Origin of the sequence: Streptomyces sp. NPDC046881 (assembly GCF_040645015.1) — a bacterium.
Lineage (GTDB): Bacteria > Actinomycetota > Actinomycetes > Streptomycetales > Streptomycetaceae > Streptomyces.
In genome coordinates, this window is sequence record NZ_JBEYXJ010000074.1 from 1 (window position 1) to 44,440 (window position 44,440).

Annotated in this window: 30 protein-coding genes and 12 pseudogenes; 16 read left to right on the top strand and 26 right to left on the bottom strand. The window is 69.0% G+C overall.

The features are described 5' to 3' along the window. Positions 1–240: 240 nt before the first annotated feature. Complete coding sequence (locus ABZ923_RS28390; protein ID WP_361476840.1) at positions 241–1,470, top strand: IS701 family transposase; 1,230 nt, start codon at positions 241–243, stop codon at positions 1,468–1,470. A gap of 114 nt (positions 1,471–1,584) precedes the next feature. Here ABZ923_RS28390 and ABZ923_RS28395 read toward each other — a convergent pair whose 3' ends face one another. Then, the gene (locus tag ABZ923_RS28395; protein ID WP_361476842.1) at positions 1,585–3,021 is read right to left on the bottom strand and encodes a hypothetical protein; all 1,437 of its coding nucleotides are present in this window, start codon (positions 3,019–3,021) and stop codon (positions 1,585–1,587) included. Positions 3,022–3,187: 166 nt separating this feature from the next. Between ABZ923_RS28395 and ABZ923_RS28400 the strand changes: the two are divergent. Beyond that, a pseudogene (locus ABZ923_RS28400) lies at positions 3,188–3,346 on the top strand (IS110 family transposase); the annotation flags it as partial. A gap of 713 nt (positions 3,347–4,059) precedes the next feature. Here ABZ923_RS28400 and ABZ923_RS28405 read toward each other — a convergent pair. Next, positions 4,060–4,429 (bottom strand): annotated as a pseudogene (locus ABZ923_RS28405) (WhiB family transcriptional regulator). 460 nt (positions 4,430–4,889) lie between these two features. Then, positions 4,890–5,255 carry a gas vesicle structural protein GvpA gene (locus ABZ923_RS28410; RefSeq protein WP_361476844.1) on the bottom strand — a complete coding sequence of 122 codons (366 nt, stop codon included), beginning with the start codon at positions 5,253–5,255 and terminating at the stop codon, positions 4,890–4,892. Between the two features lie 1,799 nt (positions 5,256–7,054). On the opposite strand from ABZ923_RS28410, the pseudogene ABZ923_RS28415 reads away from it, so the two are divergent. Further along, positions 7,055–7,282 (top strand): annotated as a pseudogene (locus ABZ923_RS28415) (hypothetical protein); the annotation flags it as partial. 231 nt (positions 7,283–7,513) lie between these two features. Here ABZ923_RS28415 and ABZ923_RS28420 read toward each other — a convergent pair. Both ABZ923_RS28420 and ABZ923_RS28425 read right to left on the bottom strand, forming a co-directional pair. After that, positions 7,514–7,891: a hypothetical protein gene (locus ABZ923_RS28420; protein WP_361476846.1), complete on the bottom strand. Its 378-nt coding sequence runs from the start codon at positions 7,889–7,891 to the stop codon at positions 7,514–7,516. Then, positions 7,888–8,496 carry a MarR family transcriptional regulator gene (locus ABZ923_RS28425; protein WP_361476848.1) on the bottom strand — a complete coding sequence of 203 codons (609 nt, stop codon included), beginning with the start codon at positions 8,494–8,496 and terminating at the stop codon, positions 7,888–7,890. The genes ABZ923_RS28420 and ABZ923_RS28425 overlap by 4 nt, the downstream gene beginning before the upstream one ends. 612 nt (positions 8,497–9,108) lie before the next feature. On the opposite strand from ABZ923_RS28425, the gene ABZ923_RS28430 reads away from it, so the two are divergent. Then, positions 9,109–9,936: a class I SAM-dependent methyltransferase gene (locus ABZ923_RS28430; RefSeq protein WP_361476850.1), complete on the top strand. Its 828-nt coding sequence runs from the start codon at positions 9,109–9,111 to the stop codon at positions 9,934–9,936. A 760-nt stretch (positions 9,937–10,696) separates the two neighbouring features. Here ABZ923_RS28430 and ABZ923_RS28435 read toward each other — a convergent pair. Then, positions 10,697–11,070: pseudogene (locus ABZ923_RS28435) on the bottom strand (transposase family protein); the annotation flags it as partial. A gap of 88 nt (positions 11,071–11,158) precedes the next feature. On the opposite strand from ABZ923_RS28435, the gene ABZ923_RS28440 reads away from it, so the two are divergent. Beyond that, positions 11,159–11,455 (top strand): hypothetical protein, encoded by a 297-nt coding sequence (locus ABZ923_RS28440; protein WP_361476852.1) that lies wholly within the window; start codon positions 11,159–11,161, stop codon positions 11,453–11,455. Between the two features lie 798 nt (positions 11,456–12,253). On the opposite strand, the gene ABZ923_RS28445 is transcribed toward ABZ923_RS28440, so the two are convergent. After that, positions 12,254–16,723, bottom strand: coding sequence for a tetratricopeptide repeat protein (locus ABZ923_RS28445; protein ID WP_361476854.1), 4,470 nt, complete (start codon positions 16,721–16,723; stop codon positions 12,254–12,256). Positions 16,724–16,750: 27 nt separating this feature from the next. Then, complete coding sequence (locus ABZ923_RS28450; RefSeq protein WP_361476856.1) at positions 16,751–17,113, bottom strand: hypothetical protein; 363 nt, start codon at positions 17,111–17,113, stop codon at positions 16,751–16,753. A 670-nt stretch (positions 17,114–17,783) separates the two neighbouring features. Here ABZ923_RS28450 and ABZ923_RS28455 point away from each other — a divergent pair. Further along, entirely contained in the window at positions 17,784–18,539 is a 756-nt protein-coding gene (locus ABZ923_RS28455) for a hypothetical protein (RefSeq protein ID WP_361476858.1), read from the top strand. Positions 18,540–18,733: 194 nt separating this feature from the next. Then, a complete protein-coding gene (locus tag ABZ923_RS28460; RefSeq protein ID WP_361476860.1) occupies positions 18,734–19,315 on the top strand; it encodes a GH25 family lysozyme in 582 nt (193 codons plus the stop codon). A gap of 302 nt (positions 19,316–19,617) precedes the next feature. Here the strand turns inward: ABZ923_RS28460 and ABZ923_RS28465 are convergent, their stop codons facing one another. The 4 genes and pseudogenes from ABZ923_RS28465 to ABZ923_RS28480 form a co-directional block, all read right to left on the bottom strand. Next, on the bottom strand, positions 19,618–20,694 hold the full coding sequence (locus ABZ923_RS28465; protein ID WP_361476862.1) for a ferritin-like protein: 1,077 nt from the start codon (positions 20,692–20,694) through the stop codon (positions 19,618–19,620). Between the two features lie 45 nt (positions 20,695–20,739). Further along, positions 20,740–21,249: a hypothetical protein gene (locus ABZ923_RS28470; RefSeq protein ID WP_361476895.1), complete on the bottom strand. Its 510-nt coding sequence runs from the start codon at positions 21,247–21,249 to the stop codon at positions 20,740–20,742. Between the two features lie 119 nt (positions 21,250–21,368). After that, positions 21,369–21,614, bottom strand: a pseudogene (locus tag ABZ923_RS28475) (IS630 family transposase); the annotation flags it as partial. Further along, positions 21,611–21,760 (bottom strand): annotated as a pseudogene (locus ABZ923_RS28480) (transposase); the annotation flags it as partial. The pseudogenes ABZ923_RS28480 and ABZ923_RS28475, both read right to left, overlap by 4 nt. Positions 21,761–21,772: 12 nt before the next feature. On the opposite strand from ABZ923_RS28480, the gene ABZ923_RS28485 reads away from it, so the two are divergent. Then, entirely contained in the window at positions 21,773–22,327 is a 555-nt protein-coding gene (locus ABZ923_RS28485) for a DUF4158 domain-containing protein (protein WP_361476893.1), read from the top strand. Between the two features lie 1,155 nt (positions 22,328–23,482). On the opposite strand, the pseudogene ABZ923_RS28490 reads toward ABZ923_RS28485, so the two are convergent. Further along, positions 23,483–23,698 (bottom strand): annotated as a pseudogene (locus tag ABZ923_RS28490) (hypothetical protein); the annotation flags it as partial. Between the two features lie 264 nt (positions 23,699–23,962). Continuing rightward, entirely contained in the window at positions 23,963–24,412 is a 450-nt protein-coding gene (locus tag ABZ923_RS28495) for an Lrp/AsnC family transcriptional regulator (RefSeq protein ID WP_361476864.1), read from the bottom strand. 93 nt (positions 24,413–24,505) lie between these two features. Here ABZ923_RS28495 and ABZ923_RS28500 point away from each other — a divergent pair, with 93 nt between their 5' ends. After that, complete coding sequence (locus tag ABZ923_RS28500) at positions 24,506–25,318, top strand: LLM class flavin-dependent oxidoreductase (protein WP_361476866.1); 813 nt, start codon at positions 24,506–24,508, stop codon at positions 25,316–25,318. Next, on the top strand, positions 25,315–25,755 hold the full coding sequence (locus ABZ923_RS28505) for a nucleoside deaminase (RefSeq protein ID WP_361476868.1): 441 nt from the start codon (positions 25,315–25,317) through the stop codon (positions 25,753–25,755). Before ABZ923_RS28500 ends, ABZ923_RS28505 begins: the two co-directional genes overlap by 4 nt. Positions 25,756–26,387: 632 nt before the next feature. Here ABZ923_RS28505 and ABZ923_RS28510 read toward each other — a convergent pair. Further along, on the bottom strand, positions 26,388–27,473 hold the full coding sequence (locus ABZ923_RS28510; RefSeq protein ID WP_361476870.1) for a helix-turn-helix domain-containing protein: 1,086 nt from the start codon (positions 27,471–27,473) through the stop codon (positions 26,388–26,390). A gap of 101 nt (positions 27,474–27,574) precedes the next feature. Here ABZ923_RS28510 and ABZ923_RS28515 point away from each other — a divergent pair, with 101 nt between their 5' ends. Together ABZ923_RS28515 and ABZ923_RS28520 are read left to right on the top strand one after the other, a co-directional pair. Next, complete coding sequence (locus ABZ923_RS28515; protein WP_361476872.1) at positions 27,575–28,810, top strand: MFS transporter; 1,236 nt, start codon at positions 27,575–27,577, stop codon at positions 28,808–28,810. Between the two features lie 184 nt (positions 28,811–28,994). Continuing rightward, complete coding sequence (locus ABZ923_RS28520) at positions 28,995–29,936, top strand: hypothetical protein (RefSeq protein WP_361476874.1); 942 nt, start codon at positions 28,995–28,997, stop codon at positions 29,934–29,936. Between the two features lie 40 nt (positions 29,937–29,976). Here ABZ923_RS28520 and ABZ923_RS28525 read toward each other — a convergent pair whose 3' ends face one another. The 7 genes and pseudogenes from ABZ923_RS28525 to ABZ923_RS28555 all read right to left on the bottom strand — a co-directional run. Beyond that, on the bottom strand, positions 29,977–30,618 hold the full coding sequence (locus ABZ923_RS28525) for a hypothetical protein (protein ID WP_361476876.1): 642 nt from the start codon (positions 30,616–30,618) through the stop codon (positions 29,977–29,979). A gap of 1,108 nt (positions 30,619–31,726) precedes the next feature. Further along, positions 31,727–32,341 (bottom strand): GAF domain-containing protein, encoded by a 615-nt coding sequence (locus tag ABZ923_RS28530; protein WP_361476878.1) that lies wholly within the window; start codon positions 32,339–32,341, stop codon positions 31,727–31,729. Beyond that, positions 32,304–32,927, bottom strand: coding sequence for an ATP/GTP-binding protein (locus tag ABZ923_RS28535; RefSeq protein ID WP_361476880.1), 624 nt, complete (start codon positions 32,925–32,927; stop codon positions 32,304–32,306). Before ABZ923_RS28535 ends, ABZ923_RS28530 begins: the two co-directional genes overlap by 38 nt. Further along, the gene (locus ABZ923_RS28540) at positions 32,905–33,291 is read right to left on the bottom strand and encodes a DUF742 domain-containing protein (protein ID WP_361476882.1); all 387 of its coding nucleotides are present in this window, start codon (positions 33,289–33,291) and stop codon (positions 32,905–32,907) included. Before ABZ923_RS28540 ends, ABZ923_RS28535 begins: the two co-directional genes overlap by 23 nt. Before the next feature lie 3 nt (positions 33,292–33,294). Beyond that, positions 33,295–33,687 (bottom strand): roadblock/LC7 domain-containing protein, encoded by a 393-nt coding sequence (locus ABZ923_RS28545; protein ID WP_361476884.1) that lies wholly within the window; start codon positions 33,685–33,687, stop codon positions 33,295–33,297. 75 nt (positions 33,688–33,762) lie between these two features. After that, the gene (locus tag ABZ923_RS28550; RefSeq protein WP_361476886.1) at positions 33,763–35,286 is read right to left on the bottom strand and encodes an ATP-binding protein; all 1,524 of its coding nucleotides are present in this window, start codon (positions 35,284–35,286) and stop codon (positions 33,763–33,765) included. Positions 35,287–35,602: 316 nt separating this feature from the next. Continuing rightward, positions 35,603–35,845, bottom strand: a pseudogene (locus ABZ923_RS28555) (DUF504 domain-containing protein); the annotation flags it as partial. A gap of 859 nt (positions 35,846–36,704) precedes the next feature. On the opposite strand from ABZ923_RS28555, the gene ABZ923_RS28560 reads away from it, so the two are divergent. From ABZ923_RS28560 to ABZ923_RS28570, 3 genes and pseudogenes are all read left to right on the top strand, one after another. Beyond that, positions 36,705–37,757 (top strand): alcohol dehydrogenase catalytic domain-containing protein, encoded by a 1,053-nt coding sequence (locus tag ABZ923_RS28560; RefSeq protein ID WP_361476888.1) that lies wholly within the window; start codon positions 36,705–36,707, stop codon positions 37,755–37,757. A 488-nt stretch (positions 37,758–38,245) separates the two neighbouring features. Then, positions 38,246–39,367 carry an NAD(P)/FAD-dependent oxidoreductase gene (locus tag ABZ923_RS28565; RefSeq protein ID WP_361476890.1) on the top strand — a complete coding sequence of 374 codons (1,122 nt, stop codon included), beginning with the start codon at positions 38,246–38,248 and terminating at the stop codon, positions 39,365–39,367. A 143-nt stretch (positions 39,368–39,510) separates the two neighbouring features. Further along, positions 39,511–40,107: pseudogene (locus tag ABZ923_RS28570) on the top strand (transposase); the annotation flags it as partial. Positions 40,108–40,138: 31 nt separating this feature from the next. Here ABZ923_RS28570 and ABZ923_RS28575 read toward each other — a convergent pair. From ABZ923_RS28575 to ABZ923_RS28585, 3 genes and pseudogenes are all read right to left on the bottom strand, one after another. Further along, a pseudogene (locus ABZ923_RS28575) lies at positions 40,139–40,225 on the bottom strand (thioesterase); the annotation flags it as partial. Between the two features lie 116 nt (positions 40,226–40,341). Continuing rightward, positions 40,342–41,943, bottom strand: coding sequence for a GMC oxidoreductase (locus tag ABZ923_RS28580; RefSeq protein ID WP_361476894.1), 1,602 nt, complete (start codon positions 41,941–41,943; stop codon positions 40,342–40,344). 248 nt (positions 41,944–42,191) lie between these two features. Then, complete coding sequence (locus tag ABZ923_RS28585) at positions 42,192–42,770, bottom strand: LuxR C-terminal-related transcriptional regulator (RefSeq protein ID WP_361476892.1); 579 nt, start codon at positions 42,768–42,770, stop codon at positions 42,192–42,194. Positions 42,771–43,254: 484 nt separating this feature from the next. Between ABZ923_RS28585 and ABZ923_RS28590 the strand changes: the two are divergent. Then, positions 43,255–43,908: pseudogene (locus tag ABZ923_RS28590) on the top strand (AfsR/SARP family transcriptional regulator); the annotation flags it as partial. A gap of 438 nt (positions 43,909–44,346) precedes the next feature. On the opposite strand, the pseudogene ABZ923_RS28595 reads toward ABZ923_RS28590, so the two are convergent. Continuing rightward, a pseudogene (locus ABZ923_RS28595) lies at positions 44,347–44,440 on the bottom strand (PH domain-containing protein); the annotation flags it as partial.

The following is a 44,440-nucleotide window of genomic DNA, read 5'->3' on the forward strand; positions in this document are numbered from 1 at the left end:
TGCGCCGTCGACATCGACTGCGGCTGTCCCAGGGAAGGCAGCCGCAGACGAAGAACCGCGAGGACCCCCTCCCATGTGCCGTCTACGGCCCAACTGACCAGGCGCTTGTGCCCGATCTGATACGCGCCCACTGGGCATCGGTCAACGACACACCAGATCAACGATCCGATGATCCGAAAGAAACGGCCTAGTGCTTCGTTACGTTGGGTGATCTTGCCTGGTGGTGGGCAGCTTGATGGTATGAGGCTGGGGGAGGTGGAACGGCTCCGGGGTGAGTTATCGGAGTTCGTTGCCGATGTGTTCGCTTCGGTGCCGCGGCGGGATCAGCGGCGGTGGGGCGAGTGTTATCTGCGGGGTCTGATGCTGGATGGCCGGCGCAAGTCGATCCAGCCGATGGCCGAGCGGCTGCCGGATGGGAACATGCAGGCCCTGCAGCAGTTCGTGAATCAGTCGCCGTGGGATCCACTGCCGGTCAGGCGGCGGATCGCCGAGCGGTTGTGCGAAGCGATCAGCCCGCAGGTGTGGGTCGTCGACGATGTGTCGTTCCCCAAGTGCGGCACCGCCTCGGCAGGGGTGGCCCGCCAGTACTGCGGAGCGTTGGGCAAGCGGGCGAACTGCCAGGTCGCGGTCAGCGTGCACGCCGCCACCGACGCGGCATCATGCCCACTGGAGTGGGAGCTGTTCCTGCCGGAGGAATGGGTGCACGACGACCGGCGGCGGCAGCGGGCCGGAATACCCGACGAGGTCGGGCATGCGCCCAAGACGCGCCTGGCTCTGGGGCTGCTGGACCGGCTGGCCGGGCAGGGCCTGAAGGTGCCCTTGATCGTGGCCGATGCCGGCTATGGCCGCAGCGTCTCTTTCCGGCTCGCGCTGGAAGAGCACGGCTGGTCATATGTCGTGGCCGTCGATCCCAAAGAGATCGCGCGGCCCGCTGACGCCGAGCCGTATCAGCCGGCCTATGGCGGGCTGGGGCCACCGACCCTGCCCCGCTACCGCCAGGCGCCCCGCCCGCTGCCCGGCCTCATCGACGATGCCACCGTCTTTCAGCAGGTCACCTGGCGGCAGGGCAGCAAAGGCACGATGACCTCCCACTTCGCCGTGCTCCAAGTGCGGCCCTCGAGCAAGGAAGCCTCCCGCACCGCCCAGGAACAAGCCGGAGGACGCAGCCAGTGGGACGGTGTGCTGCCCTTGCGGACCCTGCTGGTCGAACAGCCAGCAGAAGCCGACGAGCCGACCGGCTACTGGATGACCAACCTGCCAGCCGCCACCCCGGTCGCCGACCTGGTGCGGTGGGCGAAGATGCGCTGGCGGATCGAGCACGACTACCGCGAGCTCAAGCACGGCCTGGGCCTGGACCACTTCGAAGGCCGCACCTGGCGCGGCTGGCACCACCACGTCACCCTCGTCACCGCCGCCCAGGCCTTCCTCACCCTCCGGCGCCTCGACCCAAAAGCCCAGATGCCGGCCTGACCCTCTACCAGGTCCTCGACGTCCTTCAGGACCTGCTGAGGTGCTGGACCGGCACCTGCACCACCTGCGGCCGACCCCTGCCGACCAGCAGACGAAGAACCTAACGAAGCACTACTAGCCCTGGGCCGGGAAGACGAAGAAGCCCTTCTCCGTGCTGATGTAGCCGTATCCCGACGGCTGCGAGAAGAGCGGGATGTTCTCCTCCGGCAAGCTCTTGGCGAGGACCTTCTTGGTACGGCCGTCGACTGCGAGGAACACGCTCGGGCTGAAGCCGTCCTCCTTCGTGGAGCCGTAGAGGATGCCGTTCGGGGAGAAGCGCAGCGGGTTCATCGCCTTCTCGCCGTCCTTCTGCGTCCAGACCTCCTTGCCGTCGGCGGGCCGCCAGACGGCGGTGCCCTGTTCCGTGTGCGCGGCGGCCAGGGTGTGGTCGGGTGTGAAAACGGAGGAGCCCTCGGTGTTGACGGTGTCGGTGGGGTTGTCCTCGTACGAGTACTTCGAGGAGCCGCCGACCTGTTTGCCGCTCGTGATGTCGTACGTCGCCGTCACCCAGGTGTCGGGAGAGAACGCGCCCGCGCCCCAGGCGGTGAGGACACGGCCGTCGCGCACGTCGAGGACCCGGAGGGCACCGCTGGTGCGCTTCCCGTCCTCGTCCAGCTCCACGCCCGCCGGCGGGGTGACGTCTGCGGTGCTCCAAGCCTTCTTGCCGGTGGCGAGGTCCGTCATGACGAGTTGTTCGGGCTCGTCCTCGTAGGTGGATGCGTTCTCCACGTGGAAGGCGTACTTGCCGGTGATCAAGGGGGCGTGGGCCTGGCCACCGTCGATCTCGTTGTTGCGCGGGTCGAAGGTGCACCTCGCCAGCTGTCCGGTGCAGGTGACCTTGCGGGCGGCGCCGCCGTCAACGGGCGTGAGCTCCAGGCTCTCGTCACCCTCCTGCTCGATGATGTACCCCTCGTGGAGGTCGAACTCGTCGCCCTCGATCGTGGCCTTCCCCAGTTGGGTGCCGTCACCGCCGTAGACGGTGACCTCGGTGGTGGTCTTCTCCTCGCTCAGACCGTCCGACTCCGTCGTGGCACCGGCGAACACTGCGACCGCCGGGACGCCGTCGTGCCAGGTCGTGGCGGCCACGCGATCGGTCTTCACCTTCAGGGTCTTGCGCACCTGTCCGGTCTTCACATCCCGGAACTCCAGGGTGGCCGGTTCCGGGTCGTCGGTGAAGTGGAGGGTTCCGACCGAGCCGTCGACCGGCTCCCACGTGTACCCGTGACCGCTGGCGTACGTGCCCTGGGCATCCTTGACGAACAGAAGGGTGCCACCGAGGTCGATGGCGTCAGCGGGCGGCAGACTCCACGCGGGGCGGGCGGCAAGTCCGGGTATCGCGGGTCCGCTGTAGGCGGGTCCCTCTGCCGTCGCACCGCCCTGGCCGGCCGAGCTGCCGCCCTTCCGACCGGAGGCGGAGCCGCTACCGTCACCGTCGCTGTCGGAGGAACCGCAGCCCGTGGCCAGCCCGAGGGTAAGGACGAGGCCGACGGCCGTCACTGTGTACTTGTTCATGTCCCCTTGAGTTTCGTGCAGATGATCTTGAGATGCTCGGTGCAGCATAGGCGCCCGATGGCTCGTCTGCCGCAGTGACGTCGTCCCGCACCCACAGAACACGGACCGGGTGACGGTACCGGCCGCGTCCACGACCGTGTCCCCGCTGAACTCCGTGACAGCTCGCAGCCTGCCCGACACGGGGCCGCAGCTCGGTGCTGAGCTCATCGCTGCCACCGGCGGTGACCTGACGCCTTTCGGTACCGCCGACCGGACACCCGCTCCACGCGACTCCGGCCGTGTCAGCGGCAACATGTGCCGCCCCAACCGCTTCCGCCGCAGGCTTCTACCGACACGGGCCGCAGTACGGCGAGAACGGTCATCGTGCTGTCCAACAGCCAGGTCCTTCCGGCGCGGTCGATCGCAAAGTTCGTAGCCGGAGACCGTGGGGCCGACGGGTTCGAGCGGCGCATCGTGGCACTGGGCGCATCACACCGGCCTGCGGCTGCCGACCGGCGTGCCTGGCTGAACTCCGCGCTGGAGCAGATCGGGGCCCGGCGCCAGCGGCACCGGCCGCTGGCCCCGCCTGAACACCGCGACAGCGCCGGGATTGCCTCCGTCGTACTTGCTGTTGCGGCTCTTCTCGCGACTGCGGTCCCCGCCCGGCCGGCGACTCCCTCACAAACCGCACGGCCACCGGCACCGCGGAGCCGGAAGACCAGAAGGCTGCCATCACCCGCCTCGGCGACGAACTGCGTGCCTTGGTGGACGCCACCGTCCGCACCGCCGCCTCCCCCACGGCCCTCCACCGAATGGCGGACGGCCTCCACACCCGCACCGGACAGCTCGCGGGGCGCCGACGCGCGAGGGGCAAGATCCCCCGAAGTCGACGAATCCCCCAGCGGCACGCGGATTTACAGCCCCCTCACCGGAGCCGGCAACCCGCTCGCCCCACCGATGCGGGTCGCGCCCGCCGACGGCGGCCTGATCGGCGAGTGCACCCTCGGCATTGCTCACGAAGGACGGCCCGGCTACGGCCACGGCGGCATGAGCGCGAGGTCATCCGGTGTCCCAGGCCCGTGCTTCATCGGGGCGGCCGAGGCGGTCGTATTCCGATCCGGCGGCCTCGAGCAGCCGGCGCCAGGAAGTGGACCAGAGGACACCGTCGCAGCAGGGCCCGCCGTTCGCGCTCAGTCATGCCGCCCCAGATCTCATGCTCGATCCGGTGATCGAGGGCGTGGGCCAGGCACTCCGTGCACACGGGGCAGCCGGTACAGATGGCCTTGGCGTTGTTCTGGGCCGCACCCTCGACGAACAGCTCATGCGGATCCCTGGTCCGGCAGGCCGCTCCAGGTATCCGGTTCGTCCCCGACCCCACCGATGCCGTCCCCTCCCCGGTCCGGTCCGCCCCTCCCCCGGGCAGACTCAGTGCGAGAACCGATCAGGACCGCGAGCAGAACGGCGCCGACGGCCTGCAGGTCGACCCGTCTTTTCGCTGTCACACAGTGCGGCGTGCCGACATGCCCGTGCCTCGCCGCTACTTGGCGCTACCGGATGACCACTGCGTGCTCCGAAGCCGTCGAACGGCCTGCCGTCGGCATCGCCGCCCAGGCTGGAGGAATCCGAGGCGGCGGCGGAGTCTGCTGGGGCACTCGCGGTGCCCGCGGCGGCCACCTTTCAGCATGTGGGACCAGTCGGCAAGCGCCCGCGACTTCTGGCGACGGCGCCGAGAGCGCTGACGGTGAAGGAAGTCGGTGGCGCGGACAGCGGAGGAGGCACACGGAAGCGTCCGGGGCAACCCCGCCGGGCTGGCCGACCTGCCCGCAGGGCCACCGCCGACCCCGCTGCGGCCACGCCCGGCCGGCCGGACCGGCTCGCCGGTGACGTCACTACCGTCGCTGTGCCTGGCCCTCTTCCCGCGCCTGCTGGAATGCCTCCGACATCGCCTCCGCGGCTCCGGAGAGGACACCCTTGGCCGCACCACGGGAGCTGGCCCCCTTCATCTTCTCCGGGAGCTCGGTGAGCCCGGCGGGCTTCCGGGGGCCCGATTCCAGGTCCAGACGGTTGCACGCCTCGGCGAACCGCAGGTACGTGTCGACGCTGGCGACCACGATACGAATGTCGATCTTGAGTATTTCGATGCCCACGAGGGACACCCGGATGAAGGCGTCGATCACCAGCCCCCGGTCGAGGATGAGTTCCAGGACGTCGTAGAGGCCACTGGAACCGCCACCGCCCTGCCGCGCCACGGTCATCACGACCACCCCTTGTCATCGATCGCGCACGATCCCGTCGACGTCGCACCGGCCGCGACGACGGCTGCCAGGTACGTCTGACCCCCTGCAGTGAGGCCAAACACTTGTGCGGTCGGCGCGTCGCCGAGGCGCCGGGGGAGTGAAATGCTCACCCGCAAGGCAATGCCGTTACGGGGCATCGCGTCACGAACCCACCGGTACACCCGGGCGTTCCCCGATCTCGATGACCGTGAGCGCCGTGAACTGCGGATGACTGCGCTACACGTCTGATTTCGCATCCGCTGCCCCGTGAGCCTGTACTCCTCACCAACTACCTGGCCACGGTGATCACGGCAGTCGCGATGGCAGCGGTCTCGGTCGCCGCCGGGACCGTGGCCGCGCTGTTTTCGACGCCCCCCGGGGGCCCGCCGGCGCTCCCTGGTAGCTCTTTCCCGCAGCGACCTGGGCCGCTGTCTGCCTCAGCACCCTCGGCATCACCCGGAACACCTTGCGCGCGGTCATCTCGCTCTTCCGCCGCCTCGGCCTCCGAGGCGTGCTGTGACGGGTCGGCGCATCCACAAGTCGCATGCTGGTTCGTACCGGGCATGGTGCTCGCCACCGTCACGGCCGGCGAGGCGGCTTCCTGGTCGGTGATCGCCGCCGTGCTGTCGCGTCCAGGAACCAGCGCGTGATCATCGCCGCGTCAGTGATTACCGGCGCGGTCCTGGGACTGCAGTCGGGCCGCTGGATCAACGCCTGACAGAGGTTCCTGCGCCGCTTGTTCCGGCAGCCCCGTCACCCCCCGGCCCCTTGACGCCGCGCTGGTCGAACTCATGGCGGCCACCTCGGCGTGCTTCGAGGGAAGGTCCCGGTGGTGGGAGCCGCGCAACCTCAAGAGGATCAGGGCTCGACTCGCCCGGGCGATGGAGGCCGCCGGCGACCAGGCGATCGTTCGGCACAGGACCGGCGTCACGGAGGCCGCGGTGAGACGTCAGGCGAGACAGCCCACGCACGGCTGGCAGAACTGATCCGACGCCACGACCGCGTGATCACCGGAAAGCGCGCCTACCCCAACGCCACCGGCGACGGATGCTGCACCAGCCAGGCCACCGAGGAGACCCCGGCAGCGGCCGGATGCGCCTGCGGCTAGGAATCCGAATGGCCTGGTCAGCCCGCGGTCGTCCGTCTCAGTTTCCGTCTCATTCAGCGACGGTCACCACCGTCCAGACGAGTCCTGCCGTTGACTTCCGCTGAACAGGCGGACGGGTATGAACCCAGGTGAACGTGCCGGGATGCCGGCTGCTGGACCACCAACAGACTTGGAAAGCTGCCGCGGCAGATGTAAGGCGGTCGGAGATCATCCCGACCACCAAGAGAACCCCTCTGATATCAGCTGCTGTCGTGGCACTCGTTTTCGGTGGGGGACTGGCAGGCCCGGCACAGTTCGTGCCGCCCATGGGAAGTGATCACGCTTCCCCAGCCGTTGCACACCTCACAGCCTGCAGCCAAAGCGGCGTTGGCGCGTGGGTTGGGTTCGGGGGCGGTCATCGTTCCGTAGGTCATTGATTCTCCTGACGCCGGGGTGATGCCCACTTTATTGCGCTTTATGTCTGATTGCGCCCGTTCATGCATATTTTGTGACTGCTTTACTGTTGCGGGCGGTAGCCGGACTCGCTTGTGACCGAGGAATCGGCCCCTGAAGGGGCGCCGTGGCGATGGGCCTTTCCTGGGCGTCCGACGCCGCTCAGCAGCGACCGATGACGCGTACTACTGACGTTGTTGCCGTGACGTCGTCACAGTGAGTCCGGTTTCGGCGAGGCATCCTCACCGCGATGACCGGTTATGACCGTGCCGCCGGCGACGCCGCCCGCCGCGCCCTGGCCGACGGCGACCGGCTGCCCAAGGTCGAGGCCTGGTTCCGTCGCACGGCCGGCGAGCGCGGCTACACCAAGGGCGTGATCGACGAGGTGCGGGAGACCGTCTCCTCCTTCGGCGCGTACGGCTTCTGCTGCGCCCACGCGGTGGCCTTCACCGTCCCCGCCCTGCAGTGTGGCCAGGGCTGTGCAGGGATCCGGTTCAGTCGGGCGATCCGTGGCAGCAGACAAGAGCGGCTCCGAGCGCGGAAAAGGCCAGGAAGTGGTCGGGCTTGCGCTCGTAGCGACGGCGCAGGCGCCGGCACCCGGTGAGCCAGACGAGGGCGCGTACCACGATCGACCGGTGCTCGGCCCAGGTGTGTGAAGTGGCGGCGGTGTCGGAGCACGGACTTGTCGACCGTGATATCAGGACAGGTCGGCGGCCTGCATGACCGCATGCCAGGGGGTGGCGTCGAAGATCAGCCGGATGGTGTCGATCCGGCCGTCGGTGAGGTGGAAGTGCTCGGCTGTGCGTTGAGTGCCGATGGCCGGGACCGAGGTGTGGACGTCGTAGATCAAGGTCGCTTCGCTCTCGCTGTACAGTTCGCTGACCAGATCGACGCCGGTCACGATTCCCAGGAACGCCTCCAGGCCCCCCAGGTGCTGGTGCGTGCTGTCTGAGGTCACCAGGGGGCTCTGGAAGTGGAAGGATTCGCCGAGGGTTCGGGCGGCGGCAGGGATGTCGCCCTGGAACCGGGCCCGGTGGTAGGCGCGGACGGTGGTGCGTGTCGTGGCCGTCGTCATGAGGGGTCGTACCCTTCGGTGGCAGCGAGGTGGGCGGCGATGCGCTGCTGGTTGTGAACAAGCCGTAGGCACAGGTGGCGGAGCTGGTGCAGTTCCGTGTCGGTGAATCCGTGGAACAATGCCGCCATCGCCCGCTGTGTCGGTGTCCGGAACTCCTCCAGCCATGCCAGGCCGGCCGGGGTGATCCGCACGAGGACGGACCGCCGATCACCGGGGTCGGGATCGCGCCGGACCAGCCCTTCGCGTTCGAGTGTGTCGACCAGACCGGTGGCATTGCGGGCAGTCATACCCGCGGAACGGGCGAGGTCGCCGAGATTCGCACCGGCTTCACCGAGTGTGCGCAGCCGGATCAGGGCATCGCTGGCTCCTGCGCTGAGACCACGGCCTTCCGATCCACGGGTGCGAAGCCGCTCGACGGACCTGTGCGCGGCGCGCGCCGCGGCTGCCGCCTCCAGACGCAGACTGTCGCCCCCGGCTGCGAACTCCACCATGGCGTTGCGTACTTGAGGGTCATAGAGCAACCCGCCCGGGTCATGGGCCAGCGATCCGGAATTACTTACGTCCTTCATAATGAAGTAGTACACGACTTGATCGAGCGCGGTCAAGGCACCCCAGGGACGCGCCCCCGCCGCGGCCCTTCGCAGGCAACAGCTGCACAGGGCGACACCGGGGCAAGGACCTGCGAAACGCGGAGGTCGAAGCCGGGCATGCGCTGGAGATCGTTGTGCTGTCCCCGCGTACCGGGCCCCGGGCCCACCGACAACATGGGAGCCGATGCACTGCAGGGCGGCCCCGCAGTGGAGGCCCGTTCGAAACCGCTCCCGCCGAATGCCGGCTGCCCGGCGGGTCCCTCAGCGAAGAGGCCGCGCGGCCGCAATGCGCCCCCGAGCGGCACACGCTCACCGAGCCGGAGCAGCCCAAGGCCCAGGAGCCAACCGCCCTGCGCTTCGGACCGGTGTCGCGCACCACGCATGCGCCTGGCCTACCGCAAACAGGGCCTGTGGGGTTACTCGACCACCGCACCATTCGTGCCCCCAGCCCTATCGGGCGGGCCGACGAGCGGGGCGTCACCTCCGTCCGCGAGGCGCTGCGCCGCCGCCACGGCCGCTCCCGCCTACACCTCATTGACGAACGGGAACCGGCCGCATCGACACCCGGCACGGCACTTTTCCGGTTTTCCTCCCCAGCGCGCGGCCGGGGCGCGGTTGGATGTCCTCATGACCTTCGCCGAGCACGCCCGGCTGATGCGCGCCAACCAGGCGAACTGGGACGCCCGCACTCCGGTCCACGTCACCAGCCGGTTCTACGGCCTGGACGAGGACCTGCATCCGGAGCGCTGGTTCGCCGCGTTCGAGTGGGAGGACCTCGGCGAGTTGTCCGGCCGGGATGTGCTGCACCTCCAGTGCCACCTCGGCACGGAGACACTCGCCCTCGCCCGGCGTGGAGCCCGGGCGGTCGGCCTGGACTTCTCGGCGGCGTCCGTGACAGCCGCGCGCGACCTCGCTGCGAAGTCGGGCCTCGACGTCACCTACGTCCAGGCCAACGTGTACGACGCCGTGGCGGCGCTCGAGGGCCGGCGGTTCGACGTCGTCTACACCGGCAAGGGCGCCCTGTGCTATCTGCCAGACCTCGATCGGTGGGCGGATGTCGTGGCCAGGCTTCTGCGACCGGGCGGGCGGTTGTACGTCGTGGAGTTCCACCCGCTGCTCAACGCGCTCGGCCCGAAACCCGGCCCGGGTGAGGGACCGGAGCTGCTGCTGCGCCACGACTACCTGGGGGGCTCCGGTCCGGTGCACCGGGATGCCACCTACACCTACACCGACGGCCCGGCCGTCGAGGGCGCCACGGACAGTTACGAGTGGATGCACGGAATAGGAGAGGTCGTGAACGCGTTGACGGATGCGGGAATGAGCATCCGGCGACTGCGGGAGAGCGACGAGCTTCCTTGGCCGCGCTGGCCGCGAATGGTCCGTACGGACTCTGGCTGGTGGCGGCTGCCCGAGCCGCGGATCCCCCTGTTGTACGGCCTGCTGGCCGTTCGTTGAGCCTCCTTCCGCCGGCAGCTATACAGTGCGAGCAGCACGCGTGCTTGCCCCCGTTCGGGGCGCCGGTGCCGGTTCCTTCTCCGTCGGCTGAACGGCCCGTCACTTTCCGACCCGCGCGTCAGCTCCCCCACACCACCTCGTGAGCAACGTTGCACCTGCTGTACCCGAGGTGCTGTTCCCGCCGCCCGGAGGCGCGCCCCAGCCCTTTCCGTGCGGCTTCTCTCTCGCTTCCCACCGCTTGTCTTCTCGCTGTCGTCCACGAAAGGGCAGTCCACCTGCACCCGCCTTCGAGACATGAGCTTCTTCGAGCCGGGCCCCGATCAGGTGACATCCGACAAGCGCAACGAGCGAGACCCCCGGACTCACTCAGCCAGCCGTCCAGTTCGCAGGACACGGCCGTGTTGAAACAGCCGTAGGGGAACGCGCTGCGGGCGAGCTAGCCGCACCAGGCGGCGATCACTTGCGCAAGCGCGGCAGGGGCTGGGCTCAGCAGCCGTGAGACGCGGCGTCACGCCGGCGTGGAAACGTCCGGGGCAGGAACTGGGCACGCAGGGCACGGCTCTTCTCGACACAGTAACCAGGGCGCCGCGTGTCGGATCGGCAGGACCGCGTACTCACTCAGCTCGCTCCAGGGCGCGCGGCCCCGGCCCTCCCAGTCCAAAAGCCGCAGGGGCGACGCGTTGAGGTTCGCCCAGTGCACGTCGGAGTGGGCGGTGTCCCTGCAGGGTGCCGGGATGCGCGACGCCGTTAGTGAGGTCTTTCAACGTTGCCGCTCCGGGGTGAGGACCGCTGCGGCGATTGACGTCATTCGATTCGGGCTGCACCGCGCTCTGCGGACAATGCGCCAGGACTTCAGGCGGGCGATTCCACCCTCGACCGGAGCCCGCGCCCTCGACAGGGCCAGGTTGATGGTCTGTTGAGTGAGTGACAGTTCGCCCCCGCGGACCGTCTGGCCGGTGTGGTCACCCATGCGCCGGCACGGATGTAAGCGCGGTCGGCCAGGATCGGCACCCCTTGGCGCTCGCAGACCCTGATGATCCGGTGGGCACGGACCGCGGTGAGGTCGTGGCAACGCCCCGGCAGGGCCGGGGTCAGCCATAGCACCTCGCCATGGGGATCGGTGACCACCGGGAGTTCTCGCTGCAGGGTGGAGTGGACCGGACGAGTACGAGCCTGTGGCCGATGTCGGTCGGAAGTCTCTTTCTGCTGGGGGCTGTAGGACTTGGCCAACGCGGGCCGGGAGAACATCCGGGAGACGTACGAGTCCCGCTTCAAGGCGTTCGCCAACTGGTGCGCGGCCCGAGGGCGCCGGCCGGGCCCGCGCACCACCGAGGTCGACCTCGTCCCCTATGTCTCCCGCCTTCGCCGCGAGGGTATCGGGCACGACACGATCCGGTTGTCGATCGCGACGATCGTCGACATGAACACCCGCCTGGTTTCCGCCACCCCGGAGCGCCTGTCGTTGCAGATCATGGCCGCGTTCTGCGACATCCTGTCCTGCACCCCCCGGCCGACGTGACCACCACCGCCGAGAACGCCGGAGTCCGCAAGACCGCCACCGACGACCTGCCCGCCCCGCCCGCGAGCGTCGCGAAACTGCGGCCCCGCGCCGTCCGCATCAAATTGGAAGCGCTCCTCCACCAGTACCTCACCTGGGACACTGCCCGGCGTGCCCAGATTGATGCGGAGGTCCAGTGCATTCAGGAAATCTGGCAGCGTGCGGTCAGCTCCGGGGCGGGCGCCGAACTGGTGGTCCCCGACGACAGTGGTGAATGGCCCTCACCTGACCGCCTGGCCTGGATGGTCAACGAGTCGGATGCGGCTGACCGCTCCGACGAAGCGGACGAACTGCTGCAGCGGGTTTCGGCGGGATCCCGGAGAGATGGCCCAGGTGCTCGCGGCCCTCTCGCCGACAGACCCCGAGTTGGTGACGCGTTCTCTCTACGAGATCGGCATGGATGGCGCCACAGAGCACGAACGGCTTGCCGACTTCCTTACGACGCTGCACCACGTGCCCTCCGAGGCCTGGCAGGGTGAGGATCCAATCATTCCGATCACGAAGGGCGTGATCATCCATGGACGCACGTTCGCGGACGTCGCGGGCTTGGTAAAGCTTCTGCGCGACCGCGGAAACCGAGCGGGGATACGCGGATTGATGCGGGCTGCGGCCATGAAGCTCGACCCCGTCAACATCGTTGACTTCATCACCGCGCTGAAGCGTTTGCGCCGCTCAGAACAGGTAGTCGACGAGTTCCTGGCGATTCTGGCGTTTGTGGGCCATCCAGGCCGAGTCGTCGGACGGCCGATCGACGTCCCATCAGACGAGGCCGGACTCCCAGTCGGACTCCCGGATCGGCAGGAAGTCGTCCACCTGCACCGACAGCGGGAGGCCCGAAGCCGCGCGCTTGCGTTTCGCCCGACGCACCAGCCGTTGACCGACACTTCCGACAAGGTGGACGGTCCTGGATGCCTCGGACGCCGACATTCCCTCCTCGACGAGGCGAAAGAGCGTGGCGATCGCCGTCCGCGGACAGTAGTGCCAGTCGGCGACACCCACCAGGAGATCGGCGGGGTCGGTCCACAGCCGCACGATGCCGCCCGACCGCTTGGCAGGCGGGGGAAAGATGTATCTCCACGGCCATTGGCGGAAGGTCTCGGAGAACTCCTGGCCCTTCTCCACCCACCGGCCGTCCGGCATGGCGATCTCCCAGCCGGTGACACCGCTCTTGTCGCGGCACCAGAGCAGGTAGCCGACAAAGTGGTTGTGATGATAAACGGGCCAGCTCTCCTCTCCGAGGAAGCGGCGGCCTTCCGGTAGGGACAGTCGCCAACCGGAGCGGTTCTCCTCTCTCGGAACCGCAGTCAGACCGGAGCCGGACATCTCGGAGACATCGATCGACTCGTCGATACCGACGGAAAGAAGCAGATCTCCCAAATCCTTGCGCCCCGAGAGCCTTGACGATGTCGGTGCTCGGCGCTCAGGTCTGCGAGTCGGTGGAGGAGCGGTCCGGTTCTTCTTCCTTTCCTCGGCCCGGAGAGCAAGATTCGCCTGGACATAATCCCGCACGGAGCCCGGCACCGGCTCTCCCGTGACCTCGTCCCACCATTCCTCGAGCATTTCCATCGGTGGGAAGGTCCAGCTGTCGACGAGCCGCACCAGGTGTTTGGGCGCGGGACCCGTCATGGGGTGCGGGAACTCGTCGAAGAGAGCCACGCACTTGATCATCCACGTGAGGGCTTCGAGGAGGTTGCCCTTCTTCTCGGCCAGGAGGCCGAGCTGGCCATAGGTGGGGGCGAGGTCGTTCGGGCTTGCGTCGTCGTGCTCCTTGACCGCCAGAGCCTTGTTGTACCAGTCCTCCGCTTCTTCCAGCTCGTTCCGGCTGTATGCGAGGGTGCCCAGCTGGTGGTAGCACGTGGCCATGCGCTCGTCGTCGCTGAAATCCTCATAAATCGCCAGGGCTCTGTGGTACCAACCCTCGGCTTCCGACAGGCGTCGACGCTGGTGAGCGATGATCCCCAGGTTGTGGTAGGCGTGGGCCATCCCCGGCCGATTGTCGAGCGCCTCCTGGATGACCAACGCCTCGCGATACCACCCTTCGGCCTGATCGAGGCGGGCACGGCGGATGGCGACATTGCCGAGTTGGGAGCGGATGTCACCCGCCATGCGCGTCGGATCGCCCAGGGACTCCAGGGCGTCCAGCGCCTGGAGGTACCAGTCCACAGCTGCCACCAGCTGATCCTTGTACTCCGCGATCATGCCGAGGCTGTGATAGCTCTCTGCGATCCGGGTCTTGTCGCCGGCCTCCAGCCGGATGGCGAGCGCTTTACGCTGCCATTCCTCCGCCTCGACGTGGTTACCGCGTTCGAGCGCAGTCAGGGCCAGCTGATGGTAGGTGTTGGCAGCGCTCGACGCGTTGTCGTCCTCGTCTTTGAGTGCCATCGCCTTGCGATACCGGTCCTCGGCCTCGGCGGTTCGACCGCGGGCCGCGGCGACCATGCCGAGCTGGTGGTAGCAGACGTCCAGCCCGTGCCGCCGCTCCGCATCGGCGCCGGTCAGCTCGATCGCCGCCACGGCCTTCAGGTAACCGCGTTCGGCCTCGTCGAGGCGGCGGAGGTCCAGGTCGCGACCGGCCCGGCCCTCTACCGTGTACAACCACAGGTCTCCGGCGGGAGTGTCGACTCGGGGAATCGTGCCGTCCGGTCCGCCGGTGGCGCGGATGATCCGTTCGCTCCAGGGGTCGAATTCCGCTTCGATGCCGACGAACCGCCAGAACTTCTTGAGTGCGCGCAGGATGAGTTGGGCATCGTCCCAGCGGGTGTGATCCAGCGCGTAGCCGAGGTAGTTGCCCAGGGTGTGGCGTACGAGGGCGATCATTCCGTACACCATTTGGTCGCCCGCATCGACCTGCTGAGTGAGCGCGATGCAGATGCCGGCATGCGCGTGCGTCAGGACACCAAGTGCTGCTTCGTGGTCGGCCTCGTAGGTGTCCGGATTCTCCGTACGCCAGGCGTTCCGCAAGAAGGCGGGCAGCGCCGGGTGCAGTTTGTAGAACGTTGTGCCGATGTAGGTCAGCAACCCCAGTGCGGTGGCATCGTCAAGGGCTGATTTCCAGTCGTCGAACGTCGCCCTCGCGAACCGCTGCGGAACCCCGGGGATCACTGTGAGGGCGCTGAGAACAGCCAGGTCGACAACGCCGTAGAACAACGAGACGACTGGCAGGAGGCGGCGGGTCGTCTCCGTGAGATGGGCGTAGGAGTAAGCAATGTCGGCCCACATGGCTGCGGCGTGTTCTTCGCCGCGGTTGCTCAGCGCCGTGTGCGATGTGCCGCCGCGCAGTTCGGCGAGCAGTTCTTCCGGGCTCGCCGTGTCGAGATGGGGCAGGACGAGCTCCATGCTCGCCGGATGGCCGTCCAGCCACTCCATCAGGTCCGCGTAAGATCTTTCGGCCCGACGTTCGAGGGCCATGGGGTGCCCGGCAAGCAACACGTCGGCGAACTCGGCCGCTTCGTGCCGGGCCAGACCGTCGACCCGAACGCGTCCGACCTGGCCCAGCCAGTCTTCCCGGCTCCGGCTGGTGATCAGCACACTGCTGGTCCCGTTCTCCGCCAGGTCGACAAGGAACTGTCGCAGTTCGACGCACTTCTCCTCGTCGAGGATCGGCGTGGTGTTCTCCGGGTCCGGCATGGTCCGTAGCGACTCGAAGCCGTCCCAGATCAACAGCATTCGGTGGTCGTGCAGCGCGTTCCGCACGACGGCCCGCCGCTGGTCCCGTGTCAGCCGGAGGAAGTCGGGACCACGGAGGCCGACGCCGATCGGGGCGATCACCGTGTCGAGGTCGACGGCCGGCACGCCGGGGTCGAACGAGTGCCAGAAGATCCATTCCGGTTTCTCGACGCCCGCGGTGTCACGCCACCACCGGCCGAACGCCTTCGCCAGTTCCGTCTTGCCGCTTCCGGCGATGCCGGTGACGACGACGACCTTGCGCAGCCGTGCGGCCGCCTCAAGATCGTAGATTCGGGCGTCGCGGCCGACGAAGACGCCGTTGGCGGCGTCGAGCACGCTTGCCTCCGGCTCGAACGGCGAGGCGGATCGCGGGTGCACCTGCGCCTTCCGGGCGTCTGCCCTCGAAGCCGGTCTCCCGCCGTGAGCCGCCGCCGTGTGCTGGAAGCTCACCGGACGGCCGAGGTAGTGGACTGCGACGAGCCAGTCCCGGAGCGGCATCTGCCCCTTGGGGCTCGGTCGGCCGGGGCTGCGGAACATCTGCCGGCGGCCGGCCGTCACCGCCGCCGACACCGAGCCGCCAGCGAAGATCTTCTCGTAGAACGCCGCCATGAACTCGGCCGCCGCGACAGCCTGCACGGTGTAGGCCATGGCGACGACCGACGCGGTGCCTTCGCTCAGCAGGCGTGTCGCAACCGCCGTCTCCAGGTTCTTGCCGATCGCGCCCGACTCGCATGCGTTCAGCACCACCACGGGGACGTGCGCGGCGTTCAGCACCCGCGCTATCTCCGCTGCGGGGACGAGGTGCGGACCGCCGTCGGGCCTTTCGAAGACCAGCGCGCCTTCCCCGCCCCCGAAGTCGCGTCCGCCGACGAACGTCCCGTGTCCGTCGAAGTGGACGACCTGATACGGCCGGCCCTCCCGGTCAGCCGCGTCCAACTCATCGCGGAGGGCGTGCAGCGTCGGGGGTCGCAGCACCGTCAGCTCCGCAGCCTCCTTCATCGCCTCCAGACGCTTCAACAGCGGGCGGGCGATCATCTGGTACCCGACGTCCTCGGCCCCGGAGGGGCGCGAGACCACCATCAGGATGCGCAGTCGGCCGCCGGGAACGGGAACCGCTTCGGCCGGAGCAGTGCAGGTCGACAGGGTCCGGCTCATGCCGGCCAGCTCGACGGCCAGCGGGGCCCCCTGACGCGGATCGGTCATCAGTTCCCACGGAAGCCCGAGCAGCGCCGGGGACGCCGACCGCAGGACAAGCTCCACGTCCCCGCGCCTCCGCAGGCGGACGTAGGCGTCACGCGCCGGACCTGAGCCGAAGACCGACGCGAACACCGAGGCTCCCCAGCCGGGGAGTTCTCCCTCGATCCGAGCGCCGCGGTCCTCGTAGACCCCGAACGGGGCGCGCAGGTAGTCCTCCAGATACCAGCGCAGGTCTTCCAGCGCGTCGGAGTCCAACGGCCACGCGAACGGAAGAGGAGCACCCGGCTCGAACGGCTCCCCAGGCGCCACCTCGCCGACCCGTACCGTCCCGTCCTCGCCGAGGTCGACGATCAACCGGCCGGTCATGAGGAATGTCTCTCGTCCGCCCCTGCACTATTCGTCATCGTCGGCGGCCGTGACGATCTCTTCGGCGACAATCTCGATGATCGTCTCTTCGACGGACATGAGCTCCCCGGCCGCCCGCCGCTCGACGCGGATGTATTCGACCAGCGTGCTTCGACTCGGACGCGTCCCATGCTGCTTCCGGTGGTCCTGGTAGACCTGGTAAGCCAGTGTCGCAATGGTCACGATAAGGCCGCCCACCGCGACGGGATCGGCGAACCGGTCCGACGTGGACGCCGCGCCGTTGCGGCGGAGCGCCGTCTCGACCTGTACCTCGAGAAGCTCGGGCTTCCCGAACTCTGCGCCCAGTTGACCCACCGTCGCCCGGGCGACGGTTGCAATGAGATCGTCCACTGATCATCCCCCGTATGCTCCGGATCGACGGCGGCGATGCGCCTGGTCCTGGTGCGACCATTCAACTACGAAAAGGGGCAGCAAGGTTCTGATTCCCTCGAAGACGAGGACCGCAGACCTGCGCAACTCTTGGTTCCGCGTGAGCCTCTGGTGACCGATCGGCAAGGAAGCGTTGACGGCTCACGGATGTCGGACAGCAACGGCATCGGCGTCCTCGGCGCCCCGCAGGACCTCGGGGGCAGCCGCCGCGTCGGGTAGAGGTAGCGGCTTGGTTGCCGTCCCCCTGCAGGCAGATGCCCTTCTTGCGCTGCAGGCGGAAGGCGAGGGAACCGGCCACCACACAGCGACCATTGGGTGAGGCGACGACGGGATGGTCGCGGGCCTTGGACGGGCCGCCCGGCAGGTCGGCTGCACACGTCACCTGTGCCTGCACCTTGCCCGTGGTCACGTCGTTCACCACCAGTTATCGAGCCGCTCGCTTCATTGGCCGAAAAGACCCAGCGGCAGGTGCGTCGTTGTTGTCGCCATGGCTGCGGCGAGGGGCGGGTTTCCGTTCTGCGGGGACCAGCGAACCCCGGTCCGTGGCCCTGCCAGGCCAGGGGCCGTCGGCGCCACCGATGACGAGCACGGGGCCTGTGCCCGGCTCTGGGCGCGTCCTAGCCTGACCAGCATGACGATCAACGACGTGTCCTTGGCGCACCACGACGGTGAAGAAGCCGCCGCCTTGCTGAAGGAGTTGTGTGACGCGTACGCGGATGCTTACGGGGTGGGGCCGGGTGAGGAGAAGACGGGTGCGTTTCGCCGCCGGGCGGAGAAGCAGTTCACGCGGCCCGGCTTCGCCCTGGTGACGGCGCGGGATGGGGGCCGACTGGTCGGGTTCGTTTTCGGGTACACGCTCCCGGCCGGGGATATGCACTGGTGGGGCGGGGTGCAGCCGGAGCCCACGGCGGAGTTCTTGGAGGAGACCGTGTCGCGGACGTGGGTGCTGTCGGAGATCGAGGTGCGGCTGGCCTGGCAGGCGAGGGGCGTGGGCCGGGCATTGCGCGCGTCGACCCGAGAACGTCGCTCGCCGTCGAGACGAGGCACCCTAGTCACACCGGGTAACCGCAGCGCGGGGCGGTCACGTCTCCCCCGAGCAGGCCTCAACTATCCGATGGACCGCGGTAGACACCACTCACTGTGTCAGCTGCGGGCCGAACACGCGCACCGCCGCCAGGGGTGGGTCCGCGCGCGCGACGGCGAATATCTGCCGCATTACGGGCAGCCCGTCGTCACCAAGGTCATCACCCGCGAGTTGCGCGATCCGGCTGCCGGGCAGATCGTGGAAGTGACCGTGGAGGATCGCACCGTGCCGGACTGGCGCGCGGAGGTGCGGTATCCGGAACGGCAGCACCGCGAACACCACCACAGGAGGCCACCAGCGTGAGCGGGGCCCGTGGGCCTGGTCCCGCTCATCGGGCGCTTGGAGCACAGCCCTGTTCGCGGTCGCGTATCCGCCGAGCTCGGAAACGGCGGTGTCGTCGATGCCGATGTCGTCGCCCCCCTCGGGCAAGGCGCGACGTCATCCGTACGCCCGCCCCATGGTGCTCCCTCCGGATCAACGCATCGGAGGACCACGTGATGATCAAGGGTTACGACGTATCCGCATTCCAGGACGCGGAGTTCCCCACCGCCGGCACGAGCTTCGCGTTCATCAAGGGCACGGAGGGCCGCTCCTACGTCAACCCCAAGCAGAAGGAACAGGCCGCGCACGCCCGTGCCGCGGACCTGGTCGTCGGCTTCTACCACTTCCTGCACCCGGGCCACATCAAGGAACAAGCGGCGCACTTCGTGGAGGATTCCGCGAGCATCGAGTACGACCTCCTGGTCGTCGACTGGGAATCCAACCCGAACGGCACCGCGGCGACCTGCGCGGAGAAAGATGCCTTCATCGCCGAGGTCAAGCGTCTGCGCGGCTCCAACCACAAGATCGGGTTGTACTGCAACCGGGACTTCTGGCGCCACCGGGACACCACCGGCAACGCCGGTGACTTCCTCTGGATCGCCGAGTACGGCGTGACCGCGGGCAAGCCCAACGTCCAGGACCGATGGATGTTCCACCAGTACACCGAGAAGCCTCTGGACACTAACGTAGGCAACTTCGCCTCCAAGGCCGAGCTGGTCGCGTTCGCGGGTGGCATCAACGGCAAACCAAAAAAGTAACCTTGGGTACGCTGGTGCGGTCAGCATGCGCGATCCGACCGAGATCACCGTCGACCGCACCCGCTCGGTCCGTCGACCGAACCGGCGGACGAGCCCGAGCACCCGCTCGGTGAAGGTCTTGCGTGGACAGTGACTTTCCGTGCCGGCGAATCGGCGTACCTGTAACGCCACCGCAACAGGGGGCGAGGCGGTCACGGGCAGGGGTGTCGCCCGCGGCCAGGACGAGGGACGACCACCGGACGGTGGGTACTGAGCGCCAAGCTACTGCCAGGATCAGTTCACCACTGCGTCCTTGTCCCAGATCAGGCTGGGATGTACAGGAACTCAGGCCCGTACGTCTGCCCGCTCCCGTCCGGCAACTCGTGCTGCATCAGCGCCAGCGCAGGGCGCTTCAGATCCCGCATCCGCTTTACGGCTTCGCCGAGAGCGTGGTTCGCTTGCGTTTGATCGTCCGTCTGCCATGTCTTCTCCAGCCCTCGCAGCACTTCGCTGTAGAGCTGGTTGAACCTTGTAAGGAGATCCTGCACCTCTGGGTCAGGGCGGTATGTCGGCTCCTGCGCCCAGCCTCCCCTGGGTACGGTCCCCATCCGGTAGGCCTCAGGCATCACGATGGTGTCGCCCTCGTAGGCCCACCCCTCTGGAGCCGTCGGCACCTCTACCAGCTTCTTGCCCTGCAGGATCTGGCGGAACTCGTAGTAGTGGGCGAGCTCGCCTTCCCTGCCGAAGTAGGGGTTCCTCGGAGAGCTGTGGCTTCCCTCCCCCTGCTCCATGATGACCTCAATGGCGTCGTCCACGGCCTTTGGTGTGGAGAGCGGAACGAGGCTGTTTCCCAGACCGTATTCGTCCTCCATGTCCTTCTCGACCTGGCGGTGGCCTTGGATCAGGTCGGCGTTCTGCTTGAACGCTTGCCGGATGGCGCTGTAGAAGGCGCCGATCGACTCGCCGGGTTCCTCGAATTCGGCGACGGGGTCCTCGGGCCGTTCGATCTGGCAGTACATGTGGAGGGCAGCGCGAGTCAGACCGCTGAGGGACACGCAGATCTGAGGTCGCACACCCCCGGGCAGGTGCCCCGGGTACTTCGGAACCAGGTCGGCGTGGTCGATGCGTGGGGATCCGCCGATGGTGGTGAGCATGTTGCACACGAGCCCCATGTGCGACATCTCGTCCATGATGATCGCCTTGATGGCGTCGTAGACAGCCTTGTCCCTCACCGGGTCCTTGATCGACCACAGACCGCACAGATACGGAGGGAGGGTCGCGAGCTCCAGCATGATCGCCTGCTGCAAGGCGTCCTGCAGCCACTTTCCGTCTCGCTGCGGCTCGGGCTGGCCCATCAAGGCGACGATCGCCTTGCTCTCATAGGCAAGGGCTTGAGTCAAGGGACACTCCTTCTCATCGCGGTCACATCACAGCGGATCGCCGCTTCAGTGCAGTTGCTGGACGCCCGTCGCGTCACGGACGAAGACAGAGCGTGTATCCGCGGATCGGTAGCGCTCCTTGAGAGTGAACGCAGCCGGCGTACCCGACACCGGGGCGTCCGGCTGTTCCACGTACAGGACATAGGTCTTCGCCATGTCCGTCTCGCTGTCGAGCTGCAGCCAGCCTCCGCAGCCCGCAGAAGGAAAGGTGCCGGTTGCTGTGATGGTCACTGTGGTGGCCGTCTGGTTGAACGTATACGTCCCCGTGCCGAGTTCGAGCCGCTTGCGGGCACCGTCCTTCCAGCGTCTGAAGAGCTCGATCCATTCCTCTGGCCACGGTCCGCCGTGGGTGACCGGTGGCATGGTGCTCTTCACGCTCGTCAGGCGGTCGAGGATGTCATCGGCCTGGGCGACGACGGTCTCGTAGTCCCAGAGGTCAAGATCGGAAATCATGTGGGCGCGGTCGGTAGCGCGGAACATAGGCCGGATGTGGAGCTCGAAGACGGGTGTGCGCACGCTAGCCGTACCTCCATCAGGATTCCTTCACCGCTTCCTCCGTTTCTCGGCCGACGGTAGAGGAGGCGGTTGGCGTATACGAGCCATCGGCCCGAACGTGGGCGCGCCGCCAGTCCGCGCACGATGGGGCCGCCGAGCTGCTGGTGTGCCGCGACGAGCAGGTCGCGGTAGTCGCGCCAGGAGAAGCTCTTACGTCCGTCGCGGTTGCCGTCGTCGCGGCGGGGCCGATAGATCAGCCTCGAGCGGTGGCCGGGTCTGTAGCAGGTCAACGCTGCGATGGAGATGCGTCTGCGGGAACGGCCGCGGACCCGCGCCACCGGGGTGCGGCCACGGAGCGACCAGGCCCTCGCCTGCGGCGGCGTCATGGAGAAGCCGGCTTCGTCCTCGAAGACGAGCCAGGCTCCACGGGCCGCCGCGAGTCTTCCGCGCAGGGCCAGGTCTCCTTCACCCAGCCGGCCACGGCCTCGTCGTCGCGTTCCAGGGCCCGGCGGGCGGGGACCTGGCAGGACCAGACGCCTCGGAGATCCCGGCGGCCGCGGTCGCACACGTGGCTCAGCAGGTGAAGGTGCCAGCTGAGGAGTGGGCGGCGTACGACTGGGCAGACCGGGCGATCAGCCGTCACCGGATGGAGATCCGGCACGCGTTCGCGTTCCGCGAGCGCACGGTGGAGGACCAAGCCCAGCTGGCGGAGTGGCTGGCCGGCGAGCTGTGCGGTGTGGAGCTGTCCCGGGACCGGCTGGCGGAGGCGGTGGTTGCCCGGTGCCGCAAGGACCGGCTGGAGCCGCCCGCGCCGGCGAAGGTGACCCGGCTGGTGGCGTCGGCGGTGAACACCTTCGAGGAGCGGTTCTGCCGGACGCCGACGGACCGGCTGTCGGCGGTGACGCGCTCGCGGCTGGACGACCTGGTGGCCGAGGACGACGGCGAGGCCAGCGTGGGCGGCGGCCGGACGTTCTTCACCGAGCTGAAGGCGGACCCGGGCGCGCTCTTGCCGTCGCCGACGCCAAGGAGGAAAGCCAGGATGAGGACGGTAGCCAACGCTGCCGCGATTCCATCGGTCAGGTCACCGCCGGACGGCTGACGATCGACGCCGGTGCTGCTGAGCGGCTTGCGGTACACGAGGTAGCCGATTGCCACGACGAAGCTGTTCACGGGGTCGATGTGCAGATTCACTGAGGCCCTTTGCGATCCAGGGGGCCAATTTCGAAGGCCCCTGCCCTTGAGGCCCTTCGAATGTGCGGCCGTCACCAGGCCGTTATCTAAAGGTCACATCGTCACATCCGGAGGGCCTTTCTTTGAGCCCTCGGTCCGGAGCAGACCGCTCTGGAACGGTGGGCTTGGGCGGGTGGCTGCCGGGTGCCTTCGTCGGCCAATGCAGTTGCTTTAGCGCGTTCGTCAGCTGCTACGGCCCGTTCTCTATACCGGCACCACCGAACGTCAGCCACGGCGATGCCCTTGCCCGAACGAGCAGGCGCGCGTGTGTCACCGCAACCCGTTCCCGGTCTCAGCCACGCTTCGGCATTGAAGGCCCCGACGCACCCCGCTGGCCGCCCATGGCGACTGGCCACCGCGTCGGGGGACCGCAAGCCCGCCACGGCTGAGGAGCTGCCGACCCTCGGCGCCAGTGCCCGAGAGCGCCGCCTCGCGTTGATCTCTGAGACCGCGTTTGAGATCTACTGGGATGCCAGCCATGCGGTGTACCAAGTGCCGAAGTCTGGTCCCGGGGTCAAACCACCCCAGGAACGGTCGTCGAGCCACACTTGTCCGGCATTGCTTCCTGTGACGACCAGGCGGGAGAATGTACCGCAGCCCCTCTCCCCGAGTACCAGGGTCCCCGTGACCGAGTAGTCAGCGTCGCCTCCCCTGCCCGGCCCCGGCCAGTCCGTGGCGTGCGGGAACGGGGTGGCCAGGAAGCCCACGTGCACACACTCGGCCCGAAGGTCGTGCAGGGCCTCTTCATCGTCTACTTCCTCTGTCAGGCCCAGGAGTCCGTAGTCCGGTCCCGCTCCGCCGCCGGCGACCGAGCTCAGGAAGCCTCGGTAGGAGGCGGGAAGGGTGACGCGGTGCAGCTGCTCGAACGAGCGGATCGCCTCCTCCGCCAGAGGCGGGTGAAGCCGGTACCGGTGGTGAGAGGCGCCGAACCGGCGATGCCCGGGATCTTCCCGAGCCATCGCAGCAACACGAGAGCGCACCGAGGCGCCGTTCCAAGTCCCGCTCGGGGTGGCAGCGTCACTGGTCACGCCCGAACCGTACCCTCGTCCGGCCTCAACCGGACCAATGGCTTGGGGCCCGGCCGCGTGGAGGGACGGCCGCGGGTGAGTCGGCGGACCGTGATGCCGATCATTGCCCATCGGTTCATGGTCTGCGATCGGGCGGGACTGGCCTCGTAATCCCGGGCCAGACGTCGGTGGGCGGTGAGCCATGAGAAGGTGCGTTCCACCGCCCACCGCTTCGACTGAACCCCGGGACAGGTCGACGTGGGAGAGGTCGACCAGCCAGGAGCCGGGCAGCTTCGGGTCGAACACCGGGTTCTTGACGCGTGTCGGGGTGCCGAGGCCGACGACCAGGCCGTTGCCCGGTGGAGGTAGCTGGTTCTTACCGTCGCCGATTCCTTGAGCGTCTCTCGTGGCGTGATCGCTCACTGACCGCGGAGCACACGGCAGCAGGGGTCCCGGTCGATCGCCGACGCGGGCACAGACGGATGGCGGGTCGTTGGTCAGTTCGGTGCGATGGGGCCGCGGTAAGAGAGGGTCTGGCTGTAGACGACGCTCGTGGTGGTGCTGCCGAAGCCCGCGAGTTCGTCCATGAGGGTCTCCAGGTGCTCCATGGAGGTCGCGGCCACCTTCAGGGTGTAGCAGTCGTTGCCGGTGGTGCGCAGGCACTCCAGGATCTCGCGGCGTTCAGCGACGAGGCGGCGCAGCGGTTCGTGGCGGTTGCCCGGGTACTTGAGGCGGACGACGGCGAGGACGGGGTAGCCGACCTTGGCCAGGTCGATCTCGGCACGGTAGCCCGTGATGACGCCCGAAGCCTCCAGATTGCGGACGCGTTCGGTGGTGGCCGATGGGCTGAGGTTCACGCGGCGGCCCAGTTCGCTGAGCGAGATGCGCGCTTCCCGCTGAAGCTGTTCGATGATCGCCCAGTCGACGTGGTCAAGATTCCCGGCCATGCGGCGAAAGTACCAACAAAATCACGGAGAAGCAGCAGCTACGCAGGGAGGTTACGGTTCCCTACGCCATGATCGCCGGAATAGCCTCGGACCATGCAACTCGGCGTCACTGTAACCAATTTCGGCCCGGGGACCGATCCCGGCATCCTGCGTGAATGGGCGCGGCTCGCGGAGGGCCTCGGGTTCGGCGTCCTCATGGTGTCGGACCATGTGGCGGTCACCCCGGATGTGGCCGAACGGTACCCGGAGCCGTTCCACGAGCCGTTCACCACCCTGTCGTGGCTGGCCGGTCTCACCACCACGGTGCGGCTGGGCACGACCGTGCTCGTCCTGCCGTACCGGCACCCCCTGTTGGTGGCCCGCATGGCTGCCGGCCTCCACCGGCTGAGTGGCGGTCGCTTCGTCCTCGGGGTGGGCGTCGGCTGGGCCCGTCAGGAATTCGAGGCGCTGGGGGTGCCGTTCACCGCGCGCGGCCGACTGACGGACGAATGTCTTGGCGTCCTGCGGGAAGCCAGGCACGTGGGGCGTCAGGAGGGCGACGTTCCCGTCTGGGTCGGTGGCGACAGCGAGGCGGCCCTGCGGCGCGCCGTGAGGTTCGGTGACGCCTGGCACCCGCTGCGGCTCCCTCTCCCCCGCATGCGTGCGGTGGTGCGACGGCACGCGCTGCCGGGGTTCGCGCCCCGCATCGCCCTGCGCGTGACCAGCGCACCGGTCGACGCCTCCGAACGGCCTGCCGGCGTCGGCACGGTCGAACAGATCCTCGACGATCTCGAGCAGTTGCGCCTGCTGGGCGCGGACACCGTCGTACTCGACCCCTACCACGGAGACCCGGAAGAGACGCGCCGGCCCGAGGCGGCATGGCGGGCACTCACCATCGTGGCCACCCACTGGAGCACTCGATCATGATCACCTCGGCCGACGAGGCCCTTCTGCGGCGTGCCATAGGTATCGCCGCCCGCGCGGTCACCCTGGGCGACGCGCCGTACGGTTCCCTTCTTGCCGGACCGGACGGCACCGTGCTCGCGGAAGCCCACAACACGGTCCGGCGGGACCACGACATCACCGCCCACCCGGAACTGAAGCTCGCACGCTGGGCGGCCCGCGAACTCGACCCGGACACGGCTGCCCGTACCACCCTGTACACGAGCTGCCAGCCGTGCGGCATGTGCGAGGGCGGCATCGTCCGTTCCGGCATCGGCCGGGTCGTCTACGCGCTGTCGACCGAGCAACTCGTCGAGCTCAACCCGCCGTCGGGCGCCTGGCCGACGGTGCCGCACGACGGTCCGGCCCTTCACGACGAGGCGCGCGACCCTGTGGCGGCCTATTACCGGCCCGCCCGATGACCGCATCCGGCAGTCCGTCCGGCACCGAAGGCCGGAAAGGAGTTCGGGCAGATCGGTGAGCGCGAGCGGGACCTGCTCGCCGAGCACACTTCCGTCCCCGGCAGCGGCAGCCGGGCCCTGCACGACTCGACCCCGGCCTGAGCAGGTTCGACCGCCTGATCCGCGGGTCGACCGCACAGCCCCGGCACTGGAATCTTCCTCAGGGCTGACCCCTTAATCGACCCGACGGGCACCATGGCCTTCATCCCGGCGGTACGAGGCAGCGGCGGTCGGATCCGCTGGACTCATCACGTGCGGCAACGGACTGCGGATCAGCCTCGGCATGGTGCTTTTGACGCAGTGTCGCAAGGCTTCGGGATGAATGCCGAGCAGATCGCCGACCTCGCGGATGATCCCGGGCTTCCCCCGGGGTCTGGCGTTGCTTCTCTGCGACCATCCGCACCGCTCGCTCGATCAGCTCCGGTGGGTACTTCCGCTGGGCAGGCATGGACGCATCCTTCCAAGGATCAGCGCCCTCCATCAGACCCGGAGCGGTTCACACGAACCCGCCCCGTATTGGCGTGAGTTCAAGCCACGCGTAACATGTTCACATCAGTTCGGATGCGGCGGGCGGAGCGGGCCTGACCGGTCGATCAGCGCAGTACGGCTGCCACCAGGTCGGCGCCCAGCGTCGCCAGATCGGGCAGGCTGAGGGTGTACCGGACGTAACGGCCGTGCCGCCGAGTCGTGAGCAACCCCGCGCGGCGCAGCACGGCGAGGTGACGTGACACCTCCGGCCGTGAGAGTTCCCAGAAGTGGGCCAGCTCGGCGGTGGTGTGCGGGCCGCGGGCCAGAGTGCGCAGCAGCCGCAGCCGTACCGGATGCGCCAGCGCCTCCAGCCGGAGGGTGACCGTCTCCAGAGAGACGGGCTCGGTCGGACTCGGCTCGGCGACGGGGTACTGCACCACCGGATGCCACCCGGGGGCGTGCACCGCCACCAGGTGCGGGCGGCCGAAGACGCTCGGGATGAAGGTGACCCCGGCGCCCCGGGCGGCGGTCGCCTTGTCCTGCACCTTGTCCACGATGATGCAGTCGCCGTCCGGTGCCAGAGTGACTGCGCCGGAGACCGAGGCGAGGGCCGCCCCGACACCGTGGCGGCGGAGCAGTTCGTTCTTCAGTCGCAGATCGGTTGCGAGCTGTACCGCGACGCTCGCCCAGGCGTCGTCGAAGAAGGCCTCGGAGCACTCTTCGAGGGTGTGGCGCACCCGCGCCCGGACCGTGGCCGGGTCCGCGAGCAGCCGTTCCGCGAAGGCCTCCTGCAATGCGCCGCGGGCCTGGGCCACGTCCAGGGCCCGCTCGCGCGCTGTCACGTCGGTGAGCGGCGACGCCCCCGGGAAATGGACCCGGTTGCTGCCGCACGTGGTGACGAGTGCGGCGGTCACATACGTCTCATCATCGATCCGGTCCACGTCGTCCAGCTCCTCGGCCAGGGTCTGCCGGGGGCGGGCGGGGATCAGGAAGTCGGCCTGTGAGGAACGCCAGAGGAACTCCGCTTCCCTGAGCCGCTCGGCCAGCTCCGGCCGCAGCCCGGCCCAGACGCCCGCGGCCCAGCCGGCGAACTGCGGATGGTGACCCGGTTCGGCCAGCACGTGCAGCACCGCGGTCAGCTCGGCCAGCGGGGAGGCGGCGAACCGCACTCGTTCGGACGGCAGACCGCTGATGTCGATCCTCAACGTCATCCCCCCATCATCACTGCCCGGACAGCCGGGCGACGGCGTCGATTGACGATGTGCGTCAACCGACGTGCCCTGTCCCAGCGGCCGAACCACCGTCTGACGCCATGGCAACCATCGCGAGAATCCAGCCCCGCGCCCTCGTCCGCGCATCCGGAGGCCCCCGCTATGCCGTCGCCCTGGCCGTGGACGCGCTGGGCACCGGCCTGCTGCGGCCTTTTCTGCTGCTCTACGGCGTGACGGTACTGAGGCTGTCCGGACCGGTGACCGGTACCGCCATGACGGCCGGGATCGTCGCGGGTCTGGTGTGCATGCCCGCGGTGGGCCGCTGGCTGGACCGCGGTGCACGCAGCACGGTCGTGGCGGCGTCGATGCTGGTGCGGGTGCTGGGCGTGGCACTGCTGCTGGCCGCTCCGGCAGGACACGTCTGGCTTTTCGCGACGGCGGCACTCTTCCTCGGCATCGGCAACCAGGCGTGGCCTGCCGCCCACGCCGCGCTCGTGGCCACGGTCGCCCACGGCCGGGAACGTGACACCGCCCTCGCAGGGGCCCGCGCCCTGCGCAACGCCGCCCTGGGCGTCGGAGCACTCCTCGCCAGCGTGTGCCTGGCAGGCGGCACCACTGCACTGCGGGCGCTGGCAGCTGTCACAGCGCTCGCCTACCTTGCCGCGGCCGCCTTGGCGTGGTCGGTCCATGTGCACGCAGAGCCGGCGGAGACTGCCCCGGCCGAGGACCGGGACGACGAGCCCGCACCCCGGATGCTCGCGCTGCTTTGCGCCAACGTGATCTACGTCTTCTGCCTCAACGTCCCCGAGATCGCGCTCCCTCTGGTCCTGGTGACGCAGTTGCACGCGTCCCCGGTGTGGTCGGCAGTCGTCTTCGTGGCCAACACGGCACTGGTCGTCACCTTGCAGGTGCCGGTGACCGTCTTCATGTCCCGCTTCCCCCGAAGGACCGTGGTGGTCCTCTCCGGCGTGGTGCTGGCCGCGTCCTACCTCGGCTTCCTCGTGGCCACCTCACTGGGACACGACTGGGGTACCCCGGCAATGGCCACGGTGTCCGTGGTCTGCACGATCGGCGAGATCATCTACGCCGGCAGCGCCACCGCGCTCGTCACCGCACTCGCCCCGGCCCATGTCCTGGGACGCGCCCTCGCTCGCTTCCAGCTCTCCACGGGCTTCGGCCTCGCCGTCTCCCCGGCGGTCATGACCGCTCTCGCACCGCTCGGCCCGGCCGCGCTCTGGGGCAGCCTCGCGGCTGCGACGCTCCTGTCCGCGTCCGCCGTCGCCACCGAGAAGGACCAAGGAACGCGGCCGGGTGTCGGGGCGTGTCGCGCGGGCTGACGATCACGTGCTGTGCGGTCCTGTTGCGGCGTCGGCAACGAACCGTCGGCCTCGTGGACCACGACACATCCCGGGCGCTGTCGCGGCATTGCCGACCCGGGCAGCCGACCCGTAGCTTCGCCCGGAGGGAACACGGGCGTACCAGGTGTTCCGATGACGCGTTCCGACCGAGGAGGGTGTGCCCGTGATGTCCGACAGCGGAGCCGGGGTGCTGGACCTGCGATTCGAGTCGGAGCAGCCGGTTGGTGTCCTCGCAGGGCACGCCGTGATTGTCGTGCGGCCCCCGGCCGACCTCGCCCCCGCGTCCGAGACCGCTCTACGGCTGCGGCTTCGGCTGTTCCGCGCTCGCATTACCTCACTGCGCCGCCGGTTGCCACCTTCGTCGGCTCTGCCGCCCGGTGACCGGTGGGAGGACATGATCCCACGCGTGCATGCCGAGTCGTCACACGTCCTCCATCTGCCGCTCGAAGCCGGGTCACCTGCCGACGGTGCGTTGGAGTACCACCTCAGGTGGGACATGGATCCGTCGGAACGGGATGCCGGGGCCGCGGGGGAGGAGCGGGCTCTGTTCGACGTTCGCCTCCTGGCCCGCCGCCGCGACGCCGACGACACAGTCCTGGCTGCCGGACACATCACAGCCGCCTGGGAGGCACCCCATCCCGTCAGGGACCTCCTGCAACTGGCCCACCTCGCTGCGCACGGTTATCTGCCCCGGCCGCTGGCCGACGCCATCGCGGACCTGGTCCGCGCCAACGGGGAAACGGTGCCCTGGTGCCGGTACTGCGCGCTGTGCTGGGAGTTGGAGGTGCTGACGTACGCCGATCGCGTGCGAGGTCTGGCCGAGCACCACGACGCAACGGACGTCGCCCTCCTCCTGGCCCGATGGGATCCGGGCACGGAACATCCCGACCGCTTGCGCTACCGCCCTTGCCGCTGCCAACTTCTTCGTCTGGGGGCGCAGCCGGACGCAGCGGAGGAGTGGCGGGCCGAGACAGGCGAGGCGTGGTGGGAGGAGAGTCAGGACCCGACCGCCCGAGAACGTGTCGAGGCCCGATTGCGGGAGCAGGTCGACGCCGCCCGGCTCCGGCACCTCGCGCACCGGCACCGGACCCTCGGCGGCAGCTGACACGGGCGCCCGGAAACCGGCCGCCGCGGCGCTGCGCGGCTCATAGGGCGTGAACGGAACAGTCGCCGGCCGGCAGGGCCACCATACGGCTGGTCTGAGCGACGTCGATGCGTACGCCTGCCGTGGGCCTGTCGAAGTAGACGTACGCGGCGTATCCCTCTCCCTGAGAAGTTCCGGTGCGGTAGAACTCGATGTGCTCGACCGGCTCGACGGCGACGAATGACGCGAGAAGCCCTTCCAGGAGGCAATGGGGGCACTCTTCCGCCACACGGAACCGGCGCCGCGACGACCGGCCGTTCAGGTTCGTGGTGACCAACAGGTCGCCACCGGTGTCGAGTTCCAGGCACATCCAGCGCAGCCGAGGTTCGTCGGACAGGCGGTGCAGCTCCTGCTCCACGCCGGTTCTGTCGGACTCCACGGGCGGTGTCAGCGCCCAGATTCGCTCGACCAGCCGGTCCACCCGCTCGGGGCTGTTCAGGAAGCGCAGTATCAGCAGCATCGCGACCAGGTCGGCGAGATACCACGCCATGCGCCAGCCGTGCATGTCGTCGTTGGCGTAAAGCAGCACGCCGACCAGGGCATACAACCCCGGCAACAGGGTGCGCCAGCGGCGTTGCCGGGCCACGCCGTAGTAGGTGGCAAAGGGCACCAAGGCCAGACTCAGCAGCTCCAGCTCTGTCATCCCCACCCCTCTCCCCGCGCCGCACGCGCGAACCCGGGTTGATGATATGGGCAGTTGGCGGAGGGGGGCTGTACGTTCGGCATGGGCGTTTTCAGGTCAGTGCCCACCCAGCTCCGCGACCACCGACGCGATCGCCGGTTCCTTGCCGCCCCCACCAGTCTGCTACTCGGCACGTACGACAACGACGGCCGACTTCAGTACACCGGCCGCACCACCACTCTCGCCCAGGCGCCGAGCAGCACGATCGCCGGGCTACCCACCCAACACAGCCGGTCATCCCTGGACAAGCCGGTCGTTCTCGGCCGGGTGCGGCAGCCGCCAGACGCTGAACGTCACGCTGGTGGAACCCGAGCTGGTGGTGGAAGTAGGCGTCGATGTCGCCCGCGCTGCCTTCGGCCGGTGGCGTCACCCCGCATGCCTGCACCGTGCCCGCCCTGACCTCTCCCCCGCCTGGGTCGCCGCCGTGCTGACGGCGGCACGGGCGCGGCGGCCTCGCCGACGCGCAACCGGCTGAGCGCGCGCCCTGATTCCCGGGCGCGGCCGCGCCACGGCCAGGCAGCGGCGGACGATGTCCCAGGCCAGCTCGCCCTTCGTCGCGAACGTCCGCTCGTCGAGGTGGGCCGTGCATCGTCATGGTCGCGCGGTTGCGGGGCAGCACTTGGGGCGCGGCATGCGGTGAGTCGTCTACGGCTTGAGAACCTGCGGGGTACAGCCTGTAGCGGGCTGCGGTGTGCCCGGGAGCGGTGGGGACGGGGGCCCGGCTGTGCAGGCGGCGCTGGCGCTACCGCCGCCAAGAACGAGCACTCCTACCGGCTCCGGCAGCACCGGTGACCAGTCGCAACGGTCGAGTGCCCCAGTAGTAGATGAGGATCTCCCGTCAGGCGCCGGCCAGCAGGCGCCTGGTGGCGCGGCCGAGCACGACGGCACCGGCCGGCCGCCCCTTCCTGGCAGTCGCCGCGTGGAGGGAGCCGCGGGTATGCCACTGGGCCGGACGTCGGCCGCGTGCTGCAGGACGAAGGTCCTGCATGCACGGGCCTTGGTGCAGCACCACTGAGAGAGGAACACCGTAGGCGCCGCTTTCAGGCGGCCCCGCGTCCGACAGGGCCGGTCAGTCGCGGCGGCTCGCCGACGCCTCCAGCCGCTCGACCAGTTCGGCAGCCATGGCCTTGATGGTTTCCAGCCCCTCGCGCCCCCAGGGCTGCGGGTCCTGGTCGACCACGCAGATGGTGCCCAGCACCACGCCGGTCCTGTCTATCAGCGGTGCGCCCAGGTAGGAGTGGACACCGATCGCGTCGACCACCGGGTTGCCGGCGAACCGCGGGAAATCGCGGATGTCCTCCAGCACCAGCGCCCGGCGGCGCTTGACCACGTGCGGGCAGATGCCCATGTCGATGTCGCGGGGCATGACGCGGTCGGGCACCGGTTCCTCCAGCAACGGCGGCCCCACGTGAGCCGTGGTGTCCTGCGCGGCGCTGTACAGCCCTGCGAAGTACTGGCGGTCGGCGTCGAGGAAGAAGTTGACCCCGGCGTAGCAGCCGCCGGTACGGTGTGCCAGCTCCCGTGCGAAGGCGTCGAGTTCGGCATCCGGGCGAGCATCGATACCCAGCTCGCGCAGCCGCTCGGATCGGGCGCGCACCTGCGGATCCTCCGGGGGGAGGAGCAGATGGCGCAGGGCGATCCCGGACTCAGGCCCGGACGGTGGGTTGGTCGGTGTCGCTGCCATGGGAACTCCTTGTCGTGATCAGATGCTGAACCAGATCGAGCAGCACGCGTATGCCCGAGTTCTGGACGCGGGCGTCGCAGAGCACCACCGGCACCTCCGGCCTGAGGTCGAGCGCGGTCCGCACCTCCTGCGCGCGGTAGCGGTGAGCCCCGTCGAACTCGTTGACGGCGACGACGAAGGGGATGCCGCGCCGCTCGAAGAAGTCCACCGCCGCGAAGGAGTGCTCCAGCCTGCGGGTGTCGGCGAGGACCACCGCTCCGAGCGCTCCCTCGGAGAGTTCGTCCCACATGAACCAGAAGCGCTCCTGCCCGGGCGTGCCGAACAGGTACAGGACGTGGGACGGACTGAGCGTGATCCGGCCGAAGTCCATGGCCACCGTGGTGGTGGCCTTGTTCTCCACTCCGTCCAGCCGGTCCGTGGCCGCGCTGACGGCGGTCAGCATCTCCTCGGTGCTCAGTGGCTCGATCTCGCTGAGCGCGTTGACGAAGGTGGTCTTTCCCACGCCGAAGCCGCCGGCGATCAGCACCTTGACGCCCACCGGCAGGACGTCGGCGGGCAGCGGGTCACAGTCGCTTGAGGAGGCCATCGCGTATCGCTTCCAGGAGGTCTCGATCAGGTCGTGCGCAGGGGCCCGTGAGCGCCGGGCGCGTGTCACCTGCGACCACCGCGCCTCCCTCGGCCAGATCGGACAGCAGTACCTTGACCACGGCGGCGGGCACCTGCATCCGGGCCGCGACCTCGGCCACGCTCACCGGCTGTTCGCACAGCGCCAGGACCTGCGCATGCTCCAGGCCGTAGGCGCCCTGCGTCTGGGCGCCGGTGGCCCGCACCGTGGTCACCAGTGTGAAGTGGGACGTGGCCCTGGTCCGGCCGTCGCTCACGGTGTAGGGACGGACCAGCCGTCCGGCCGCTTCGTCGAGCTGCGGTCCGTCTGGGAGGACCGGCGTCATCGGTCACCCCACCGGGTGCCGGGGCGGTGTGGCCAGGTGCGGACGCACGCTCTTCACCATCATCCCCATCTCGTAGCCCAGTACCGCCGCGTCCGCATCGCGTCCGGCCAGCACCGCCAGCACCGCGCCGTGCCCGGCGGACGAGACGAACAGCAGCGAGGAGCTGAGCTCCGTCACGATCTGTCGCACGTCACCGCCGTCGTCGAAGTGCCGGCCCGCGCTGCGCGCCAGCGAGTACAGCCCACTGGCGAGCGCGGCCAACTGGTCCGCGGCGTCCTTGTCGAGCCCCTCGGCTGCCTTCACCAGCCCGTCCGAGGACAGCAACAACGCGCTTCGGGTGTGCGGCACCCGGTTCACCAGACCCGTCAACAGCCAGGAAAGGTCTTCACTCGCCACGATCTCTGTACTCCTCTTCGGCAGAAGGAAACGTTTTGCTGCACGGACCTGGGGCCTTCACGGCGGCCTCGGTCATCAGGGCGTCTGCGCTTCCTCGGCCCTGCGTAGTCCGGTCTGGAACGCGGCCATCAGGCCGGGGTCGTGCGCGATGTCCTCGGCAGCACCGGCGCCGCGGCCCGGCTGCGGCGCCTCGGCGGCATGGTCCTGGCGGCGGCGTTGAGGCAGCCGCGGGCGGTCGTCCTCGCTGTCGGAGCAGGCCGGAGCGTGCTCGGGTCCGGGATCGGACACGCTCGGATCCGCACCGACGCCCGCCTCTGCCGCCCGGGGGTCCACCGCCTCGGTCTCCCCCGAGCCGTGCGGCTCCGCGTCAGAAGCCGGGACGGTGTGGAGCGCCGGAGCGGGAGCTGCCGGCTGCGGACCGAGCAGTGCCTGGGGCAGCACCATGACGGCCTGGGTGCCGCCGTAGACGTTGCTCTGCAACTGCACGGCGATGTCGTGCCGCTGAGCCAGGACGGAGACCACGTACAGGCCGATGCGGCCGTCTTGCAGCAGTTCGCCGAGCGCGACCTTGTCGGGTGCACTCAAAACGGTGTTCATCTGTCCGCGCTCGGCCGCGGACATGCCCAGGCCCCGGTCCTCGACCTCGATCGCCACCCCCGCGGCGACGGGCTCCACCCGCACGTGCACGGTGGTCTGGGGCGGTGAGAAGACCGTCGCGTTCTCCAGTAGCTCGGCCAGCAGATGGACGACGTCGACCACGGCGTGGCCGCTGACCGATCCCTCGACGGGCGGGACCAGCTTGACCCGGGCGTACTGGTCGATCTCGGCGACGGCGGAACGCAGCACGTCGGTCAGGCTGACGGGGCGGGTCCACTGGCGGTGGGTGTTCGCGCCGCCGAGCACGGCCAGGTTCTCGGCGTAGCGGCGGATCCGGGTGGACAGGTGGTCCACCCGGAACAGCCCCTTGAGCAGGTCGGGGTCCTCGACCTCGTTCTCCAGGGCGTCCAGCAGGACGATCTCGCGGTGCACCAGGGACTCCAGACGGCGCGCCAGGTTGGCGAACACCTCGAACTGCTCCAGCCGGGAGTGGTGTTCCGCACCGATCGCGGAGGCGGCGGTCTCCAGCAGGGCTGCCTCCGCGTCGTGCCGGGCCACAGCGATCTCGAATCCGAGGCGGGAGAGTTCGTCCGGGCCGGTCTGCGGCGGGAGTTCCGGCCGGCGCCGCACAGGCCGCTGACCGGCCCGCAACCGACGGCACAGCGATTCCAGTTCGGCCCTGCCCTCGGCTGTGGCACGGGTCAACTCGGCCAGCTCGGCACGGTTTCGGTCGGCTGCGCGGGACAGCTCCGCCCAGTGCTTGGTGACTGCTCGCGCCTGCGCCGAAGCCCGTATGCCCGCGACCGCGACCGCCAGTGTGCCGATGAGTCCCACGCCGCCGAACAGCGCGCCCTGGTACGCCCGGTCCAGGTGGCCATCGCAGGCCAGCGCGGTGGCCACCGCACCGGTCACGGCGACCACGCCCGGCGGCAGCACGGACGACACCACCAGACGCCGTCTCAAGGACCCGGCCGGCGACTCGGCCGTCACACGGGACGTCACGGGCGACGCTGGCCGGTCGTCCGGCGGCATGGAAGGATCAGGCATATCAGTCCCCGGACAGTACGATGATCAGGCCGAGCGCGCACGTTATCGCGCACCGGGACCCCGGTGTCAGCCCTGGCGCGGTAAGAAATCGAACCGTTGTACTTTGAACGCTTTCCGAAGCTGCGGTTCCAGACCCGCGAGTGGGGGCAAGGTCACCAGCACGGGGCCGGCGTCGTGCCCGCGGCCGTCACCAGCAGGCTGTGCGCAATCGCCGCGCCTCCACGGCGAATTCCGTCGGGCAGCGAGCCGGGCGGGGTCAGCCGTTGCGGTCCCGTACCCGGACCGCGCCCGAAGCGTCGATGCGGTCCACGCCCGTGGCCCGATCCCAGACCACCCAGCCATCCGCCTCGATGAACACCAACCGGTGCCAAGGGATGTCGCCGCCGGGCACGAAGGACGTCAGGGGGATGGGTTGGACGGCACCCCCGCGCCGGCTGATCCCCAGCACGAACCGGGCCGGGTCGAACCGCGGGTCCCAGCGGATGCGGTGGTAGATCTCGTCACTGGTTCGCATCACGCCTCCTCTCCGGCCGTCACACCTCTACCTCCACGATGCCCCCGCCCTCGGCAGCGCTTCCTCACTCACCCGGGCACCGGCCCGCCCGCTAGGAGCCCACTGCCAAGGACGGACGCCGTCATGCTGCGATCACAGGCACTCGGGCGCCCGCTCCGGGCTGCCTGGACCTAAATCTCGCGGGCTGGGCCGATGTCGTGATGCGGCAGCGGGAACTCGTCCCAAAGGGTCTCTGAGCGGATCTCCCCGGCGAGAACGGCCACCAGAAAGCGGGTCACCGTCATTCGGCGGCGCGCGAGCACGGCACGGCGAACCAATACAACCGACCATGCCGGCGACCATCCTCGGCACCGGAGTGTCATGTCACCGGGCGCGGGCGCACTCAATCGCCTGCTCCTGCGTTCCGTCGTCCTCACTGGACACCACAGCGCGCGCTGGCTGTTGCCGGCAGGGCACCGGCAGCACGCGCCGCGCTACTCCCCCGGCTACCCCACCACCGGGGCGCGCATCAAGTGGACCGCCACCGCGGTCGACCTCGTCTTCAGCTCACACTCCCAGCTCCGAGCCCCCTCCGAGGTGTATGCCTCGCACGTGACTTCGTGGCCGCCTGGGACAAGGTCATGAACCTCGACCGGTTCCGCCTGCGCTGAGTCCGACGGACAAGGGCCGACCGCGCGCATGAGCCGTACGTCGCACCGGCCCCCTCTTGTCTCCGGCGGCACGGCACCCGTACGCTCACCCTCCGTACCGACTGGCTGGTATGCCCCGTGGGGGCGTGGAACGCGACGACGGCAGTGACAACCACGGCAAGCTGGTGCTGAAGATCGCGGACTGACCGGCTGAGGGGAGGGAGAATCCGGTGAAAGCACTGACCTACCACGGCCGTCACGACATCCGCTACGAGGATGTCCCCGACCCGGCCGTCACCAGCCCCACGGACGCGGTGGTGCAGGTGACCGCGGCCGGCATCTGCGGCAGCGACCTGCACATCTACCGCGGCAACCCGTTCAGCCCGGAACTGGGCTACACACCGGGACACGAGTGCGTCGGCGTGGTCGTCGACACCGGCGACCAGGTCACCCGCTTCAGGCCCGGGGACCGGGTTCTGGTGCCCGCCTCGGTCGGCTGTGCCCAATGCCGGTCGTGCGCCGCCGGGTTCACCGCCCGGTGCGAGCGCGCCAAGTCCAGCACGGAACTGTGCTACGGAGTGAGCCCGCAGCTCCCGGGCAGCCAGGCCAAGGCCCTCGCGGTGCCGTACGCCGATGTCAATCTGGTGCACCTGCCGGAGGACATCTCCGACGAAGCCGCCGTCGTCCTGACGGACAACGCCCCCACGGCCTGGTACGGCTGCCGCCGTGCCCGCATCCAGCCCGGTGAGACCGTCCTGGTCATCGGCCTCGGCCCGGTCGGCCTCATGGCCGCCCAGTCCGCCTTCGCGATGGGCGCCGCGCGGGTGCTGGGCACGGACCTGGTCGCGGAGCGCCGCGCCTTCGCCGCCACCCTGGGTGTGGAGCCGGTCGAGGGCGAGGACGCGCGGACTGCCATACGCGAGATGACCGGCGGACGCGGGCCGGACGCCGTGGTGGAGGCTGTGGGCTCGGACGCCACCATCAAGCTCGCCCTCAAGGCCGTCCGGCAGGCCGGCCGGGTCAGCGTCGTCGGGGTCAGCCAGAGCAAGGCATTTCCCTTCCACATGGGAATGGCGCAGATCAAGGAACTCGAGTTCGCCATCGGGCTGTGCTCGGTGCATTACGAACTCCCTCCCCTGATCGCCCTCACCCGTGCCGGCCGGATCAGGCCCGAGGCCGTGGTCTCCCACCGCTTCGGCCTCTCCGAAGGCCCGGCGGCGTACGAGCTGTTCGCAGGCCGCTCCGACGGCGTCCGCAAGATCGTTCTCGACCCCACCCGCTGATCTCCGGCGCAGGCCCGCGAACCGGGTCTCGCCGGTGATCGGACCGTTCCGAGGCCACCCGAGCGACCGGACGGGTCCTTAATAGTCCAGTCCGGTTTCGTGATCCATCCGGTGGGCTCGTCGGCGGTCCGTCGTCGGGAGTGGTTGCGCGGGGCTGTTGCCTGGTGGTGTCTGCGTCGGATGGGCCGGGGCGAGCGAGTGTCATCTTTCCGGCAACACTGCCGAGCCGGTCGAGGCGACTGTCGAGGATGAACGTGGCTGGCGCGGTGCGTCGCAGCGTGAGCGGTCCCGGTCACCGCGAGGCGGATGCCGAGCTATAGTCACGAGGTCGCGAAAAACGATGTTCCGCGGTCCACCCGCCGGACATCGCTCGTACATCGATGCAGATGGTTCTGATCGGTGAGCGTCTCCTTGCCGAGATCGGGCATCCCGTCCGCTTTTGGCGCTGACCATCGCCGGCACGTGTCGGCGCTACAGAGGAGCGCAGCATGCAGAAGACCATCGCCATTGTCGGAGCGGGACTGGGCGGGCTGACGCTCGCGCGGGTGCTTCAGGCTCACGGCGTCGCCGCGACGATCTACGAGGGTGAGGCTTCGGCGACGACCCGTGCACAGGGCGGCCTGCTTGACATCCACGAAGAGACCGGACAGGTCGCGCTTCACGCAGCTGGTCTGTACGACGAGTTCCTCACTCTGGTCCGCCCGGGCGAGGACGCCAAGCGTGTGGTCGACCACCACGGCACGATCCTGTTCGACATGCCTGCGGACCCCGATTCGGCCCGTCCTGAGGTGGACCGTGGCGAACTCAGGCGCCTGCTCGTCGACTCGTTGGCGCCCGGGACGATCAGGTGGGGTCACAAGGTCACCTCGGTCCGGTACCTTCCGGAGGGCGGCTACGTCCTCACCTTCGCAGAAGGTTCCGCCTCGCGCGCCGACATCGTCATCGGCGCGGACGGTGCCTGGTCGAAGCTGCGTCCGCTGCTCACCCCCGCCAAGCCTGTCTACAGCGGAACCTGCTTCATCGAGATCGGCCTCGCCTCGGGCGGTCAGGACTGTCGGGCGAGCGTGGCCGCGATCGGCAGCGGCACGCTGATGGCAGTCGCGCCGGGCAAAGGCATCATCGCGCATCGCTACGCCGACGGGCACGTGCGCGGATACGTGGCGCTGAACAAGCCCGAGGGGTGGATGAGGTCGATCGACTTCGGCGACCCGTCCGCCGGCCTCCGTCGACTTGCCGACGAGTTCGACGGCTGGTCGCCGCTGCTCACCGCCTTCGTGACACAGAGCGACGTGGAACCGTGGCTCCGACCCATCTACGCCCTGCCCGTCGGGCTCACATGGGACAGGGTGCCCGGCGTGACGCTCGTCGGCGACGCCGCGCATCTGATGTCGCCCTTCGCCGGCGAGGGTGCGAACCTCGCCATGTACGACGGCGCAGACCTGGCGAGCAAGCTGGTCGAGCAACCCGACATCGAGGTCGCGCTCACCACCTACGAAGAGCCGCTGTTCCTGCGTAGTGGCGACGCCGCCAGCCGCTCGGCGCAGAACCTGGAGATCTTCTTCGGCCAGGAAGCACCGCGGAGCGTAGTCACTCTGTTCGATCGCTCCTGACACCTCAGTCCGGGTTCGCGATCTTGTCGCGGACCCGGCAGGGAACGGGCCCGGCCATCACATGATCATCGGGCGTTGTCTCGACTCTTGAAGATCGTGCGATGGCTGCACGGCATAGCCCAGATCCTGCCCGTTGGTGGGCGATGTTCGACCAGGTCATGGCCCGGATCACGGCCCGGTTCCGGCGGGTTGAGCCCCGCGCGTCAGCCCGCTCCTACCTGCTCGGGCTGCCGTCGGGCGTGGAGCGGAAGAACTGCTGGCAGATGGCCGAGCAAGCGGGCTATACGCGACCCGGGTCGTTGCAGCGTCTACTGCGCTATGCCTGCTGGGACGCGGTCCGCGACGACCTGCGTTCCTACGCCGCCGAACACCTCGCCGCCCCCGACGGTGTCCTGATCGTGGACGAGACCGGCTTCCTGACGAAGGGCCGGTCCTCGGCAGGGGTGCAGAGGCAGTACACCGGCACTGCGGGACGCATCGAGAACTCCCAGGTCGGCGTTTTCCTTGCGCTGGCAACCAGCCGGGGACGTGCTCTGAGCGACCGTCGGCTTCACCTGCCCGAGCACTCATGGGCCGGTGATCCAGAACGCCGCCACGCTGCCGGAATACCCGACGAAGTGCGGTTCCAGACCAACCCCTGCCTGACCGGGGAGATGATCGCCGCAGCGCTGGACGCCGGAATCACCGCGCCCTGGGTGACCGGTGACGAAGCCTGCGACCAGGACCCACGTCTCCGCGCCGTAACCTGGGTTCCCCGTCCGCGCCGATGAGGCCGCCCGCGTGGGGCAGACAGACCAGCCGGACGCGGCTGTCGGGGCGCGCGTGGAACCTGCGGAGCCAGAGGCCGTTGTCCTCGGCGAGCGGGGAATTCTCGGAAGCGTTCCTTTTCGGTTTCGGTTCGACCGCCCACCGTGGCGGGGCGTTCGCCGGGAGGAGAGGGTGGCGGGGCTCGGGCGGGCCCCGCCCACCGCTGGTCAGGAAGCCGCGACATCCTCCTTGAGGATCCGCTCGACGTTCCGCTCCGCCAGCGCCGTGATGGTCACGAACGGGTTGACGCCGATACTGCCGGGGATGAGCGAACCGTCGGTGACGTAGAGGTTCTTGTATCCGGCGACGCGGCCGTAGTTGTCGGTGGCCTTGCCGAGGACGCACCCGCCGAGCGGGTGGTAGCAGAAGTCGTCGGCGAAGGCCTTGATCTGCTTGCCGAAGAGGTCGTACCGGTACATGGTGGCGTTCGCCTTGTTGATGCGGTCGAACAGCGACTTCGCGGCTGCGACCGCCGGCGCGTTCTGGTCCCGGGTCCAGCGCAGGTCCGCACGGTCCTTGGCGGAGTCGTAGACGAAGGAGCCGCGCTCCGGGTTCTTGGTGATGGCCAGGTAGAGGCTGACCCAGGTCTCGACACCCGCCGGCATGGGGGCGATCTCGGCGAAGACGGGGGTGTCCGGGTTGTCCCAGTCGTCGATGCCGAGGGCGGGGATCGACGACTGCTTGGTGCCCGTGGGGTTCCACAGGTGGTTGGCGCGGGCGGTCATGACGTTGCCGTTGGGGCCCCAGCCTCCGCCGACCTCGGAGCTGAGGTTCGGGAGGGTGCCGGTCTCCCGGGCGCGCAGCAGCAGTTCGGTCGAGCCGAGGCTGCCCGCGCCGAGGAAGAGGTGGCGGCAGGAGACCTCCTTGGTCGCGAGCAGCTTGCCGCCGGTGTCCCGCTGTTCGACGCTCAGCAGGTAGGTGCCGTCGCTCTGCTGACGGATCGTCTTGACCTGGTGCAAGGTCTCGATGGTGACCTTTCCGGTGCCCAAGGCGGCCGCCAGGTAGCTCTTGTCGAGTGAGACCTTGCCGTGGTTGTTGCCGTAGATGACCTCGGCGGCCAGTGCGGACTTGGGCACCGCGCCGTCCGCCTCGCGGCGCATGTAGTCCCAGTCGTAGACGTTGGGCACGAAGGTGGTGCCCAGGCCCGCGTTCGAGGCCTGCTGCCGTGAGACACGCGCGAACGTGTACCAGTCGGTCTCCTCGAACCAGCCCTTGTCGACGGTGTTGACCCGGAGGGCGGAGTTCGCGCGCGGGAAGTACGTGGTGTACATCTCGTCGGCGTCGACCTGGGGCAGCACCTCCTCGAAGTACGACCGCCGGGGCGTGACCGCCATGCCGCCGTTGACGAGCGATCCGCCGCCCACACCGCGTCCCACGTACACGGACATCTGGTCGAAGTTGACCCGGTCCAGGACACCCGCATAGGGCTCGATGTCCCGGTTGGCGAGGTCGAGCCACAGGAAGGAGCCGAGCGGGGCCTCGGTGCGGGTCTTGAACCAGCTGGAGCGCTTGTCGGGTCCCAGCATCCCGCAGAACACGTTGCCGTCCGGACCCGGCTGGTTCCACAGCCGGCCCATCTCCAGCATCAGGGTGGGGACCCCTGCCTCGCCGAGACGCAGGGCGGAGACGGCCGCGCCGTAACCGGTGCCGACCACGACGGCGGGGACGAACGTGCCGCCGGCTGCGGTGGCCGCGGCCGCCCGGGGCGCGGCGGTGATCGTGGTCTGCCCCGCGAGTGCGGCAGCGCCCAAGGCCGTCAGGCCGAGCATGCGGCGGCGCGAGAGAGGCTGATGTGCGTTCACGCTGTGGCTCCTGAACTTCGGGGAACGGGAACGGGACGAAGAAGGACGAACAAGGACGACGGAGGACGACGGAGCATGAGGGAGGCCGGCCGGAGCGGTGGGCTGAAGGGCGGGCGCTCCGTGAGCGGCGGGTTGGGCGGTACCGCGTTCGGACCGGGTGAGCGCTGCCGCAGCCACCGGCGTGAGCGGGCGCCCGGCGCGGGCCGGGGGCGCGTTCACTTCACGAAGTCGTCCACGACCTCGGGGGGCCAGGTTCCGACCTTGAGCACGCCCAGGGAGTAGGCACGGGAGACCAGCGCGGCGCGGTTGGGTACCTTCAGCTTCCGCAGCAGGCAGGTGACGTGGTATTCGACGCCCTGCCGGCTGAGGTAGAGGCGTGCCGCCAAGGGGACCGTGGAGACGCCGGCCGCGATGCCTTCGAGGATGCGGGCGTCCATCGCGGAGAGGATCTTCCTGCGTTGGGGCACCACGCGTGTCCCCTCGGCGTCACCGGCCGTGGGCATCATGACCAGGATCGCGGTCGTGTCGGGCAGGCCACCGCGGACCGCGACCGCGGTGAGGGGAACGGTGAAGGCGGACTCCTCGCCAGGTCCCACGGCAATGACGGGCGTGACGAATCGCTGGTGCTTCCCTTCCAGCAAATTGGAGAATTGGCGTACCAGTGGCTGCTGCACGCTCGGGTGCACCACGTCACGGAAATTGCGGCCGCAGATGTCCTCGGACGAGCCGTTGAACTGCCGGAAGAACTCCTGGTTCGCCTGCTGGATGGTCAGGGTTTTATCGAGGGTCGCCATGCACAGGCCCGGAGCTGCAGGTGCTGGACTCAGCAAGAGAGGCCTCCCTGTCGGAAAAACTTGAGCGCGAAATCAATTCGGAGGCTGGTGAGCGGCCGTGAAGGCCGTCAACAGGGGCGTCGTCGGCCCTGGGACCAGCGGTGTCTCCAGACGCCGCACATCCTGCGCCACCCGCCTTGCGGGGTCCTGGTCGAGCCGCTGACGGCACCTTGCCGTCGGCCGCCGTCGCTTTCCGGACCCGCCGTCGAAATCCTTGCCGCACACCTGCCGCTTTCTTGCCAATCGGTGGATCTCCAGCCTGGAAGGCGCTTTCCCTATGTCAAGATCCACAGAAGACGGTGCGCGACCGGCCCGTTCGAAACCGCCCGTCGGCCAGCCCTATCCGCGAGAAAGACGAGGACCAGTCATGCCCACACATCCGACCGCAAAGGTGTTACCCGCGGCAACCTTCCAGGCCGAGCCCTTATTAAGCGTTCTGGGGCCCATGACGGCGCGGCGGAACGGGGAGGAACTGCCGCTCGGCCCGCCCCGCCGGCGCACGCTGCTCGCCCTGCTGCTCGTCCGCCTCGGCCGCGTGGTGCCCACCGAGCTGCTCGTCGAGGAGCTGTGGGGTGACGAAGCGCCCCGTCACGCCGTCGCCACGCTCCAAAGCCATGTCTCCCATCTGCGCCGGGCCCTGCAGACAGCGACGGGATCGGGCCACCTTTCGGTGCTGCGCCACCGGACGCACGGTTACGTCCTCGATCTCGAGCCCGAACACGTCGACGCCTATCGCTTCGAGCGTCTGGTCACCGACGGACGGCGGTTGCTGGAACAGCGTGATCCGCGCGCCGCGCACGCCCGGCTCACCGAGGCCCTGGGGCTGTGGCGCGGCTCGCCGTACGCGGAGTTCGACGGCCATCCGCCGCTCAGCGACGAGTGCGCCCGGCTCGAACAGATCCGGCTCACCGGGGTGGAGTCCTGCGCGGAGGCGCGGCTGGCCCTCGGCGCGGCCGAGGAGGTCGCCGCCGAGCTGGACGGGGAGGCGCGCCGGCATCCCACGCGGGAGCGGCTGGTCGGCCACCTCATGACGGCGCTGTCCCGGCTCGGGCGGCAGGCCGAGGCGCTCGAGGTGTACGAGCGGACGCGCAGCCATCTGATCGAGGAGTTCGGCGTGGACACTGCCGCCGAACTACGGCGCGTCAGACACGCGATCCTGCGCCAGGAGCCGGGAGCGGGTCTCCCCTCGAAGAAGCCGTCCACCACACCACTCGGTTCCACCGGAGCGTCCCACGTCCCGCCCGTGACCAACGGGACCGGTGACGACGGCGTGCCGGGCTCCGGCGGCTCCGGTGACGGCGGGGCGGCCGCGCCCCCGGGGCAGGGCCGAACGGTGGCACCCGACGTCGCGGGCGGGCCGGCAGACTGCGGCTCAGCCGTCGCACACGAGGGGCGCGAAGAGGCCGACGCCCACCCGGGGGCACGAACCGATGTGCCGCCGGACGCACGGGCGGACGCCGCCGGCACGCGAGCCGGGACGGCCGCGTGGCGGCCTCTGCCCGGGCACGAACCCGAGCCGGCAGCCGCCCCGGAGGCCGTCGGCGACCACCTTCACCCGGGCCAGCTGGGCGAGCACCCAGAAGATCAGCGCGCCGGTGAGGACGAAGCTGAGCCGCTCCCCCGGGCCGAGC

Excerpts from the sequence above, each read along its gene's own strand:
- ABZ923_RS28430 (WP_361476850.1), top strand. The coding sequence starts at position 9,109 with ATGACCTTCGCCGAGCACGCCCGGCTGATGCGCGCCAACCAGGCGAAC.
- ABZ923_RS28420 (WP_361476846.1), bottom strand. The coding sequence starts at position 7,891 with ATGACGACGGCCACGACACGCACCACCGTCCGCGCCTACCACCGGGCC.
- ABZ923_RS28565 (WP_361476890.1), top strand. The coding sequence starts at position 38,246 with ATGCAGAAGACCATCGCCATTGTCGGAGCGGGACTGGGCGGGCTGACG.
- ABZ923_RS28585 (WP_361476892.1), bottom strand. The coding sequence starts at position 42,770 with ATGGCGACCCTCGATAAAACCCTGACCATCCAGCAGGCGAACCAGGAG.
- ABZ923_RS28395 (WP_361476842.1), bottom strand. The coding sequence starts at position 3,021 with ATGAACAAGTACACAGTGACGGCCGTCGGCCTCGTCCTTACCCTCGGG.
- ABZ923_RS28445 (WP_361476854.1), bottom strand. The coding sequence starts at position 16,723 with ATGACCGGCCGGTTGATCGTCGACCTCGGCGAGGACGGGACGGTACGG.
- ABZ923_RS28510 (WP_361476870.1), bottom strand. The coding sequence starts at position 27,473 with ATGACGTTGAGGATCGACATCAGCGGTCTGCCGTCCGAACGAGTGCGG.
- ABZ923_RS28505 (WP_361476868.1), top strand. The coding sequence starts at position 25,315 with ATGATCACCTCGGCCGACGAGGCCCTTCTGCGGCGTGCCATAGGTATC.
- ABZ923_RS28460 (WP_361476860.1), top strand. The coding sequence starts at position 18,734 with ATGATCAAGGGTTACGACGTATCCGCATTCCAGGACGCGGAGTTCCCC.
- ABZ923_RS28540 (WP_361476882.1), bottom strand. The coding sequence starts at position 33,291 with ATGACGCCGGTCCTCCCAGACGGACCGCAGCTCGACGAAGCGGCCGGA.
- ABZ923_RS28530 (WP_361476878.1), bottom strand. The coding sequence starts at position 32,341 with ATGGCAGCGACACCGACCAACCCACCGTCCGGGCCTGAGTCCGGGATC.
- ABZ923_RS28525 (WP_361476876.1), bottom strand. The coding sequence starts at position 30,618 with ATGACAGAGCTGGAGCTGCTGAGTCTGGCCTTGGTGCCCTTTGCCACC.
- ABZ923_RS28455 (WP_361476858.1), top strand. The coding sequence starts at position 17,784 with ATGACGATCAACGACGTGTCCTTGGCGCACCACGACGGTGAAGAAGCC.
- ABZ923_RS28410 (WP_361476844.1), bottom strand. The coding sequence starts at position 5,255 with ATGACCGTGGCGCGGCAGGGCGGTGGCGGTTCCAGTGGCCTCTACGAC.
- ABZ923_RS28390 (WP_361476840.1), top strand. The coding sequence starts at position 241 with ATGAGGCTGGGGGAGGTGGAACGGCTCCGGGGTGAGTTATCGGAGTTC.
- ABZ923_RS28495 (WP_361476864.1), bottom strand. The coding sequence starts at position 24,412 with ATGGCCGGGAATCTTGACCACGTCGACTGGGCGATCATCGAACAGCTT.
- ABZ923_RS28500 (WP_361476866.1), top strand. The coding sequence starts at position 24,506 with ATGCAACTCGGCGTCACTGTAACCAATTTCGGCCCGGGGACCGATCCC.
- ABZ923_RS28580 (WP_361476894.1), bottom strand. The coding sequence starts at position 41,943 with ATGCTCGGCCTGACGGCCTTGGGCGCTGCCGCACTCGCGGGGCAGACC.
- ABZ923_RS28515 (WP_361476872.1), top strand. The coding sequence starts at position 27,575 with ATGGCAACCATCGCGAGAATCCAGCCCCGCGCCCTCGTCCGCGCATCC.
- ABZ923_RS28535 (WP_361476880.1), bottom strand. The coding sequence starts at position 32,927 with ATGGCCTCCTCAAGCGACTGTGACCCGCTGCCCGCCGACGTCCTGCCG.